At 39.7% G+C, this 41,720-nt stretch carries 56 protein-coding genes; 54 read left to right on the top strand and 2 right to left on the bottom strand.

Going from position 1 to position 41,720, the window contains the following annotated elements; all coding sequences use genetic code 11:
- The first annotated feature begins 170 nt into the window (after positions 1 to 170).
- The 36 genes from ADH02_RS05250 to ADH02_RS05415 all read left to right on the top strand — a co-directional run bounded on the left by ADH02_RS05250 (position 171) and on the right by ADH02_RS05415 (position 27,417).
- The gene (locus ADH02_RS05250) at positions 171 to 650 is read left to right on the top strand and encodes a hypothetical protein (protein ID WP_048783148.1); all 480 of its coding nucleotides are present in this window, start codon (positions 171 to 173) and stop codon (positions 648 to 650) included.
- Positions 650 to 940, top strand: a complete 291-nt coding sequence (locus tag ADH02_RS05255; RefSeq protein ID WP_048783151.1) for a hypothetical protein — start codon at positions 650 to 652, stop codon at positions 938 to 940. The genes ADH02_RS05250 and ADH02_RS05255 overlap by 1 nt, the downstream gene beginning before the upstream one ends.
- The gene (locus ADH02_RS05260; protein ID WP_048783153.1) at positions 940 to 1,140 is read left to right on the top strand and encodes a hypothetical protein; all 201 of its coding nucleotides are present in this window, start codon (positions 940 to 942) and stop codon (positions 1,138 to 1,140) included. The genes ADH02_RS05255 and ADH02_RS05260 overlap by 1 nt, the downstream gene beginning before the upstream one ends.
- A 6-nt stretch (positions 1,141 to 1,146) precedes the next feature.
- Positions 1,147 to 1,356 (top strand): hypothetical protein, encoded by a 210-nt coding sequence (locus ADH02_RS05265; RefSeq protein WP_048783155.1) that lies wholly within the window; start codon positions 1,147 to 1,149, stop codon positions 1,354 to 1,356.
- Positions 1,337 to 1,576 (top strand): glutaredoxin family protein, encoded by a 240-nt coding sequence (locus ADH02_RS05270; protein ID WP_048783157.1) that lies wholly within the window; start codon positions 1,337 to 1,339, stop codon positions 1,574 to 1,576. Before ADH02_RS05265 ends, ADH02_RS05270 begins: the two co-directional genes overlap by 20 nt.
- Entirely contained in the window at positions 1,573 to 2,340 is a 768-nt protein-coding gene (locus ADH02_RS05275; protein ID WP_048783167.1) for a DNA methyltransferase, read from the top strand. The genes ADH02_RS05270 and ADH02_RS05275 overlap by 4 nt, the downstream gene beginning before the upstream one ends.
- Entirely contained in the window at positions 2,330 to 2,725 is a 396-nt protein-coding gene (locus ADH02_RS05280; protein ID WP_048783168.1) for a hypothetical protein, read from the top strand. The genes ADH02_RS05275 and ADH02_RS05280 overlap by 11 nt, the downstream gene beginning before the upstream one ends.
- A gap of 187 nt (positions 2,726 to 2,912) precedes the next feature.
- Entirely contained in the window at positions 2,913 to 3,359 is a 447-nt protein-coding gene (locus tag ADH02_RS05285) for a terminase small subunit (protein ID WP_082161718.1), read from the top strand.
- Positions 3,352 to 4,713: a terminase gene (locus ADH02_RS05290; protein ID WP_053091403.1), complete on the top strand. Its 1,362-nt coding sequence runs from the start codon at positions 3,352 to 3,354 to the stop codon at positions 4,711 to 4,713. Before ADH02_RS05285 ends, ADH02_RS05290 begins: the two co-directional genes overlap by 8 nt.
- Positions 4,714 to 4,732: 19 nt before the next feature.
- Entirely contained in the window at positions 4,733 to 6,250 is a 1,518-nt protein-coding gene (locus ADH02_RS05295; protein WP_239681743.1) for a phage portal protein, read from the top strand.
- Positions 6,243 to 6,398, top strand: a complete 156-nt coding sequence (locus ADH02_RS09535) for a hypothetical protein (protein ID WP_160312864.1) — start codon at positions 6,243 to 6,245, stop codon at positions 6,396 to 6,398. The genes ADH02_RS05295 and ADH02_RS09535 overlap by 8 nt, the downstream gene beginning before the upstream one ends.
- Entirely contained in the window at positions 6,388 to 8,115 is a 1,728-nt protein-coding gene (locus tag ADH02_RS05300) for a phage minor capsid protein (RefSeq protein WP_053091401.1), read from the top strand. Before ADH02_RS09535 ends, ADH02_RS05300 begins: the two co-directional genes overlap by 11 nt.
- 13 nt (positions 8,116 to 8,128) lie before the next feature.
- Positions 8,129 to 8,311, top strand: a complete 183-nt coding sequence (locus ADH02_RS05305; protein WP_048783173.1) for a hypothetical protein — start codon at positions 8,129 to 8,131, stop codon at positions 8,309 to 8,311.
- Between the two features lie 171 nt (positions 8,312 to 8,482).
- A complete protein-coding gene (locus ADH02_RS05310; RefSeq protein WP_048783176.1) occupies positions 8,483 to 9,079 on the top strand; it encodes a hypothetical protein in 597 nt (198 codons plus the stop codon).
- A gap of 25 nt (positions 9,080 to 9,104) precedes the next feature.
- Positions 9,105 to 9,998, top strand: coding sequence for a hypothetical protein (locus ADH02_RS05315; RefSeq protein ID WP_048783178.1), 894 nt, complete (start codon positions 9,105 to 9,107; stop codon positions 9,996 to 9,998).
- Between the two features lie 21 nt (positions 9,999 to 10,019).
- The gene (locus ADH02_RS05320) at positions 10,020 to 10,241 is read left to right on the top strand and encodes a hypothetical protein (protein ID WP_048783180.1); all 222 of its coding nucleotides are present in this window, start codon (positions 10,020 to 10,022) and stop codon (positions 10,239 to 10,241) included.
- A 2-nt stretch (positions 10,242 to 10,243) separates the two neighbouring features.
- Positions 10,244 to 10,615, top strand: coding sequence for a hypothetical protein (locus ADH02_RS05325; protein WP_048783182.1), 372 nt, complete (start codon positions 10,244 to 10,246; stop codon positions 10,613 to 10,615).
- Entirely contained in the window at positions 10,615 to 10,953 is a 339-nt protein-coding gene (locus ADH02_RS05330; protein WP_048783185.1) for a hypothetical protein, read from the top strand. The genes ADH02_RS05325 and ADH02_RS05330 overlap by 1 nt, the downstream gene beginning before the upstream one ends.
- A 6-nt stretch (positions 10,954 to 10,959) precedes the next feature.
- Positions 10,960 to 11,340, top strand: a complete 381-nt coding sequence (locus ADH02_RS05335; RefSeq protein WP_048783187.1) for a hypothetical protein — start codon at positions 10,960 to 10,962, stop codon at positions 11,338 to 11,340.
- A 2-nt stretch (positions 11,341 to 11,342) separates the two neighbouring features.
- Positions 11,343 to 11,756 carry a phage tail terminator protein gene (locus ADH02_RS05340; protein ID WP_048783188.1) on the top strand — a complete coding sequence of 138 codons (414 nt, stop codon included), beginning with the start codon at positions 11,343 to 11,345 and terminating at the stop codon, positions 11,754 to 11,756.
- A 2-nt stretch (positions 11,757 to 11,758) separates the two neighbouring features.
- Positions 11,759 to 12,205, top strand: coding sequence for a phage tail tube protein (locus ADH02_RS05345; RefSeq protein WP_048783189.1), 447 nt, complete (start codon positions 11,759 to 11,761; stop codon positions 12,203 to 12,205).
- 66 nt (positions 12,206 to 12,271) lie between these two features.
- Positions 12,272 to 12,481: a hypothetical protein gene (locus ADH02_RS05350; RefSeq protein ID WP_048783191.1), complete on the top strand. Its 210-nt coding sequence runs from the start codon at positions 12,272 to 12,274 to the stop codon at positions 12,479 to 12,481.
- A complete protein-coding gene (locus ADH02_RS05355; protein WP_048783193.1) occupies positions 12,481 to 12,780 on the top strand; it encodes a hypothetical protein in 300 nt (99 codons plus the stop codon). The genes ADH02_RS05350 and ADH02_RS05355 overlap by 1 nt, the downstream gene beginning before the upstream one ends.
- Positions 12,777 to 13,106 carry a Gp15 family bacteriophage protein gene (locus tag ADH02_RS05360; RefSeq protein ID WP_342585582.1) on the top strand — a complete coding sequence of 110 codons (330 nt, stop codon included), beginning with the start codon at positions 12,777 to 12,779 and terminating at the stop codon, positions 13,104 to 13,106. The genes ADH02_RS05355 and ADH02_RS05360 overlap by 4 nt, the downstream gene beginning before the upstream one ends.
- 18 nt (positions 13,107 to 13,124) lie before the next feature.
- On the top strand, positions 13,125 to 16,358 hold the full coding sequence (locus ADH02_RS05365; RefSeq protein WP_048783194.1) for a hypothetical protein: 3,234 nt from the start codon (positions 13,125 to 13,127) through the stop codon (positions 16,356 to 16,358).
- 10 nt (positions 16,359 to 16,368) lie between these two features.
- Positions 16,369 to 16,707 carry a hypothetical protein gene (locus ADH02_RS05370; protein WP_048783197.1) on the top strand — a complete coding sequence of 113 codons (339 nt, stop codon included), beginning with the start codon at positions 16,369 to 16,371 and terminating at the stop codon, positions 16,705 to 16,707.
- A gap of 10 nt (positions 16,708 to 16,717) precedes the next feature.
- Positions 16,718 to 18,655, top strand: a complete 1,938-nt coding sequence (locus tag ADH02_RS05375; protein WP_048783199.1) for a hypothetical protein — start codon at positions 16,718 to 16,720, stop codon at positions 18,653 to 18,655.
- Positions 18,656 to 18,672: 17 nt separating this feature from the next.
- Entirely contained in the window at positions 18,673 to 20,727 is a 2,055-nt protein-coding gene (locus tag ADH02_RS05380; protein ID WP_048783200.1) for a DUF859 family phage minor structural protein, read from the top strand.
- A gap of 11 nt (positions 20,728 to 20,738) precedes the next feature.
- Positions 20,739 to 20,954, top strand: a complete 216-nt coding sequence (locus tag ADH02_RS05385) for a hypothetical protein (protein WP_048783202.1) — start codon at positions 20,739 to 20,741, stop codon at positions 20,952 to 20,954.
- Entirely contained in the window at positions 20,951 to 21,370 is a 420-nt protein-coding gene (locus ADH02_RS09370) for a hypothetical protein (protein ID WP_048783204.1), read from the top strand. Before ADH02_RS05385 ends, ADH02_RS09370 begins: the two co-directional genes overlap by 4 nt.
- 2 nt (positions 21,371 to 21,372) lie before the next feature.
- On the top strand, positions 21,373 to 21,729 hold the full coding sequence (locus tag ADH02_RS05395) for a phage holin, LLH family (protein WP_048783206.1): 357 nt from the start codon (positions 21,373 to 21,375) through the stop codon (positions 21,727 to 21,729).
- Positions 21,730 to 21,791: 62 nt separating this feature from the next.
- On the top strand, positions 21,792 to 23,387 hold the full coding sequence (locus tag ADH02_RS05400) for a collagen-like protein (protein ID WP_082161714.1): 1,596 nt from the start codon (positions 21,792 to 21,794) through the stop codon (positions 23,385 to 23,387).
- 19 nt (positions 23,388 to 23,406) lie between these two features.
- Positions 23,407 to 24,030, top strand: a complete 624-nt coding sequence (locus tag ADH02_RS05405) for a CHAP domain-containing protein (protein WP_053091402.1) — start codon at positions 23,407 to 23,409, stop codon at positions 24,028 to 24,030.
- Positions 24,031 to 24,044: 14 nt separating this feature from the next.
- Positions 24,045 to 24,290: a hypothetical protein gene (locus ADH02_RS05410; RefSeq protein WP_048783208.1), complete on the top strand. Its 246-nt coding sequence runs from the start codon at positions 24,045 to 24,047 to the stop codon at positions 24,288 to 24,290.
- Positions 24,291 to 24,825: 535 nt separating this feature from the next.
- A complete protein-coding gene (locus tag ADH02_RS09540; protein WP_160312865.1) occupies positions 24,826 to 25,002 on the top strand; it encodes a hypothetical protein in 177 nt (58 codons plus the stop codon).
- A 375-nt stretch (positions 25,003 to 25,377) separates the two neighbouring features.
- Positions 25,378 to 27,417 carry a heavy metal translocating P-type ATPase gene (locus ADH02_RS05415; protein WP_082161716.1) on the top strand — a complete coding sequence of 680 codons (2,040 nt, stop codon included), beginning with the start codon at positions 25,378 to 25,380 and terminating at the stop codon, positions 27,415 to 27,417.
- Positions 27,418 to 27,483: 66 nt separating this feature from the next.
- Here the strand turns inward: ADH02_RS05415 and ADH02_RS05420 are convergent, their stop codons facing one another.
- A complete protein-coding gene (locus ADH02_RS05420; RefSeq protein ID WP_048710985.1) occupies positions 27,484 to 27,759 on the bottom strand; it encodes a hypothetical protein in 276 nt (91 codons plus the stop codon).
- Between the two features lie 263 nt (positions 27,760 to 28,022).
- On the opposite strand from ADH02_RS05420, the gene ADH02_RS05425 reads away from it, so the two are divergent.
- The 18 genes from ADH02_RS05425 to ADH02_RS05510 all read left to right on the top strand — a co-directional run bounded on the left by ADH02_RS05425 (position 28,023) and on the right by ADH02_RS05510 (position 40,984).
- Positions 28,023 to 28,367: a hypothetical protein gene (locus ADH02_RS05425; protein ID WP_048783211.1), complete on the top strand. Its 345-nt coding sequence runs from the start codon at positions 28,023 to 28,025 to the stop codon at positions 28,365 to 28,367.
- A 105-nt stretch (positions 28,368 to 28,472) separates the two neighbouring features.
- On the top strand, positions 28,473 to 29,366 hold the full coding sequence (locus ADH02_RS05430; RefSeq protein WP_048783213.1) for a hypothetical protein: 894 nt from the start codon (positions 28,473 to 28,475) through the stop codon (positions 29,364 to 29,366).
- A 58-nt stretch (positions 29,367 to 29,424) separates the two neighbouring features.
- A complete protein-coding gene (locus ADH02_RS05435) occupies positions 29,425 to 29,637 on the top strand; it encodes a cold-shock protein (RefSeq protein WP_048783214.1) in 213 nt (70 codons plus the stop codon).
- Positions 29,630 to 30,034 (top strand): ribonuclease HI family protein, encoded by a 405-nt coding sequence (locus tag ADH02_RS05440; protein WP_048783217.1) that lies wholly within the window; start codon positions 29,630 to 29,632, stop codon positions 30,032 to 30,034. Before ADH02_RS05435 ends, ADH02_RS05440 begins: the two co-directional genes overlap by 8 nt.
- A gap of 15 nt (positions 30,035 to 30,049) precedes the next feature.
- On the top strand, positions 30,050 to 30,313 hold the full coding sequence (locus tag ADH02_RS05445; protein WP_048783218.1) for a glutaredoxin: 264 nt from the start codon (positions 30,050 to 30,052) through the stop codon (positions 30,311 to 30,313).
- A gap of 44 nt (positions 30,314 to 30,357) precedes the next feature.
- Entirely contained in the window at positions 30,358 to 30,594 is a 237-nt protein-coding gene (locus tag ADH02_RS05450; protein WP_048783260.1) for a DUF1294 domain-containing protein, read from the top strand.
- Between the two features lie 5 nt (positions 30,595 to 30,599).
- Positions 30,600 to 31,259 (top strand): YoaK family protein, encoded by a 660-nt coding sequence (locus ADH02_RS05455; protein WP_048783220.1) that lies wholly within the window; start codon positions 30,600 to 30,602, stop codon positions 31,257 to 31,259.
- A 10-nt stretch (positions 31,260 to 31,269) separates the two neighbouring features.
- Positions 31,270 to 31,791, top strand: coding sequence for a cysteine hydrolase family protein (locus ADH02_RS05460; protein WP_048783222.1), 522 nt, complete (start codon positions 31,270 to 31,272; stop codon positions 31,789 to 31,791).
- 9 nt (positions 31,792 to 31,800) lie between these two features.
- Positions 31,801 to 32,013, top strand: coding sequence for a hypothetical protein (locus tag ADH02_RS05465; protein ID WP_048783224.1), 213 nt, complete (start codon positions 31,801 to 31,803; stop codon positions 32,011 to 32,013).
- 63 nt (positions 32,014 to 32,076) lie between these two features.
- A complete protein-coding gene (locus tag ADH02_RS05470; RefSeq protein ID WP_048710993.1) occupies positions 32,077 to 32,418 on the top strand; it encodes a thioredoxin domain-containing protein in 342 nt (113 codons plus the stop codon).
- A gap of 155 nt (positions 32,419 to 32,573) precedes the next feature.
- Complete coding sequence (locus ADH02_RS05475; RefSeq protein WP_048783226.1) at positions 32,574 to 33,893, top strand: DUF2130 domain-containing protein; 1,320 nt, start codon at positions 32,574 to 32,576, stop codon at positions 33,891 to 33,893.
- 145 nt (positions 33,894 to 34,038) lie between these two features.
- On the top strand, positions 34,039 to 35,184 hold the full coding sequence (locus ADH02_RS05480; RefSeq protein ID WP_048783228.1) for a hypothetical protein: 1,146 nt from the start codon (positions 34,039 to 34,041) through the stop codon (positions 35,182 to 35,184).
- A gap of 205 nt (positions 35,185 to 35,389) precedes the next feature.
- Positions 35,390 to 36,748, top strand: a complete 1,359-nt coding sequence (locus tag ADH02_RS05485) for an FAD-dependent oxidoreductase (protein WP_048783230.1) — start codon at positions 35,390 to 35,392, stop codon at positions 36,746 to 36,748.
- A gap of 229 nt (positions 36,749 to 36,977) precedes the next feature.
- Positions 36,978 to 37,859, top strand: a complete 882-nt coding sequence (locus ADH02_RS05490) for a YihY/virulence factor BrkB family protein (protein ID WP_048783232.1) — start codon at positions 36,978 to 36,980, stop codon at positions 37,857 to 37,859.
- A complete protein-coding gene (locus ADH02_RS05495) occupies positions 37,834 to 39,081 on the top strand; it encodes an FtsW/RodA/SpoVE family cell cycle protein (protein ID WP_048783234.1) in 1,248 nt (415 codons plus the stop codon). Before ADH02_RS05490 ends, ADH02_RS05495 begins: the two co-directional genes overlap by 26 nt.
- Positions 39,078 to 39,431, top strand: coding sequence for an arsenate reductase family protein (locus tag ADH02_RS05500; RefSeq protein WP_048783242.1), 354 nt, complete (start codon positions 39,078 to 39,080; stop codon positions 39,429 to 39,431). The genes ADH02_RS05495 and ADH02_RS05500 overlap by 4 nt, the downstream gene beginning before the upstream one ends.
- Before the next feature lies 1 nt (position 39,432).
- On the top strand, positions 39,433 to 39,798 hold the full coding sequence (locus ADH02_RS05505; RefSeq protein WP_048783243.1) for a glycine cleavage system protein H: 366 nt from the start codon (positions 39,433 to 39,435) through the stop codon (positions 39,796 to 39,798).
- Positions 39,799 to 39,970: 172 nt separating this feature from the next.
- Positions 39,971 to 40,984: an acyltransferase family protein gene (locus ADH02_RS05510; RefSeq protein WP_048783246.1), complete on the top strand. Its 1,014-nt coding sequence runs from the start codon at positions 39,971 to 39,973 to the stop codon at positions 40,982 to 40,984.
- Between the two features lie 88 nt (positions 40,985 to 41,072).
- On the opposite strand, the gene ADH02_RS05515 is transcribed toward ADH02_RS05510, so the two are convergent.
- On the bottom strand, positions 41,073 to 41,720 hold a 648-nt coding region (locus ADH02_RS05515), incomplete at its 5' end, for an ISL3 family transposase (RefSeq protein ID WP_048783262.1).

The raw sequence follows: 41,720 nt of genomic DNA on the forward strand, positions 1-41,720 counted from the left end.
ATGAGCTACAATGAACGATTTGCTTTCTTGCTAGGTTTTGAAGCATCGTTGAAGGCAGTGGAAACTATTACTTTAAAAGAAAGCGATAAGCTCAAGAATGCAGCTCGGAGATTAGATAAACCGCTCGAACAATGTGGACTAATGAGTGCGACTTAAGAGGGTGAATAGTAATGGAAACAATAGAAACACTTAAAAATAAACAAGAGAAACTGAATATGAAGATTGAACTTCTAGAATATGCAGAGAGCACGTTTCAGGAAGGCGAAGTATTTTGGTTCGTCGATGCCTATGGAAACAATCAACAAGCTCGTTGGGACAAAAGCGCATGGATTGATTCTTGTTTTTATCAAGGACATATTTTTCATACTGAGCAAGAAGCAATTTTAGAAGCTAAAAAAAGAAGATTGATGCATCTTTTTAGAATATTCAGAGATAAATGTAATGATAGATGGAAACCTGATTGGAAAGATTTTAAACAAGATAAATATTATTTATTTTGTTCAATTGTAGAAAACCGCATTAAAGTAGATTGCGTAACTTTGGGTGATTATTTCTATAATTTCGGATACTTCAAAAATGAAGAAGATGCCGAACGTGCTATTGACTTGTTCGGCGATGAAATAAAAGAACTGTTTGTGGAGGTGGAATGATGGATTTAACTTACAGCGAACAATTCAAAAAATATATCAAAGAACAAAATTATTTAGGTTATCCACAAACGATTTACAAGTTTCCTAATGGCTACGGTGCAAGTGTAATTAAATTCAATTACGTGTACTTTGGAATTGGAATTGAAATTGCAGTATTAAGATTTAATGAAGATGGTAATTGGGATATCGATTACAGCACACCGATTACAAATGATGTTATCGGTGGATTGAATGAAAAAATCAGAGATGAAGTATTACAACGAATTTTCGATTTAAAGAAGGTGATTTGATGAAAAAATCAGAATTCAAAGAAATGATTAATAGAGGTACTGAGTCATTAAGCGATTATGAAATAAAAGAAATATTTCATTTTATTGGATTGAGTGGCAAATGGACCTCTGAACAAATTGATGATTACTTAGCTGGTGTGAGAGTAGGTATGGAAATAGAAAGAGAAGAATACCCGTATTGTTTTGAAGAAGAGGAGTAATAATAAATGGAACTTACTTTATATTTAGAAAATGGAAAATCACTAATATTTGAAAATGTGACTGATTTAGAACAAGAATCATATGTGACAAGCCTTGTTACATTTAATTATGTGGACGTAGAGGATGGTAAAAAGAAAAGGGCGATTTTTAGCTTAAACAGTTTGATAGGTTTATCTGTCGATAAGGAGGATTTTGATGTTAACAGTTTATTCTAAACCAAATTGCATCCAATGTGAGATGACGAAGATGTGGTTGAAACAAAACAAGATTGAGTTTGAAAATGTAGACATCGAAGCGAATCCTGGAGCGTTTGAACTCTTGAAGCACTATGGTTACGGCTCACTTCCAGTGGTTGTGATTGATGATGAATTTAACGACCCAAAAAAAGCTTGGACGGGATTTCAAGTCGATAAACTCGAGGAGTTGATGCGATGATTGTTTGGGCATTGTTTGATAGTGGCAATGGCTGCTATGCTCAAGGAGTCCGAGAGCTGAATGAGGGGGGGCAAAAGATGACAATCTATTCTGTGGGATTGGATATTGAAAATAAAAATAGTCATTTTATCCATTTAAACCTAGCAGATTATTCGTATCTGTTCGGTGATAATAAAATGTACGACACGCTAGATAGATTACCTAAACCCGATTTAATTATTGCTAGTCCACCATGCGAATCGTGGAGTGTAGCATCGTCTATGGACAAAGGGAACGCTTGTTGGAAACAAGAACGGGCAGACGATTGCTTATTCGACCCACAAACACCACTCAGTCCATTTACTATTCGAGACTATCACGAGTATGAAAAATATACTTATATTCCCGAAAGACAAATTGTGAAGCGAATCAATGGTGAACTATGTGCTTTCAATTTGATTCAAATTATTAAACGATACAATCCGAAGTATTATGTCATTGAGAATCCAGAACGTTCAAGAATATGGGAATATATCGACAGAATTCTCGGATTCAAAATCCCGTATGACAACCTGGTGCATTATAATCAGTATGACGATTATCATCTTCAAAAACCTACGAAATTCAAGTCGAATGTAAGGTTGGATTTGAAAACAGGAAACAAACCAAGTGCGGCGGTGTTTAAAAACGTAAATGGATACAACAATCGTTCGAATATCCCGATTAGTCTAGTGAAGAGCATCTTCAATCAAATTCTTGAAATGGAGGGGTTGAATGAAAGATAAGAAAATCGCTGAGATTCGATTCAGAGAGTATCCATATTATGACAAAGAAATCACATCGAGAAAATTCGATATGTTATGCCATAAGGAAGAAGATGTGAATGCGTGGATCCGTGCTAAGGGAACGAATTCGAAAGCAGCGGAAAACGAGCTCATTCGATTCGAGAGTGACAAATATATTCAGAATCGTCTCTTTTGGAAGCGATGTGTGGAAGAAACTCTCGAAGAGCTCGATGAGAAACAAAGAGAATTTGTCACAGAATACTATTTTGATGATGTATATGACTATCGCTCTCTTGCTCAAAAGCATTTTACAAATAAGAACGTGATTATGCGTGCGTGTGATAGAGCTTGTAGTATATTGCTTGAAAAATTAGGGGAAATTTAAAAAGGGACAAAAAAGCGTTGTTGTCCCACTTTAAAAGTGATATATTGATATTGTGAAAAGGTGTAAGAAACGGTATCATCTTGTCATAATGTGAAAACTCCTAAAATTATTTTTACCTCGGGTCTCCACTCCCGAGGTTTTTTGTTATCGTTTAAATATAGAAATGAGGTGATGGAAAGTGACGAAAATGACATTGAAACAACAACGATTTGCGGATGAGTACATCATCACAGGGAATCTTTATAAATCAGCGGTGGAAGCTGGTTATTCTGAAAAATATGCAAAATCTCAAAGTCATAAATTGTTGGAAAATGTAGGAATAAAAAACTACATCGATGTGCGACTTGCAAAACTCGAATCTGAGAAGATTGCAACACAGGAAGAAGTCCTTCAATATTTGACAAGCGTGATGCGTGGTGAGAAGACCGAGCCTCTTTTGGTGTTGGATGGTGAAGGAACTCAAAAGGTTATCCAAGCAGTCCCGAACGTACAATCAAGAACACGAGCGGCGGAGCTTCTAGGCAAGCGATATGGAACGTTCACGGATCGTGTAGACATCAATGCTCAGATTGAATCGAAACCGAAATTCGATGACATCGTGAACCAATTAGGAGGAAGTGGGCTCGATGAATAGCTTCCCACTCTCTCAAAAATACATCGATTTTTGCAACACGGTTGACAATGTAGATGCGGACTTCCTTGAGGGCACGACAGCCGCTGGAAAGACCACGGTGGGGCTTGGTGTCAAGTTCATGCGTATGGTCTCAAGGAGCAAGAAGAAGTTTCACATCATCGCAGCGAAGACGGTCGGTGTTGCTGAGAAAAACTTAATAAATCAAGACAATGGCATCCTCGACATCCATCGGGATGCTTTTTATTTTGGTAATGGGGATAAGGACTACAAGATTCCCCACATCAAATTCGAAGACAAAATCATCTACATTCTTGGATACGACACGAAAGAGAAATGGCAACTTGCTCTTGGGGGGCAATATGGGTGTGTGTACATCGATGAGGTCAACACAGCGAACATCGAATTCGTTCGTGAAGTCTCAGCTCGTAACGACTATCTGATGGCTACACTCAACCCCGACAATCCCGACCTTCCTGTGTACAAGGAATTCATCAACAGGTCTCGTCCTTACAAGAAGTACGAGAAGGATGTTCCTCGTGAGATTATGTCCGACTTGAAAGAACGACACAATCCAAAATGGAGATATTGGTTCTTTACGTTTAAAGATAACAAATCTTTGAGCGATAAGGACATTCAAAAGAAAATCGATTCAGTACCTCTTGGAACTAAGATGTACAAGAACAAGATACTTGGACTTAGAGGTCGTGCGACTGGTCTCGTCTTCCCTAACTTCGACAGTAAGAAGAACGTAATCACGAAAGCTCAAGCGAAGAAATTCAATTATGTAATGTTCTCAGCTGGGCTCGATACAGCTTACTCATCTAAGAGCCCTGATACGATTGCGATGATATTCCAAGGCATTACGGATGACGGGCATTTGGTTACATTGAGTGAGAAAGTTTTTAACAATGCGGACTTAGACACGCCAATCGCTCCATCGGACACGGTTGAGATGTTCATCGCATTCCTTGATAAAAATTCAAAAGAATGGGGTTTTTGTCGAGATGCGTTTATCGATTCGGCAGACCAAGCGACAATCACAGAATTAAACAAATACAAAAGGCAATATGGAACAATATACAATTTTATAAACGCTTATAAGAAAACAAAAATCATCGACAGAATCAACCTTCAAATTGGTTGGATTGCTCGAGGATTCTATTTAGTCGTTGAAGATTGTGTGGAGCACATCAAAGAGATGAATGCTTATTCGTGGCAAGAAACGAAAGAAGCACCCGAAGACAAGAACGACCACACAATCAATGCGAATCAATATGCGTGGCTACCTTACAAGCGAATGATTGGAGAACAGAGAGGAGAAATAGAAGACGATGGGGTTGGTGAATATGATTAGAAATGGAATGAGGAGCTTTTTGAGAATTGAGAAAGCTCAACCGAGTGCGATTGTCATCAATGAAGAGATGACATTCGGGGACAATGCTGCTAAGAATCGAATTTGGTATCGTGGCAAGTCCTACGAGTTGCAACAACTTTACTCTCAACTATCAACGACACGATTGAGCTTCTGGGGTGCACATTCAACTCCGGGGCAAGAGATTAGAAAGATTCACACGGGCTTACCGGGAATCATCGTGAAGGTCTTGAGAGATGCGGTGCTCTATGACATGAATGATTTGGAATTTGAAGACTCCAAGCATGAAGATTTGTGGGAGGATATCGCACAAGATAACGACTTTAAGAAACAACTGAAAGAAGCGGTGAAAGATGCTCTTGTGATTGGCGATGGAGCATTCAGAATCTCGTTTGATTCTACGGTCTCACAATATCCAATCATTGAATGGGTAAGTGGTGAGCGGATCCAAATCAAGAACAAGCGTGGACGATTGCATGAGGTCGTCTTCACCACTCGATTCGATGAGAACAAGCAAACATATACACTCGAGGAACACTATGGATTTGGATATGTAACGAACAAGCTCTATCGTGGTGATGCTGAATTGGATATTCATTCGACTGAATACACACAAGACATCAACGATTTCACGTTCGACAAGCATTTGATTCTATGCGTACCATTTAGCATCTTTGAATCTGATGTGGAACGAGGTCGAGGCGAATCCATCTTCGACAGAAAGACGGACACATTCGATGCGTTGGATGAGTCATGGTCTCAATGGATGGATGCTCTCCGAAGTGGACGAACAAAAGAATATATTCCCGAATCGTTGCTCCCACGGGACCCACGAACAGGAACATTCATGAAGCCGAACGCATTCGATAATCGATTCATCAAGATAGCATCTGACAGAGCCGAAGGAGCAAGCAATGAGATTACATTGCAACAAGCAAACATCCCTCACGAGAGCTATTTGGCAACCTACATCACCGCTCTTGATTTGGCGTTGCAAGGTATCGTGAGCCCTTCTACGATTGGGATTGATGTGAAGAAGCTTGACAATGCTGAGGCACAACGTGAGAAAGAGAAGACGACTCTATACACACGCAACACGATTGTGGAAGCATTGCAAGAGTTCATTCCTCAATTAGTATCGATGACAATCAATAGCTTCAACGTGTTGAATCGTAGACCTATCGAGGAAATTGCGGTGAACGTTCCTTTTGGGGAATATGCGAACCCTTCATTCGAGTCTCAAGTTGAGACCGTATCGAAAGCGAAAACAAGTGGCATCATGTCCATCGAAGCCTCTGTGGATGAGCTCTATGGCGATTCTAAGGACGAACAATGGAAGTCCGAAGAAGTTATCCGCTTGAAGTCTGAGCAAGGCATCAGCGAGGTCGATGAGCCTTATGTCAACACGGACTTGGATGGATTCAGCGTTGAAAGAGGTGATGAACTTGCTAGTGAGAATCATGAACAAGAACTACCAAATGAGAACGGATCAAGCGAAAGCACTTCTCAACATGAGTAAGGAGTATTGTCCATTCGGAATCTATGCGGTCGAGAAAGACGGTCAGATTGAGATGATGAATTTGAAACCGACATCGAGAACTCAACTCAAGAAGATGGTTCGAGAATATCGATTGAAAGGATTCAAGGTGTATTCGAATGGTTTATGATGTTAGTCGAGCATTTGAACGGATCGAGAACGAATTGCTCGAGTCCATGACGAGGAATCTCAAAAAACACAAAGCGGAAGAAACTGAGCTTGGTATCGAATGGACTCAATGGCAGGCAATTCAACTCGAAGAACTTCATCGATTCAAACAAGAGGCTGCTAAGAAGTACGGTCTTGAATTTAAGTCGATGAATAAGAAAATCAGAGAGACCATCGCTGAGGCATCATTGCAAGGTGCAAGCGATGAGGAGCTCAACATTTTGAAAACACTAGAGAAAGGCTACGTTCTAAAGCGTGAACGTGGTCTAAGTGCTGGATTCTTCCAAACGAATCAGAAGCGATTGGATGCGTTGATGAATGCGGTCGAGCATGACATGAAGACAGCCCAAACCGCTGTGCTAAGATATGCGAACGACCAATATCGCAAAATCATCTTCCAATCACAAGTCGCAGCAAGTTCGGGAGCCCTTACCTATGAGAAGGCTGTGGACATGGCAACAAGCGACTTTCTAAAAAAAGGAATCAATTGCATCACGTACTCGAACGGTGCGGTACACAACATCGTGTCGTATGCTGACATGGCTGTGAGAACAGCAAGCAAACGAGCCTATTTGATGGGCGAAGGTCAGAAGCGACAAGAATGGGGCGTATCGACCGTCATATTGAACAAGCGATTCAATGCGTGTCCATTGTGTATGCCATTCGAGGGTAAGGTGCTCATCGATGATGTGTGGAGTGGTGGAAGTTCTAAAGACGGACCGTATCCACTCATGAGCTCAGCGATGGCGGCTGGCTTGTATCATCCTAATTGCAAGGATAAACATTCGACCTATTTCGAAGGCATCAGCTCGAAGCCCGAATCGAGGTACTATGAAGAGAAGCCCGTCATCAAGGAACGACAGCTCATTGAGAACAAGCTCAATCACGCTAAACGACAAGCGAAGAGCTACAATCGACTAGCAAAGAACAGTCTTGATGTTGAGAACCAAGAGACATATCGTGCTCGTGCTACTGAGTGGCGAGATAAGGCGAAGGGATATCGAGAAGAACTTAAATCGTTTGAAGAATCTCATGGGTTAGAACTTGAAAATGTTGAAAAATACGCAAAAGAAGAATATAATTACTTAGAAGAAGATTATTCCGAAGCGTTGAAAAAATTTGGTAAAATTAACAAATCGCAAGTAGAAAAAATCTATGCAAATTCAACAAGAGATACGGGATATATTGCGACAGGTAATTCGTTCGATATTAACAGAGCTTTCAGAAACAAAGAACCAAATCTTTTGAGAGAAGTGGATTTAATAACTTCTAAAACATTAGATGAAGTCATCAAATCTAACAAAACACCGTACAACATTAAAGGCTTTAGAAAAGTAAATCTTGATTGGGTCTCTAATTTCATTAAGAATGCGGACATCCCAAAAACTTACGATAGTATTCAAGATGTTTCTGATGCTTTAAATTCAATAATAGGGCACAAATATGAAGAGCTTGGTTATTCTTCGATTAGTGTCAATCCAAACATGAATGTTTTTTCTAATAGAAGAGTGCAATTGGATATTGAAATCCCAAAAGGGTCAAATGCTTATTTGACATTGAATGTGCAAGAAAGTGAACTTATAATGGGAAGAGGAACAATATTTGAATTGAAAGAATCAAGTGTTATTGAAGATGATTACGAAGAAATTCTAAAAATAATATTACGTGTGATTAAATAAAGGAGTGAAAAAGATGTCTTTAGTAAAAGGAATTCCAGATGTTGAAATGTTGGATTTCTCAAAAATGTCTGATGAACAATTGATGAAAATTAGAATAAATATTGATTTGACATCTAGAGAAGAAACAAATGTATTTTTGAAAGAATTAAGGAAAAGAAATCTTGAATACAATAAAAATCAAGCATCTAACAAGTAGTTAGGTGCTTTTTTTGTACCCAAAAATTAAATAAATAAATCCATTGAGAGTCACCCATCCGGAGGGTGGCTCTTTTTGGTATGTCCGAAGACTTGAAACTACGAGGAGACACCTGAGCACAAAACTGAATACAGGGAGACACCCTAAAAACTGAGAAGGAGGGACATGAAAATGTTCAAACGCAAACTATTTTTCTTTGATGAATCGGCAAACGCTGGGGCATCAACAACACAGGATCCGCAAGCAAGCTCAAACAATCCCGCTCAGAGTACTCCAGAGATTGATTATGAGAAGATTGCGAGCATCGTGGAAGGCAAGCAAAAGGTCGCTGAGGACACGGTCTTGAAGAACTACTTCAAGAACCAAGGCTTGACAGGGGAAGAGATGGCACAAGCAATCTCAAGCTTTAAAAGTCAAAAAGCCTCCGCCCAACCTGATGTGGCAAACCTTCAAGAAGAGCTTCGAGTGGCTCAAGCTCAAGCCCTTCAAACAAGAATTGAGAGCAACTTACAACTTGCGGCAATCAAGCAAGGAGTTGGCTCGAACGTGTTGCCATACGTTTTGAAGTTGGCAGACTCAACCAATCTCACGTTGGATTCTAAGAATGAAGACTACGAGGCTGTGATTGCAAAAGTGTTGGAAGACGTTCCAGCTTTTAAACCAGAAGCAACAGCACCAACAGGATTCACACAAGTCGGATCCACGGGGGCAGCAAAACAATCGACAACGAATGACGACTTAATGAAAGCATTTGGGGTCTTCAAATAATTAAAACAGAAAAGAGGAAAATAATATGGTTTTAAAATACGCAGAACAATTCGCTCCAATCATCGAGCAAAAATACGCTAAGGAATTAACATCTTATGATTTATTCCAATCTAACAAACAAGTAAAATTCATGGATGCTCAAACAATCAAATTACCAAGCATCACACTATCAGGTTACAAAGACCACACTCGTGGCTCATTAGGATTCAACACAGGAACAATCACGAACGATTGGGAACCGAAGAAATTAGAACATGACCGTTCAGTTGAATTCGTCATCGATCCGATGGATGTTGACGAAACAAACAAAGTCGTTTCAATTGGAAACGTTCAAAGCACATTAGAAGAAGAACAAGCGATTCCTGAAAAAGATAGCTATGTATACTCTAAACTTTACAAAGAAGCTGAAACATTCGCTTCAAACGGGGCAACAATCTCAAATGAAGCTTTAACAGCTGAAAACATCTTGGTTCAATTTGATGAAGCAATGGAAAAAATGGATGAAGCTGGCGTTCCTGCTGCTGGTCGTCTATTATACGTTACTCCAAAAGTGAACAAATTATTCAAAGAAGCCAAAGACATCCAACGTGTGATGGGCGTAACAGGTGAAGGCTCTATCAAGCGTACAGTTCACGACTTAGACGATGTGAAAATCATTGTGGTTCAATCTGCTCGCTTGAAATCAAAATTCAACTTCACAGAAGGATGCGTTCCTGCTGCTGATGCTAAACAAATCAACTTCATCCTAGTTCACCCAACAGCTGTCATTGCTCGTGACAAATACTCTTACATCAACGTATTTGAACCGGGTTCAGACTCACGCACAGCTGACAACTACTTACTACAATCACGCTTCTACATGGATGCATTTTTAGTGAAGAATCGTGCGAATGGTATCTTCATCAACGCTCAAGCGTAATCTAATCTAGGAGGTATTTGAATGTATACAGCAGAGAGAGAGAACAAAGTGTATACAATCTCGGAATTAGAGGTTGAATACTATCGAAAACAAGGCTTTGACATCTACAACAGCGAACACGAACTCCACGCTCGTGGTGTGAAAGCTTCTGTGAGTGGTGCGGTTTACAACGCAGCTCTTGAAGAAATCGAAAAATTAAAAGCTGAAATTGCGGAGTTGACTTCGAAGGGTAAAGGTAAATAGCCATGATATATGCTGATGAAACGTTCTACAAGAACGAATACCTTGGAATTCATACTCCAGAACAACTCAATCGCATCTTGAAGACAGCAAGTCAGCATATCGACACACTAACATTCAACCGAATCGTTGGAATGGGGTTTGATAATCTCACTCCATTCCAACAATCGGTGATTCGTGAGGTGTGTTGCCAAATGGCTGACTTCATGATTGAAAACAAAGACTTAATCGAGACAGCTCTTTCATCGTATTCCATCAATGGAGTGTCGATGAATTTTGGTGATTCTTGGAATGTAGTCACAATGAATGGAATCGCAATGAAGCGAAGCACATTCGAATTGTTGAATCAAAGTGGACTAACAAGGAAGGTGATTTGATGCATTTTCCAAGTTTAGTTCTTCCACAATTTTGCAAGACTCCAATCTATGTGGTGGTGCAAAGCGAGGGCGTGTCGAAGGATGGCGAACCTATCAAGGAATTTGAAGCCGATTTGTTTTGTAACTATCAAGACAAAGTCGTGACCGTGCTCACGGATCAACAAAAAATTGTGAAGCTCACGGGGTCGGCGTTGTTTAATGGCGATATTGCCCCCAATTTAGCGACTTTAAGTGGCGGGAGTGTAATCATCCATGGAGTAGAGCGAAAGATTGCTGACACACGAAAATCACGAAATCCGGACGGTTCTGTGAATTATACGTATCTCGGATTGGAGTGATGGACGATGATTCATGCAAATAGTCGAGTGAAGTTCGACTTCGGAGTCATTGGAAGGCTCAAGAAGGCTCAAATTCAAGCGTTGGAACAAACTGGAGAGTTTTTACACACCGAGATAGTCAACGCCCAAGTGGTCCCGTTTAGAGACGGTACATTGCAAGGCGAGGCGTTCTCAGTTGATTACTCGGGTTCGAGTGGTGGTCGAGTATCTTTGACACACTCAACGCCCTACGCAAGAAGATTGTACTTTCATCCCGAATACAACTTCAACACGAGCACGAATCCACACGCTCGAGGCAAGTGGATGGATGATTGGGTTGAAGGTTCGAAGAGAGAAGACATCAAGAAGGCTTATGCTGCTTTATACAAGAAAATATCGGGGGTGTGAAGATGATAACATTGGCAGAAGTGCGAGATTGGTTGGAATCCTATCACGCAGCTCAAAATTACTACATCGGGAAACTCGATAATAAGAAAATGTATAGCATTGGAGTCTATCAACGCAAGACGAATGTCGAACCACGAATCGCAATTGGTGGGAGGAATTTGGCAAGTTATGATGTGAAATCGGTCAGCATCTTGATTCATCACAATCAAAATGCGAACGAAACAGAAAAGCGAGCGAACTACCTCTTCAACCAAATCCTAAAGGCTGAGAACGTGGTGATTGGTGATACTCCAATCCAAATGATTCGACTCTTATCGAACGAGCCCATTGATGTGGGAACTGATGACAATAACGTGTATGAACGTGTCATCGAATTAGATATCTATTACAGATTAGAACAAGAAAGTGAGGAATAAAAATGGCAGAAAAAAGAACAGGGGTATTCCCAGTCTATGAAAACCAATTCCAAGTGAACACAGGAACGAAAGACGCTCCAACTTGGACAGAAATCAAAGAATTAGAAAGCTTTTCGGTATCATTTGACAATGGTGTCGAAGAATGGTCTCCATTCGAACATAAAGGATGGAAACGCCGCTTGATGACAGCTAAATCAGTCACAATCTCAGTATCGGGCAAACGACACATCGGTGATACTGGTAACGATGCAATCGCTGCTATCGCACTAAAAAATGGTCGTGATGCTGAAAAAGATTTCCAATGGACATTCCCAGACGGATCCAAATTAGTCTTCAAAGAAGCGGTCATCAACATCAAAGACTTCATGTCTGGTGACAGTACAGCAGCCGCACCACTATCATTTGACATCATGTCTAATGGTAAACCTGAATATACAGCGGCAGGCTAAGAATCACGAAAACAAGTGGAGGGGTGAACATCGCCCCTCTTTTTTATTTGGCAAGGAGGAAAACTAATGCATAAAGCACTAATCAACTTCATCGATGCGGAAACTCGCAAGGAATACAAAGTCGGTGATGAATTCGATACAACAGGAATGACAGATGAACGCATCCACGAATTGACGACCGAACACAATCGAATTGGTGTTCCACTTATCGGTGAAGTAGAAGAAACAGAAACGACAGAAGTATTCACAACAATGAAAAGCGAGGTATTTGAATAATGGGTAAGATTATCGACATAACAGAACAATTAAATTTTGAATCAAAACCAAAAATCAAAATCAAGAACGTAACCATCGAAGTAGATGATTCAGCTCCAACAGCACTCAAGCTCATGGAAGTGATGAGTGGCGTTGATGGGGATCCGACTGTTGCCCAAATGAAGAATCTATACGAAATCATCTTCAACGAACAAGACCGTGTGAAGATTGAAAAATTAAGTTTAAACCTAAAAAGCTGGATGGCTCTCATTCGTGAGGCAATCAATTTGATTGTAGGAGACCAAGAAGCGGGGGAATAGGTGAGCCATATTACGACATTTTTGAGGACTGGGACTTGATGGTCTCATCTTTTAGAACGCAATATGGCATCTCGTTCTATTCGCATGATTTTAAAGAAATGAAATGGAAAGAATTCAGAGCTCTAGTCTCTGGACTCTCATCGGAGACTCCTCTCGGACGAATTATCCAAATTCGAAGCGAGGACGACCCAAAAATGCTCGAATCGTTCTCACCGGGACAGCATCGAATCCGAGATGAGTGGCGAAATAAACGAGCAAAACAACGAACACAAGAAGAGCTTGATGCGGTTCTCAAGGAACTTCAACAAGCATTTTCTGAATGGTAGTAAGAAGGAGGTGGACAAATGGCAACTAAAATCGGCGATGTTGAATTGGGATTGGTGGTGAATCAACAAGGATTCACGAATCAATTGAATGGAATCCAACAAAAAGTCATGGGCTTTGCGAAAGTCTTAGCTGGTGCGTTTGCGGTCAAGAAACTCATTGATTTTGGTTCTGAGGCAATCAAGCTCGGGTCCGATTTGAATGAAGTTCAAAACGTGGTTGATGTGGCATTCCCGAAGATGTCGAAACAAGTCGATGATTTCGCAAAATCGGCAATGTACGCATCGGGATTGTCTGAGACGATGGCTAAACGCTACACAGGGACATTCGGGGCAATGTCCAAGGCTTTTGGATTCAGCGAACAACAAGCCTATGAGATGTCCACAGCGTTGACGAGCTTGGCGGGGGATGTAGCATCGTTCTACAACATAAGCCAAGACGAGGCGTACACGAAATTGAAATCTGTATTCACAGGTGAGACCGAAACATTGAAGGATTTAGGGGTCGTAATGACACAAACAGCCCTCGATGCATACGCAATGGCGAATGGATTTGGCAAGACGACCGCTGAGATGTCGGAAGCTGAGAAAGTGGCTCTTAGATTCGCATTTGTTCAAAGTCAACTAGCTCTTGCAAGTGGTGACTTCGCAAGGACGAGCGATTCATGGGCGAACCAAGTGCGGATCATGAAGTTGCAATTCCAATCGTTCATGGCATCCGTTGGACAAGGACTCATCAATCTGTTCACGCCTGTGATTCAAGTTCTTAACTTCCTACTAAGTAAGCTCTTAACTGTCGGGAACGCATTTAGGGCTCTTACTGAGCTCTTGACAGGTAAGAAGTCACAAGCTGGAGGGGGAATACAAGAGACCGCCGATGCTGTCGGGAACCTTGCTGACAATATGCAAGGGGCTGGTGGTGGAGCTGGCGACATGGCTGATGCTGTGGATGATGCTGGTGGAGCTGCTGACAAGGCTGGCGGTGCTGCTAAGAAGGCAGCGAAAGAGATGAAGTCCTTGATGGGCTTTGATAAAATCAACAAACTATCCGAACCGAATGACGACTCTGGCGGAGGCGGAGGCGGCGGTGGTGGAGGTAAAGGCAAAGGAAAAGGCGGCGGAGGTGGCGGAGGCGGCCAACCAAAAGGTGCTCAAGTTGACATGGGCAAGATTGCCGAAGGGGACAACCAATTGAAGAAATTCTTCGAAGACCTCTTTGGGCGAATTGGTGAGCTCTTAGCCAAATTCAAAGCTGGATTCGATGCCGCATTCCACTCTGAAGGTTTGGAACGCATGAAAGTGGCTCTTGAACGTATCGGAGCTACCCTCCAAGAAATCTTCACGGATCCACAAGTCGTCCAATCGTTCAATGATATGTTGGACAAGTGGGCTTATGCTTTGGGTCAATTTACTGGTGCGATTGCTTCTGTTGGGGTGGGAATCGGTGTATTCCTTACTGAATCCATCGCAAACGCATTAGACAATCACAAAGAACAAATCAAAAAAGCTCTTGTCAATACAATAGATGCAACAGGTGACATGGTGAAAGCAGCTGGAAACATCGCTCAAGCTATCGGTGATACCATTTACAAGGTATTGACGAGCGAAGGGGCTGTGAAGATAGGTGAAGCCATCGCAGGGGCGTTCATTAGTCTATATGTTGATATCAAAGAAATCGGAGCGAAACTTGGTCGTGACTTGATGAAGGCTTTCGAGACGATTATCACGAAGAATGCTCCGAAACTTACAGAAGCATTCAATACAATGTTGAAGAATATTGCTCCAATCTTCAAAACACTCGAAAGAGGTGTCGAAGATGTTGGTTCGATGTTTAAACGTGTATACGATAATAGTATTGGTCCGTTGATTCTTCAATGGGGTGATATGATATCGGGATTGGTTGGAACGATTATTGATGGATTCAATAATCATGTGAATCCAATACTCGAGAAAGTTGGAAAAGCATTTGGTGAAGTGTACGACCAATACGTGAAACCTATGATTGATTCACTAGGCAATGCCATCTCGATCATTGTGGAAGCTATAAGCAGGATTTGGACAGCACTTGAACCACTATACAACTTACTTGCTAGTGCATTAGGTCCGATTCTTGGAGTTATTGCTGGATTGTTAGGTGGACTCTTGCTTGCTGCTATCGCTGGAATCTCACTCGCATTGAAAGGCTTATTCGATTTCTTAAGTTGGATTTTTGATATTCTTGGAAATGGTGTGACCGCAATCGCTGAATTTGCTGATAAGGCAATGACAGCAATCCCAGAAGGCTTCCAAGCTGCTTGGGATGGTATTGTGGCGATATTCAGTGGAATCGGTCAATGGTTTGCGGATCGTTGGAATGACATCGTGACAGCATTCTCGAATGTAGCGACATGGTTTTCAACGATGTTCACAAATGCATGGAACAGCATCGTGAATGTGTTCAAATCTATCGGACAATGGTTCAAAGACCGTTGGAACGATGTAGTGAACGCCCTTTCGAATGTAGCGACCTGGTTTGGAACAATGTTCAAGAACGCATGGAATGGAATCGTGAACGTGTTCAGCGTGGCAGGTTCATGGTTTAGCGGCATTTGGGGAGGCATCAAGGCGGTGTTCTCTGGTGTGGTTGAGTTCTTCCGAGGAATCTTCCAAGGGGCTTGGAACACAATCACAAGCATCTTCTCGACCATTCCAAATTGGTTTAGCAACATTTTCTCAAAAGCTTGGGCAGGCGTTCGAGATGTATTCTCGACTGGTGGACGAATCTTCATGGGAATTACTGAAGGGATTCTCGGAACGTTCAAGACGGTCGTGAATGGAATCATCGGAGGTATTAACCGAGTGATTACAATCCCATTCAACGGAATCAATGGAATCCTTGATGGAATCCGTGGAATCAGCGTGATGGGTGTGAGCCCATTCTCGTGGATTGGTAGAATCAGCACTCCTCAAATCCCAATGCTGGCTCAAGGAGGATTCGTTAAGGCGAACACTCCACAACTCGCAATGATTGGGGATAATAAGCACTACGGTGAAATCGTGGCACCAGAGAACAAGATGCTTGCGATGGCTCGTGAGGCTGCTCGATTATCGAAAGATTCGAGCAATAGTGCGGAAGTAATTATGTTATTAAGACAATTAGTCACACTTGTTGCTGGATTGGATTTGAATATCGATGGTGAATCGGTTACGAGAAAAATCTTTGAAATTGGAAACGAAATCCAAAGAAGAACAAATCAACCTTTATTAGATTTCTAGGAGGTGCAAGATGGCAGAAATCATAGTGAATGGAGTTGCTCTTGCATCTCCTGTGTCTATATCAAACAGCGATGAAATCATTTGGAGCTCTGGGACTGGTCGAAGTGCGAACGGTCAAATGAGCGGAGATGTCATCGCAAACAAGAAAACAATTCAAATCTCTTGGGGAATCTTAACTCAAGATGAATATAACGCCATTCGAAATATCCCAAGCGGATTCTTCAATGCGGTCGTGCTAGGTCAATCGATTAGAGCGTATCGAAGCACAATCTCGGGAAGTTGTCTTGGGACATTTAGCGATGGCATAACTTACTACAACGATGTATCGACATCGTTCATTGAGCAATAGGAGTGATGAAATGCTAGAAACAACTCAAGAGTATAGAGATGCGATTGTGTCTGATGTTCGAGTGATTCAAGCCTCATTCACGCTCAACAATCAGACTTATGATAAGTCACATCTAAAGAAAATCGAACATGATGCTTCCATCTCTGGAGGCTCATCGTTCGTTCCCGGTGGCACATTCATCAATTCCCTATCTGTCGAACTGAATCAGATAGTCGAGGGAATTGAGGAGATGATGCCATCAACAGCGAGCCTCGGTGTTCAAACAATTGACGGTCAAGCGGCAATGTTGCCCCTTGGTCGTTTTTTTGTGACTGAAATCAAGCTCGACCGTAATTCAAAAATTACAAAATTAAAACTTCAAGATGAATTCGTGAGATTGCTTGGAATGTATGAAAGTAAACTCTCGTATCCAACAGGGTCCCGAGAAGTATTCCAAGAAATCGTGACGATGACTGGAATCCCTGTGAGTGATGCAATCAATCTCCCAGATGTGTCCATCAAGACCAAATTGGAGAAAACAACATTCAGAGATGCCATCATGTATCTTGCTCAATTGGATGGAATGTTCGCACGATTCAATCGTGATGGCAAGCTCGACTTCATCGATTTGAAGACTACCACGAAACAAATCACGAGAAGTCAATATGGAGCTACTGGATTGGTACGAGATGAAATCAAGTACAAACTCGGATCCATTGAATGTACTGTCGATAAGACCAAGATTGTATCGGGAAACCGCTCGGGGAACAAGATGGTTCTCAAGAATCCATGGATGACTCAACAATTGCTCGACCGTTTATATAACAAGTATCGAGATTTGAGCTTCTATCCATACGAATTATCATGGCGAGGCGATATCGATACCGAACCCGGGGACTGGGTCTCAGTCTATTGGGGTTCGGAGAATACACGATTCGACATCCCTGTGTTCTCGCATCACATCACATTCGATGGTGGATTGAGTTCGAAGACGAATGCGAAAGAATCGGGGCAATCTCAATCACAATACAAGTATCGTGGACCCGTCCAAGAAAAGCTTGATTATATTGAGAGCCTTACGACCAAGATTGGTCGTTTGTATTTGGACGAGGCTGAACCTATAAACCCTAAAGATGGCGACAAGTGGATGAAGCCTAGTGGTGGATATGCCATCATGTATGAACGTGTGGACGGTCAATGGATCCGTAAGGTGGACACCGCTGACCTGAACAAGATTATCGAGACGATAACGACTGATGAAGTCATTGCTAAGAAGATTAGTGCTGGCTTGATTCAATCATTAGAAATCAACGCACGACAAATCACAGCAGGCTCACTCGATTTGAATCGAATCTCCATCACGAATGGCAGCAAGCCAATCATGGAAGTTCGAGATGGCAAAATCTACTTCGATGTATCAAGTGTCGAGGACTTCAAGAAGCCAATCAAAGAAGTCGAAGCAAAGCTCGAGATGAAAGCTGACAAGCTCATCACAGAAGACCAACTCAAACATCTACAAGACCAACAATTGGTGATGATGCAAGAGATGAAAGCGAAAGCGACTCTTGAGACGGTCTTGGAGTGGAAGGCTAAGTATGAAGCGTTCGTAAAATCGAACGAATCAGACAGAAAACAAGCACAAGATGACCTCGTGTCACTCTCTCAACGTATGGTGGGGATTCAAAACGACTTAGGCTCTATGACCGCTATTTGGAACGCTATTGACCGCAATATGAAATTTGGGAATGAAGGGCTCTCAATTGGGAATCCTCAAGGAGATAGCTCGATTCTTGTGTCCGACAATAGAATCTCGATGATGAGTGGTGGTCGAGAAGTCATGAGCATATCCCAAGGGGTTATCCATATTGACAATGGTGTATTCACTAAATCGATTCAAATTGGATACTATGTGGAATCTCAATACAATGTGAATCCAAAATATAACGTTATCCGTTACGTAGGACCGTAGGAAAGGAGGAAATATGAATGACTATACAATACTTTAGTGGGAATTGGCATTCCTTCCTCGAGTTTAACGTAACAACGGCTTCACAAGATAGAGTTGCGAACTTATCCATTGCAAAAGTTACTGTTTCAATTGGCTTTGAGCAAAACTGGCCGATTGAATTCAGTAACACTTACGGAGCATACGTTGGTTTGCAAATGGCAGGGCAAACACGTTATTTGAGTTTTGGAGAGTTGTTCCTTGATGGTTCTAAGAAGAATCTTGGGACGGTTGAATTTACTGTTCCACATGACGAGGATGGAAGTGCCACACGAACATTGAGCGTTTGGACTGGTTCAACGGATGGAATCACATACAATAATTGGTATTTAGGTTCAATCAACACGAGCGTAACGCAAACATTCGCTAAAATTCCAAGGATGTCTAAGGTCGCATCCGTATCTGGAACGAGAGAACTCGGGCAAGAGCTCACAGTCACGCTCGATAGAAAGGTCGAATCATTCACGCATCAAGTCTGGTATAAGGTTTGGGGCTCTGATTGGTACGATTTAGGGACAGGGCTTGGAACGACAGTCAAGTTCACTCCATCACCCGAGAATGCCCGAAAAAATGTGAACGTAGCATCGAGTACGTTTGATATTTGTGTCCGAACTTTTGATGGTGATAAGCAAATCGGGATTGATGAATATAGCGTTGGATGGTATATCGGTCTACCTAGTGGAACACAACCAAGACTCGAGACCATTGAGCTTGTTGACAAAGCAAAAGCAACCAAAGACATTGTGGGCAAGAATACATTCGTCCAAACGTTCTCTGAGATGGTAGGAACGTTCAAAGGGATGGAGGGCACTTACGGATCCACAATCAAGACATTCCATGCTGAGGTAGTTGGACAGAAGATGGCAATCACATCAAATGGTGGCACATTCCAATTCTTCAAAAATTTTGGTGACTACAATGTCGAAGCGTATGTCATCGATAGTCGTGGGCTCAAGTCCAATGTTGTGACCGTAACAATCAAGGTGCTTCAATACTTCGCTCCAATACTTTCGTTTGAAGCGGTTCGAGGCGGTGGAGACCAACAAACGATTGTCGTTCGAAGAACTGCTCGCATCGCACCTCTCATGGTCGATGGAGTCCAAAAGAATCCAATGCGTTTGAAATTTAAGGTAAAACCTGCAAATGACGGGTATTTCACCGACAACAAGGGTGGAGGCATTGATTCCACAGTCATCAACTCGCTCACAAATTCGAATTCGGACTTGTTTGGGACATTTGCTGCCGATAAGGCTTGGATTGTCGAAGGAACAATCTCGGATGCTTATGCGAGCTTCACGTTCACTGCTCCAATCGTAGGTCCCGAAGAGGTAGTTCAATGTAGAACTCCGAAGGGGACTAGTTTTGGAAAGGTGTGGGAGAAAGGCTCAATTGATGCAAAAGGAGATATATATTCTCACAATGAGCTTGTTCAAGTAGGAAGATTGACTCAAATCGATGGTAAATCCATAAAGATGACAGGATCCGCAAATGACTTGATGAAAACTGGACTCTTCTATTCATATGGGATGAGCGACCTTCCTTCAAATTTGACTGGTTCTCAATTATATGGCTACATCCAAGTCAATACACATCCAAGTGATGAGAATTACGTGATGCAAACTTATACACCGTATGATGCGAATGTAATTTACATGAGGAGAAAAACAAATTATGGATGGCAGCCGTGGGTTCGATTTACGCCTAGCGATGTTCCAATTTCAGGACAATGGTCAAACGCAACATATCTGAACGGGTGGAGGAATTATAGCAACGATTATAATCCTGTTCAATACAAACTAAATGGAGATGGTTCGATTGAGTTGAGGGGTAGTTGTAAAGGTGGAAATGCGACACAATGGAAAGAAGTGCTCAAGATTAACTTGCCGACAAAACTTGAAAAAACAACGTTCATCAGAGGGATGACGAAAGACTATAATTTGTGCACATTAACTGTTTATGAAGATGGAAGAATAGTAGTCGTTAAGGATGTAAACAGCGATTGGTTATGCCTTGATGGAATCACAATAACAAATTAGGGGGCAAAAATATGAATTTAGAACAAGCAAAAACTCGCAAGACTCAACTTGAGAGAGAGGTTGAAGTCGAAAAAGAAGAAATCTATACATTCTCGATTGATAAGTCGAAGTTTGAGCAGCAAGCTCAAAATCTTCAAGACAAAATCGAATTTAAGAGTCGAGACCTCAACACCAAACAACAAGAAATCAACACTCTGGCAATAGCAATCGAGGTCACGGAACGATGAATCCATTCTTCTCCGATGCGGTCGTAATCGCTGTGATAGGTGGTGTTGTGAGCTTGATTACGACTAGAATTTCAACCCAATCAAAGAAACACACAAATGAAATTTTGAATCGATTGGACGGAATGGCGGAACAAATCCAAGATGTGAGAATGGATGTTCAAAAAGTCGAGAGTATTGGAAACGACAATCGAGAAGGTATTCGAACCACAGCGAGATTCAGACTATACGACACAATGTCAAGAGCCATCGAACGTGGATGGACAACAGTCGATGAAGCTCGAGAGATTGGCAAACTTTACAAAGCATACGTGAATCTTGGGGGGAATGGAGAAATCCATGACTTACATGAAATCTTCTTGAGATTGCCAATCAAATCAAAAACAGAAATCAATATACAAATAAGAGAGGATGTTTAAATATGGAACAATTACAAGCAACAATCATCAATGGAATCGTGAGCATTTTAGTCGTGTTAGTAGGACTAGCATTCACAGGCTTGAAGGGATTCATCGAAACTAAAGCGACAGAATTGAAAGCCAAAACGGATGCTAAGAACTACGAGCTTGCAAAATCCATCACTCACACGGTCGTGAATGCTGTGGAACAAATTTTCAGAGATGTTCAAAACGCAAGTCAAGACAAGTTCCAAGTGGCTTTTGATAATGTGACGAAAGAGCTTGAAAAAGCTGGAATCAATTTGGATGATGAATCCAAAAAAGTATTGATTGAATCTGTCGTTAATGGATTCAATGAATTGAAAAATATTGAAGGCTAAGAATACGGATCCACAGAGGGCTCATTGCGGGTCCTCTTTTTATTTATGGGAAGGAGGAACGTATGGAAAAAGTAATCGAGAAATATTTGAGCATTACATCAGCCAATCGAGTCGTTGAGAACTTATATCATGAAATTTACAGCAAAGACAAAGGCACAGCAACGTTCAAGTTCACTATTGATGAATTGACAGCTTCAAAGGTTCTTTGTCTCTTTTATTTCAAGTACACAAAGAGATACAAAACTGTTGAGGCTACAATCGAGGGTAACAATATTACAGTTCCATTCGATAGCTCACTAATCACTACGGATGAGCCTGTTGTGGGATATATCTATTTTGAAAAAGTAGAGAAATCAACGGATGTTTACTCATTCTTATTCAATGTACGTGTTAGTGAAATTGATAAGGCTCAAGAAACACCGCTCATCGAACGAGTGACGGGGCGTGTGGTTGATGTTGAAAACATCGTAACCAAACAAGAGTTGGATGCACTGTTCAACAAAATCAAAGAGCAAGGTGGAACGTATGACGACAGCTCGTTGCGTGGCGAGATTTCGCAAATTTCGGGCAAAATTGAGGCTTTAGAACAAAAGACGGATAAAGACACCATCTATGACGATGAGCCCTTAAAACGCCGAATATCAGCTTTAGAGAGCAAGTCCGAAATCGACACGAGCAACTTCGCAACCAAGCAGGAACTACAAAATATTACCTTAACACCCGGACCGAAAGGCGACAAGGGTGAAGCTGGGGAGCGTGGGCCGATAGGACCGCAAGGTTTGACGGGACCAAGAGGGGCGGACGGTCAGCAAGGCTTACAAGGTATCCAAGGAGAGCGAGGTCAAGACGGGCAACCCGGACCAAAAGGTGAACGAGGAGAACAAGGACAAAAAGGGGATACAGGCGAACGAGGTCCGCAAGGTATTCAAGGCACACCGGGTCCAAAAGGCGAGAACGGTCGAGATGGCGTGGGTATTCCACAAAAATTGAGCATCGCTGGGAACGTTGTGACTCTTTCTGATGGTGGTGGAAGCATCACACTCCCAACTGCCGCAGCAACGTCAAGTGGCAATTCGGGGCAAGTTAGTCAGTACGAAATCCATGGCACTGGAATGCCTAATGGAAAGGTAACCGCTCCTATTGGGACGACATACGTTGACACAGCAGTCACAAACGGTGCTCTTAAATGGATTAAGAGACGAGGAAACGACAATCAAGGATGGGAAGTTCTGGCAGGTGACACGGGTTGGCGTACACTTCCAATCGTTTCAAAGTTGGGCGGTTCATTCTTAAAAATTCGCAGAAAAAACGACACGATTATATACCAATTTGGCGGTTTAAGTTGGGGTTGGTTCGGTGTTATTCGCAGAGGCGGCGCAGGCTATCAAGTTCAAGGGTCAGACCGTGAACGAAATTGTTACATTTTAGGTTTAAATGGCGTTCCTCAAGGATTTCGCTCTGAGGCTTCCCTCATTGGAGGAATATATAACGACAAGGGAATACCATATGGAACGTGGTATTTGGGAGGGGCTGGAGATAGTAACATGTTACGCTTCCAATTTATCGACCCCGTTCCAACAGACCGAGACATCGGAGACATCCGAGTGAGCTTGATTACGTATTTAACAAGCGAGCCTTGGCCGGTAACATTACCATAATTTAAGGAGGAATATATAAATGGCAACAGTTAGAGAAGTACTTGATTTTATTGTGTATTTAGCAAAAATCGGAAGTGGTGTTGATAACGACCAAATGTATGGATTCCAATGTGCGGACATCCCTGCTTATATCTCATACCACTATTTTGGGAAATGGCTTTGGGGCAACGCTATTGACCTTCTAAATTCAGCGAAAGCACAAGGTTTTGATGTGATTTATGAAGGAGATGGAGTCATTGCTAAAGCTGGCGACATCTTTGTGATGGAGGTTCCGGGCAGTCCTTACGGTCACACAGGAATCGTCATTGAAGATTCTGATGGTTACACTCTCAAGACCATCGAACAAAATATCGATGGAAACTGGGACTTCCTTGAGGTTGGTGGTCCCGCTCGATTCAACACTCGCTCATACGCTGGGATGGTTGGATACATTCGATTCCCTTATGGATCCGATACGAGCACACCTGTTCAACGAGAAGGATGGATTCAAGATTCTGTTGGTTGGTACTTCAAGAACCAAGATGGAACGTATCCATTCAATGCTTGGAAGAATATTGATGGGAACTGGTTTGATTCAATTCTGATGGCTATGCTCTTGAGAATACTTGGTTCAAGGACGATGAAGGCTTCTGGTATTGGTTGAAACCGGGCGGCTATATGGCTATCGGATGGCATAAGATTGGGGGCAAGTGGTACTTCTTCAACGATGTCGGAGAGATGAAGACTGGTTGGATTCGTTATTTCGACAAATGGTACTATTGCAACGAGTCGAATGGGGACATGGTATCCAAGGAAGTTCGCAAGATTGGTGATGCTTACTACTATTTCAACGAGAATGGAGAGATGCTCGAAAAAGCATCCGTTCGTGTTGATGAAAGCGGAGCAATTCACTTCGAAGAATAAACAACGAGCCTACCTTTCGGGGTAGGCTTTTTTATTTTGGGGGCAAAATGGGGGCGAAAAAATCGCTTGGGTCATCATTAGTTGTTCTTTACTCGACTTGTGAAGCCTCCGAAAACACTATAACATCAACAAAAACACGTTTCTTGGATTTTCTTGAATGTCCTATACTCCATCCGTAACTTACGTGGTAAAGCAGCACGTATCCAAGAACGTCGTCGTTAATAGAAACACAAAAAGCCTTGATTTATCAAGGCTTTTTCTTTTTGTTTCTTTTTCTGTGGTTTGATATTTTGGGGAGAAAATTGATTTGGGGAGCGAATAGGCAAGCTTTTCACGTATATTGAATAGCTTGATATGATTGATAAGAAACATTATAATTTTGCTAGAGACACCAGTGGATACGGAGAAGAGCATAAGACAAAACATATTACTCAATTGACGAAAACCAATGAGATTCTTTCGGAAGCATATACGCTTTCTATTTTATAATCACATGCACTAGCGTAAGAGGACTATTAGAAGGAGGTGTTTGGTGATGAGAGCAATGACTGAGAGAGAGATGCAATTGTATAAATTAATAAAACCGTGGTATACAGAAAGTTATACTTCAGAAGAAAAATTCAAACCAGATACACCTAAAGAAATTCTGGAATTAAATGAAGAATACGAAAGAATCTCTTATGAGAATGATGTATTCCATTTTGATTATTAAAAATTAAAATAAAAAATGCTAAAGGATACAACCAAAACGGTTGTGTCCTTTTTTGTTGCAACAAAAAAGGACCTGGGCAAGTCAATAAACTACCCACGACTCATGTGGAGTCTAAACACAAAAAATATATCCGCTGTTGGAATCATCATAAAATTGGAGGGATAAAAAATGGAATGGGTTATATATATTAGGGAAATTAGAAGCAGACGTACAAGGCGATGTTAAAAAATTAGATTACAAGATTAATGATTTGCGTACATCTAAACTGGTATTTTTTTACGTAAAATAGTTTAGAATAATTCTAAGATATCACTTGACATATGAATGTCTGTTCATGTAATATGAATTTAACAAGAAATAGTGAGGGGAGATATCATGGATTTCAAAGAACTAACACATAACCTAAAACATAAATTTGAACACCTATTGAATCAAGAAGAAACTCATGAAGGAGAAACATGTCAAGATCATTACTTACATCATGAAGACCACAATCACGACCACGACCATGAGCATGAACATCATCATGAACACGGTCATCATCACGGTCACGACCACGATGACAGTAAAGCCGTCATCTTTTATATTGCAGGACTAGTGCTTTACATTATTGGGATGGTTCTTCATTTTATGGGGAACGGGATAGCGAATATTTTATTCATTCTAACGTTATTCTTATCTGGGTACCATGTAACAATGGAAGGTATTGAAGATACGATTGAACGTAGCAAGAAGAAAGGGAAGTTCCAACCGAATGTGCATATTCTAATGACGCTTGCGGCAGTTGGAGCAGTGTTGATTGGAAATGCGGAAGAAGGAGCTTTACTTATTCTGATTTTTGCGGGGGCTCACTTCCTTGAAGAATATGTTGAAGAGAAGAGTCGTAAGTCTCTAACAGCCTTATTACAAATGAATCCAACGCAAGCGCGTCTCATCCAAGAAAATGGGGAAGTTGTTGTCGTTGAGGTAACAGATGTAAAAGTTGGGGATACTCTAGAAGTATTACATGGGGATCAAGTACCAATCGATGGAGTCATCACAAAAGGCTTAACATCGATTGACGAAGCGACCATTACAGGTGAAAGCATGCCTCGTTCAAAAGGAGAGGGAGATGAAGTATTCGCGAGTACAGTGAACTTATCAAGCCGTATCGAGATGCGAGTAACTGCAGCAAGTACGGATACAGTCTTTGCAAAAATCATGAAGGTTGTGGAAAATGCACAACATTCAATGAACAAACAAGCAACCTTTATTCAAAAGATTGAACCAATTTATGTCAACATCGTTTTAATCATTTGGCCAATCTTCCTATTATTTGGATATTTCTTAATGGGATGGGATTTAAATACAACACTTTACCGTGGAATGGTATACCTTATCGGGGTATCTCCATGTGCCTTAGCAGCAAGTGCCGTTCCAGCAACTTTAGCAGCGATGTCTCGTTTATCTAAAATGGGTATTTTAGCAAAAGGTGGAGCAGCCATCTCTCAATTGCAAGATTTACGTGTGATTTCATTTGATAAAACAGGTACTTTAACAAAAGGAACTCCAGAGTTAACTGATTACTGGTTTGAAGACGAAACAATGATTCCAGCTGTGATTGCGATGGAAAAACAATCGACACATCCACTGGCGCAAGCGGTTGTTCAAAGATTTAGCGACTGGACAGTGCTTGAAGAAGAAATCGAAGTGGAAGTACTTGTCGGACAAGGTGTTCGAAGTGTCGTTCGAAACGAAGAAATTCATATTATTAAACCGATGGATACAGTTGACCGTTCTACGGAAGTCGATACTCGCATGCAAGAATGGGCAAGCGAAGGTAAGACAGTTGTAACGGTTGTGAAAGACAATAGAATTGTTGGTTTGATGGCATTTATGGACCTTCCAAACGAAGCTTCAAAAGCGGTGCTCGATTACTTCAAGAGCGAGCTCGTGCATACAACAATGATTACAGGGGATTCAAGAGAAACTGCTGAAATGATTGGTATGAAGCTTGGAGTACAAGAAGTTGTCGCGAATGTATTGCCAGAAGAAAAATTAGAAAAGATTCAGTCTCAAAAAGAACGCTATGGCTTAACAGCGATGGTAGGGGACGGCGTGAATGATGCGCCAGCTCTTGCAACAGCAGACATTGGTATTGCGATGGGGAATGGGACAGATATTGCGATTGAAACAAGTGATATCGTGATTATGAAAAACGACTTACAAAAACTTGTTTCAGCGCATAAGATTAGTAAGAAATTACATCGTGTGATTTTAGAAAATATGATTTTTGCGATGTCAGTCGTTGTAATGCTCTTAATCCTTAACTTCTTTGGATTAACAAACATCGGCTGGGGAGTTGTATTACATGAAGGAAGTACGATTTTAGTACTCTTAAACGGACTACGCTTACTCGCACCAATAGAAGAATAAATGAAAAAGCAGAACTCGGACGCAGAGAAATAAGATTGTCCAAGTTCTGCTTTTTTGCAGTTGTAATCACGCTTGATCAAAACAAACGCGGTATGAATCGCCGGTTGGAATAAGTTCTAGCGGAACATTTGTCCGGTAAATACTATATTCAGGGAATTGCTCTAAAAACATTACAAAGTTATTAGGGTAAATACTCAACATCTTCGTAAAAACATTATCTTGATCAATGATGACCGTTTTAATCTCACTAACATCTTTTACCCAAGGTGTCTCCACGTGGAAATAACTTCCCGGTGCAATATGGTACTCATATTTTAAAATTGTGATTGATTGGTCTAACATTAAAATCCCTCCATTCATTACATTTAAAGTATAGTGGAAATGTATGCGTTTTACAAATATATGTTCACGAATGAGCAAAAACTCCTGAAAAAGTCGCCGAAAAGCAAATTTTATTTATGAAAGGCGTCAATTTTTCATAAAAGAAAAGCCTTTAAATCAGAAAATTAGTAAATTTAGCCCACAGAAGGAGCGATTTGTGATATAATAAATTTGATAAGTGTGTAGTGTAGGATTTTGGCCAGGCGTGAAAAGAGGCGAAAGCAATGGCGAAACGTGTCACGAAAGATGTCAAGAGTACTGTGGAAACAGAACTTCGAAAAGGGACGAGCAAATCGAGAATTGCGCATTTGTTAGGGGTCTCCTATGATGAAGGGGTTCGAATTATTCTGCAAGTAAAAGAATCGATTCGTCCGGAAGTCGGCAATCGCATTCGATTTACTTTTAGAGAACAAGAAATGATTGGGATTATCTATAAATTATTGGCGAATAGTGCCATCGTTGTGATTGACTGGAATGCATCCAATACTTGCATGAAAGATATTTGTGAATCGCGAACGGTTGTTAATTTCAAAGATATTGTAGAATTTCTACCACTAGAGGAAGAATAAAGGTTAGGTTCATGGCGAATTGTCATGAGCCTTTTTTTATTTGTGTGCTTTCTAATTGCCCGCCTTTAAAGTATAATGGAAAGGTATAAGACAGGGGAGACGTATATGAGCGAGGAAAAGAAACAACTAGAAGTACTTTCAGAAGAAGAATTCGAAACGTTTGTGGAGAATGCCATCGATGCTTTTGAAGAAAAAGTACAGAAGAATGAGTATATAGATGAGATTGAAGAGTTTTTCCAATTGCTCGAGAAGGCGAATCGGTGGGATGACCTGACGTATTATATCGAAGAAGATCAATTAAAGCTGCCGAGTGAATCTAGCTACTGGATGTGGAAAATAAAAGTAGCGATTCAAAATGAGCAATTTAAACAAGTAGAGGCTTGGCTGGTTCACGAAAATGTGATTGCAGCACTTGGAATGGATAAGGTTCTAGAGTGTACACTACTATGCGAAAAGGAAAAGAATCGTTTTACGAAAGCAGAAGTTGAGAAGCTACAACAATTAAGTGAACGTTTGAAAAAAGAAGAGCCATTGACCGAAGAACAGAATGACTATATCGCAACAACCTTGATGTTGATGCAAACACCATTGAAATGGACCGTTATCGAATCGTTTTTGATGAGCCCTTTGACACAACTGTTTTGGAAAGGGTTCTTAATAGAATGTTGGTTAACGGATGGGAAGACTTCAAAGATTCGATACTATGATGCGTTTAGCGAAAAGGTGGTCGAAGTCGACAAATCAGAAATAGTTTCGGTCTATGATCATCCAGTATTCGTAGAAATTGAACGACTGATTGATACGCAAAATGCTCTAGAAGAAGAGATGAAAGAACTGTTATTGCAAAAAGCGCAATCCGATTTTCTTCGCGTTAGTCCATTTATAGACCGTTATTTCAGTGATGGAGCTGAGTGGCTAGAGATGCAACTGCAACGAGAGAATTTATTATTAAGCTTGTACGAGAATGATGAGACATTTATTCGTACATTGAAGGCATAGTTTCGGTGTAATGAGAGAAAACACAGTATAATAAAGGTACATTAAAGGGGGAGTTCACATGGAAAGTGGAATTGTAAAATGGTTTAACAACGAAAAAGGGTATGGATTTATCAAAAATACAAAAACGGATGAAGATATTTTTGTGCATTTTACAGGGATTGCACAAGAGGGATTCAAGTCGTTGAAAGAAGGCCAACAGGTGACTTTTGAAATTACAAGAGGAACACATGGCGTTCAGGCGACGCATGTGGTCGTAGTCGAAAATGATTAAAGTCTTTACGGACGCGGCCGTGAATGGAAATCCAGGAGACGTAGGATTGGGAGTCCTCGTGCTAAAAGATGGGGAACAATTGCCATTTAAAATCTCTGTGGAAGAAAAAATGGATAATCATTTAGCAGAATTCACAGCCATCAATTGGGCATTAGGCTGGTTGTTAGAGGAAGGGCTTCAGGAAGAATTGATCTTCATGCATACTGATTCCAAGGTGACTGCTGATGCCATTTCGAAAAGATATACGAAAAAAGAAGCAAATCGAATCGTTTTAAAGGAAATCCAGAATAAACTGAAAGGCTTCTCGCAATTATTTGTAAAGTGGATTCCTGAAAGTGAAAACAGGGGTGCTGATCAATTAGCAAGACAAGCCCTCCAACAAACGATTGGAAAGTAGTAAAGGAGCAATGAAATGAACGAAAAAACACTCTATTTTAGTAGTTTATGTCCAGATACAGCACCGTTTAAAGCGGCAATGGAAAGACTGGGCGTAACCGCACGTGAAGTGGATATTACAGCCAGTATGAGAAACTTAAAAGAATTCTTGAGATTAAGAGATAATGAAGAAGTATTTACTCCGCGTAAAGAACAGGGGATGGTGGGAGTTCCGTGTCTTGTCGATGGTGGAGACTATATTTTTGAAGTGAGCGACCTCGAAGAAAGGTTTGCCAAGTAGTGGAAGACTTAAAGAATAACGTCATTCCACTGTACTTTTTGGGAATGAATGGGCTGCTATTTGTATTGATGGGCTTTGATAAGCTTTGTGCCGTCATGAAAAAGTGGCGCGTTCCAGAAAGAACACTTCTTGGGATTGGTTTGTTTGGTGGAGGCTTTGGTGGGCTTCTTGGGTTAGTGATTTTTAACCATAAAAAGCGAAAACACTATTTTATGTGGACATTCCTATTGAATATCGCAATTTGGGGAATCCTTTATTATAGGTTATGGCTTAGAAAGTAGGGCTCATGGAGAGACAAGAACGTTTTTATTTTGATATTTGGATTGCACTTCTTAGTACGCTGGCAGGAATGGTCAATGTCGTAACGCTATTACTATTTTTTACGCCAACAACGCATTTTACTGGGAATATTACGCAATTTGTTTTGGCCTTCAATGAAGAGGAATGGTCCACAATGCTCCATTTACTAGGAATGATTCTCTGTTTTTCTGGTGGCGGCGTCTTGTCGGGATTCCTGTTTTCGAAGAAAAAATTTGAACCAACTAAACGATATGGATTATTATTAATGATGTTCGGAAGTATGATGCTTCTATTATTTCTGTTTGGAGTCCGCGATGAGAAATGGTTATATTTCTTCTCGTTTGTCGTCGGAACACAAAATGGAATGTTCATTTACTACCATGGAATTATCGTACGAACATCTCACTTTACCGGTTATTTAACGGATATTGGCGTGGTTCTTGGGCGATTGATACGCGGTCAGATTAAGGATCGTTGGAAAGTGCTCTTTTATTTTACGAGCATGCTGTTCTTTGGAATTGGTGTCACGGTTTCATACCAGCTATTTCAATCCTTTGGGGCAGCAACAATCATCGCTGTAGGAATTGGATATATTCTCGTTGGATTGTATTATTTTAGTTTCCGTAAAGCATTTTTACATAAATAGGAGGAAAAACATGAAAGCTTTAGTAGTTGTGGATATGCAAAATGATTTTGTCGATGGAGTGCTTGGCTCAAAAGAAGCCGTAGCCATTATCGACCATGCCGTTGAGGTGATCGAAAATTTCGATGGAAAGGTATTTTATACGCTAGATACTCATAGTGAAGACTATCTTCAAACAGAGGAAGGACGTCACTTACCAGTCGTGCACTGCGTGAGAGGGTCTAAAGGATGGGAGTTAAATCCACAAATCCAAAAAGCCTTAGAGAGTCGTCATGCAAAAGGCGTTGAAAAACCAACATTTGGTTCAGAAAAATTAATGGAACTCATTCAAAAAGAAGTGCCAGATTTAGAAAGTATTACACTCATTGGAATCTGTACAGATATTTGTGTGATTAGTAATGCACTGCTTGCTAAAGCGCATTTTGTGAATGTGCCAGTGAATGTCGTTGCAAGTGCCTGTGCAGGGGTAACGCCAGCGTCACACGATAACGCGTTAAGCGCCATGAAGATGTGTCATATTAACGTCGTTGAGTAGGAGGTAGCGATGAGAGAACAAGATCCAAAAGACAGAATTAGAGAAATGTCCGTATTGAATCTTATCATGGTGATTGGGATTGCAATCGGATTTGGAATTGGGATGCTTATTGACAATGTCATTGGCGGTATTGCCGTCGGGATGTTAGGAGCGTTTATTTGCCGCTTATTATACATTCGTAAAAAATATAAAGAAATCAATCCGAAAGATAAGAAAGAGTAGGCACATTTGTTGCGCTACTCTTTTTTCGTTGTCATAATGAAGGAAAATGAACGGAGGGATATCATGGAACAATTTGCAAAAGATGTAAGCCAATTTGTGGAAACAACAGCTGAGAAAGTAGAAGCGTTAATCGGTGAAGGAAAGGAAGTCGTTCTTTTCGTAGGGCGTCCAACTTGCCCATACTGCCGTCGCTTTGCTCCAAAAATTAACGAAGTGCGTGAAGCATTAGGAAAAGAAATGTACTTCATCAATTCAGAAGACAGAGCTAACGAAGCTTTAGCAGCTTTCCGTGCGAAATACAATATGCCAACAGTACCTGGTTTATTAGTTGCTCGTGGCGGCGAAGTGCGTGTGGTTTGTGACTCATCACAAAGTGTGGAACAAATCAAAGCCTTTATTGGATAATCAATGTAAAGTGAGACTCTCCGTGAAAGTGATTCGCGGAGAGTTTTTGCATGCAAAAAATAGTTCATTACCATATATGGTAATGAACTGTTTTGGGTCTGTGCTCAAATTCGATATTGTGATAGAATGAAATAGAAATAAAAAGGAGGGGTTCGATGAACGAAATTAAATGTCCACATTGCCAAACGGTCTTTACGATTGATGAGAACTCGTATGCAGATATTGTGAGTCAAGTACGCAATAAGGAATTTGCAGAGGATGTTCATAAGCAGTTGGAATTTGCGAAGAAACAATTTGAGACGGAAAAAGCACTCGCAAAAGAGCAAGAAAAGCGTCTGTATGATGAGGAACGTGCCAGCTTTGAACAGAAGATTCTTTCGCTTGAATTAGCATTGAAGAATGCGGATGTTAAAGAAGAAAAGAATGTGCAAGAAGCACTCCATCAAAAAGAGAAAGAATTTAGTGAGCTACAAGCAGAATTGGATCAATTAAAACAACAACTCCAATTCAAAGAAGTAGAATTGTCTCAAAAATTCCAAGAAGATTTACACGCAAAAGAACGTACCATTCTTGAACTCAAACAAGAAAAAGAGCTGCAACAAAAGGAACAAGAAGTACAACAAACTGCCCTGAAAGAAAAATACGAATTGGAATTACGCTCGAAGAAAGATCAGTTCGAATTAGAGTTGAAGGCAAAAGATGAAGCCATTGCGTTCTATAAAGACTTTAAGGCAAAACAATCAACGAAGATGGTGGGAGAAAGCCTAGAACAACATTGCGAAATCGAATTTAATCGTCTTCGTATGACGGCGTTTCCGCGTGCAGAATTTGGTAAAGATAATGATGCCAAAACGGGAAGTAAGGGTGACTATATCTACCGTGAATATGATGAAAATGGAATTGAAATTCTATCCATTATGTTCGAAATGAAGAACGAAAATGACGAAACAGCAACGAAGAAGAAAAACGAACACTTCTTTAAAGAGTTGGATAAAGACCGTCACGAGAAGCAATGTGAATATGCGATTCTTGTCAGTCTCCTAGAAGCAGACAATGAACTCTATAACACAGGCATTGTGGATGTGTCATACCAATATCCGAAAATGTATGTGGTACGTCCACAGTTCTTTATTCCAATTATTACCTTGCTACGTAATGCAGCCTTAAATTCACTGCAATATAAACAAGAGTTAGCCTTGATGCGTGATCAACATATCGATATTACGCACTTTGAAGAAGACCTTGAGACCTTCAAAAAAGGATTTGCGCGTAATTATGAACTTGCAAGTAAGAAATTCCAATCGGCCATTGATGAAATCGACAAGACGATTAAGAGTCTGGAGAAGACAAAAGCCGCATTGCTTTCTTCTGAAAATAATTTGCGTTTAGCCAATAATAAAGCAGAAGACCTAACCGTGAAGAAGCTCGTGAAGAACAATCCGACGATGAAACAACGCTTTGAAGAGCTAAACTAAGTCGAATAACAAACATAAAAACTCTATTACATGGAATCGATTTGGATTTCAGTAGTAGAGTTTTTTTATAGGGAAATAAGTATAATATATAGATAATATATTTAAATTCTTGTATAATTGATTCAAATAGATTGGAGGGATTGTTATGAAACCAAAATTTATTCGAATCTTACTCTTATTAAGTGTCGTGATAGTTGTTTCTGCATACTTTGTTATAAAGCAGTTTTTTCAAACTCCAACAGAAAAGCTAACCGAGTATGACTATGCTGTGACATTCTTTTCTACCCATACGAAAGGGAAAATGAATGTTCAAAATAAGATTGTTTTTATAGATGAAACAGAAAAACAACGAGCATACAAAAGTAAAGGATTTAATGTTCCGCGACTCATGCAAGATGCTGATCAGTTTTATGGTTTTTCAAGTAGACCAGGTAAGAATATTGTCTTTAAAACATCGAAAGGATTTAGTCAGTATTCCATTAAGGTTCCAAGCGGGGACGCTTCTAAACTAGCCGTTAGACAAGTCACAAAAGGGAAGAATGGACACATCTATGGATTCAGTGTGGAAGATGGTTTAGATGGTATTCATCGAGGCTATATTCTTTATAAAAATGAGAAGGGTGAAGATGTTCTAACACCTAAAATCAATGTTGCAATTACTGGGATGTTAGAAACGGATTCAAAAATCTTCTATACGGGTTATGAATTAGTGAGTGATAAATATGAACTCTTATACGTTAATGAGGCAACGAATGAAATTACATTAATCAGTGAAGACTCTGATTTTCGAGAATTATTATTGGTAAATGGAAAAGTAATGACAGTCGGAAACCCTCATACAAGTCGCTTGGAAAAAGAGAACATAAAAGAAAAGAAGGTTAGTCTGAAAAGTGTGAATCCTTCTACACTAGAAGTAAAAGAATTTAATATTGATTCTGAAAGAATTCTAACAGCATACGTTTTCCAGGATAGGCTTCGCGTGATTACTAAAGAAGGGAAAATGCTTGAATTTACGAGTGAACTAGAGCTTGTCGTGGAGAAAGAGGTATCGAGCTCGGAATTTACAAAATTATTTACTACGAATGGAGTTGTGGTACAAGAGGTTCAAACGTCGGCTGATAAAGTGGTCGTCCTCACAACTCCAAAAGATGCATCCACTACAGAAATGGGAACTCTTTTAGAATTTGATGCCGATACATTGGCGTTTAAAAAGAAGATTGTGATTCCAGTTTCTGGAGACGAAGAATGGAAGAATGATTATGCGAATTTTATCATTATCGAAAAACGATAACTGTTCTCATTTAGAATAAAAAATGATGAAAATGGCCATCTCTTATGTACACTTGAAAAATATTGAAATATCAATAAAAAAATAACATTTTTTAAAATGATATCGTTTGCTTTTTTGTCTGGTAATGTGTACGATATAGGGGTATAGATAATAATGATTCTTATCTAGCATAAAATAAACAAACAGGTTTATAGGAGGAAAATACATGAAAGTTGTAGTAGTTGGATGTACTCATGCGGGTACTGCTGCAGTTAAAACAATTTTAAATGACAATCCAGGAACGGAAGTCGTTGTATACGAAAGAAATGATAATATTTCATTCTTATCTTGTGGGATTGCCTTATACGTAGGAGGCGTGGTTAAAGACCCTCAAGGACTATTTTATTCAAGTCCAGACGAGTTAGCTTCATTAGGAGCTACAGTTCGTATGGAACACGATGTAACAAGCATCGATACTGTTGGTAAAACATTAACAGTAAAAGACTTAAAAACAGGCGAAGAAAAGACTGATTCATTTGACAAATTAGTACTTACAACTGGATCATGGCCAATTCTTCCTCCAATTCCAGGACGTGAATTAGAAAACGTTCAATTATGTAAAAACTACAACCAAGCAAAAGAAATCTTTGCTAAGAAAAACGACAAGAAGAAAATCGTTGTTGTGGGTGGTGGATACATCGGTATCGAATTAGTTGAAGCTTTTGCATTAGAAGGTAAAGAAGTAACATTAGTAGACGGTTTAGACCGTATCTTAAACAAATACTTAGACCCAGAATTCACTGACATCTTAGAAGAAGACTTACGTGCACGTGGCGTACAAGTTCGCTTAAACGAAATGGTTAAATCATTCGAAGGCGAAAACGGCGTTGTAAACAAAGTTGTAACTTCAGGTGGCGAATACGAAGCTGACATGGTTATCTTATGTGTTGGTTTCCGTCCAAACAACGACTTAGTGAAAGACCAATTAGAAACTATGCCTAACGGTGCAATCATCGTTAACGACTACATGGAAACATCTGTTAAAGATGTATATGCTGCAGGAGACAGCTGTGCTGTTAACTACAACCCTAACGAAGGACATGCATACATTCCATTAGCAACTAACGCTGTACGTATGGGTTCATTAGTAGGTAAAAACATCAACGGTCATAAAGTGAAATACCGTGGAACTCAATCAACATCAGGATTACACTTATTCGGATGGAACATTGGTTCAACTGGGGTTAACGTAGGTAGCGCACCTCACTTTGGATTAGATGTACGTTCTGTATACGTGGTAGATAACCACCGCCCAGAATTCATGCCAACATACGAAAAAATCTACATGAAATTAGTTTACGAAGTAGGTACAAACCGTATCGTAGGTGGACAAGTAATGTCTAAATACGACTGTACAGCTTCTGCAAACACATTGTCATTAGCAATCCAAAACAAAATGACAATCGAAGACTTAGCTTATGTAGACTTCTTCTTCCAACCAGTATTCGACCGTCCATGGAACTACTTAAACATCTTAGGACAAGCTGCTGTTGAACAAGAACGCGTATTAGCAGAAGGTAAATAATAACTTTTAGAAAAGGGGATGCTTGCATCCTCTTTTTTGATGTCTGAATCTCAAGATTTACTTTTAAGTAAATCTTGAGATTTTTTTTGTAATGCAGAGGAGTCGTTAATTTTTTAGAAAGGGTAAAAATCACTTCTTTCAACAAGAAAAAAGTAGGCAATTATGATACAATAAATAAGATATAATAAGAGTATTGTGTCTAGGGTTTAAAGGAAAGGGGAGGAAGGTCGTGCAACGACTGAAAAAATTTGGAACAAAGCTTTGGCAAATTTTTCAAGAAGATTTAATGCATGTGAATATTGGCGTTGAATCCGCAGCGATGGCGTACTATATGTTATTATCTGTCATTCCAATGGTCATGCTGGTTGCCAATATTCTTCCATTATTACCAATTCCTATTGATGTGATTTTTAAAACACTAGAAACGATTTTACCGGACAATATTACTGAAGTCATATTCCCAATTCTTCGGAATTACTTAGGAAACTTCAATGGGGGCGCGCTTTCTATCGGTTTGGTGATTTTATTCTGGCCAGCGTCTCAGATGTTTAGTAGTATTCAGCGCTCGTTAAACGTTTTATATGGCGCACCGGTGAGGAGAAATTTTATTTTTGAACGATTCTTTGCCGTTGTCATTGCGATGGCAGCTATTTTAATCGTATTTGCTGTATCGATTGTCTTCATCTTTGGTGAGCAAGTGTTACGATTAGTCGCAGAATTCTTCTCGCTCAATTTAGCATCGATTATTTTAGATCTTTCATTTGTAAAATGGGGTCTCTTATTTGGAACCGTCTTTTTACTCATGAGTTTCATGTACTATTCAATTCCGAATGTGAAATGGTCATTCCTGTATGCTTTTCCGGGTGGCTTATTCACGACAATTGGATTTGTATTGATTTCGCAATTATTCTCGATTTATATTCATTACGCGGGTCGCAATTTTACGGCCAATGGAGCGTTTGGAACATTGATTGTATTTATGATTTGGCTGTATTTTATTGCCAATGTAATGATTTTAGGGGGCGTGTTGAACGTGATTGTTTACCGCTTTAGACAACCAAAACAAGACACTGAAGGAGTAACGGATGAAAAAGAAGAACTTAATGTATGACGATAAAGATTCACGAATCGATTATGGCGTCATCCTTCCTGTATTATTATTAGCATTTATTAGTATTGCAACTTTATTCTCAACAACTTATTTGATTAGTGGAAACACCTCTTTAAGAATGGTACTGATGCAAGTCGTTTGGTACGTAGTGGGGGTTGTCGCAATCATTGTGATTATGCAATTTGACTCGGAGCAGTTATGGAAACTAACAACCTGGGGATATATTTTTGGACTCCTCATGTTACTGGCCGTTCTGTTCTTCTATGACCGAGCAACATTTGCCGACACAGGTGCGAAGAGTTGGTTCAGATTTGGGACCTTCTCATTCCAGCCTTCCGAGGTTGTAAAGATTTTCTATATTTTGATTTTAGCTAAAGTTGCGACTTCGCATAATATGAAGACGAAATATAAGAGTACACATACGGACTGGCAATTATTCGTGAAGTTGATTTTATGGGCTGCGCCAGCCTTAGTACTCGTTATTTTGCAAAATGACTTAGGGACAACACTTGTATTCTTAATGATTTTGGGTGGCGTTCTGATTATGTCAGGGATTAGCTGGAAAATCTTACTTCCAATTATTATTGTGGTTGGATTAATTGGTGCGCTCCTTATTTACTTAGTAGTATATAACCGTCAAATCTTATTAAACATTGGATTTAAAAATTACCAATTCGCACGTATCGATTCATGGTTAGATCCGTACGGCGATCAAGGCGGAAATGGATACCAATTATTCCAAAGCTTGAAGGCGATTGGGTCAGGGAAAATGCTTGGTAAAGGATTCGGAGTTTCTGATGTATATGTACCCGTTCGTGAGTCTGACTTAATCTTTGCGACAATCGGAGAAAACTTTGGATTCTTAGGTGGTACATTCCTAATTGCTGTTTACTTTATCTTGATTTATCAAATGATTCGTGTCTGCTTCGATACGAAAAATGAGTTTTATACGTATATCGCAACCGGCGTTATCATGATGATTTTATTCCACGTGGTTGAAAATATCGGGATGACGATTGGACTATTACCATTGACGGGGATTCCGTTACCGTTTATTTCTCAAGGGGGGTCAAGCTTGCTTGGGAATATGATGGGGATTGGACTTATTATGTCAATGCGTTATCACTTCAAGAGTACGATTTTTGAAGATGAAGATTCAGCATTTGGTGCCAACCACCAAGATGCGACAATGTTACGTTTACGTCAGGAGGATGGAAAATGATTGTCTATATTCACCCAAAATGTACGACTTGTAAAAAGGCGTTAAAGTGGTTCGAGTTAAATCATGTGACTTTTGAACAAAAGGACATTCGTGAAACTCCACCAACAGCCAAAGAATTATTGAAGATTAAAAAAGCTCAAAACTTAGAGTGGAAGAAAATGGCGAATACGAGTGGAGAACTATACCGCTCACTTGGCCTTAAAGATAAACTTCCAGTGATGAGTGATGAAGAAGCCGCAAAACTTTTAGCAAGTAACGGGATGCTCATCAAACGTCCGCTTGTGTTAGATAATGGGGAAGCAACTTTTGGCTTCAAAGAAGAAGTTTACGAAGAGAAATGGAAGAGATAAGATGAAGAAATATAGTGAAAATGGATTATGGATTAAACAAGACGGTTCAGAATACGTAATTGGCCTTTCACCAAAGGGTCAAGATGACTTAGGAGATGTGAGCTTTGTGGAATTATTAAAGGCCGAAGCCGTAACTCCTGAAGATTCGATTATTAGTGTAGAAGCTGCAAAAGCAGTAACTGAATTACTTGCTCCACTAAGCGGAACAGTCGTGGCTTTCCATGATGAATTAGAAGACAATCCAGAATTCTTAAACGAATTAGCAGAAGAGAAAAACTGGATTGTTCGTTTAACAGGAGTAGATAAAGCAGAATTTGACGCCTTACTAGATGAAGACCTTCCATGTGACCAATGTGAAGTGAAATAAAGCTACAATTATAAGTTAGTGATGAAACGTATTTACGGTAACGGCATAATCATAAGTATGGTTATGGCGTTTCTCTATTTCTAATATTCTATATATCAACTGTTAGAAAATATATTAGAGAGTCTTCAAAAAAGGATACGTTAATAATAGATGTAGGCATAGGAGTAATAGGATGGATATAATAATTTTATTTTTTATAGCAGTGCTAATTTACCTACTACCGATGAATGATGATTATTTAGGTGTGAAAACTACGTTAGGATTAAAAGGTTTTCTAGCCCTAGGAATCATATTCCATCATTTGTCACAATGGGTTACAACTGGAAGTGAATTTTCAAATTTTGCATATATGGGAACTTATATTGTTTCGATATTTTTCTTTTTATCAGGATATGGTCTTTATTATCAGAATGAACATAAGCCTAATTATATGAATGGATTTCTATATAAAAGATTGTCCAGAATTTTAGTTCCATTTATTTTTATTTCTTTGATATATCTAGTATATAGAGTTGCGAATGGTCAAGTGATTAATATTGAGTACTTTATAAATCTATTTTTAAAAGGCAGTACAATAATTATTAATGGATGGTTCGTTAATATAATCATATTGATGTATTTGTTCTTTTATGTATCATTTAAATTGTTTAAGAAATCAGAGTTAGCTATTTTTTTGAATTTACTACTGATATTAGGTTATATTTTTGTAGCGATAAAGTTGAATTATGGTTTCTGGTGGTATAATAGTAGTTTGCCGTTCGCAGTGGGGTTGTTATGGGCTAAATATAAAAATAGAATTGATGCATTAATAAATAAGTATTATTTTGCTTTATTAATTTTCTTTACTATACTGCTCTTTATCTCTCATCGATATGATTTCATAATTTCGAAATTAAATATCACGGATAGTTACAGTTATGCTTTAATTGCCAATTTAGATAATGTTATTTTTACGATCTATTTTATGCTTTTCATTAAGAAATTTAACTTTGATAATAAATACTTAAATTTCATAGGGACAATATCCTTCGAGTTATATATGATTCATGGATTGTTTATGTCTATCTTTGCTAAGTACTTAGTAAGTTCTACAAAGATTGATGTAGTTTACACTATTCTAGTGTTAATATTTAGTATCTTGGTTGCATGGTTAATTAACCAGTTAGTAAAAAGAATTCAGTTATAGAAAAAAACTACGAGTTCTCAACAAGTGAGGATTCGTAGTTTTTTTGGCTCTTTGTCAAATAGTGTTGATGAAGAATTTTAGGAAGGGATTAAGCAACTAATTGTTGCTTAATTCCTTTTTGTTTTGGGCCAAACATTTTTGTTATTAAAATAATCCTGTTCCTAAAATGGTAATAGTTTCTAAAGCCATAAGCATTCCTTTTGAGTACTTTTATTTTATTGTTTATTCCTTCAATGGGGCCATTTGTTCTAGTTGGATACTCACAAGTATTTTGAATATATGGCAAGTAAGTAATTAATGTCTTTAATACTCTTTTTAAACCAGGAGATAGGTATAATTGCGTAGCTGCTTCAATCGTTTCCTTGAATTCTATATAATCTCTGTCCTGAATACATTCACGAAGTGAATGTACAACCTCATAATCATTTTTAAGAGATGGATTATTTTCTAAGATATAATCTACGATTCCTTTGCTTGTTATGAAGCTTTCAAAAAGTTTATAACGATTATATTTATAGTTCTGAAGTTCATTAGGATTCTTTAAAATTAACTTCCAATAATGTTTTAACTTTCGATATAATTTAGGGTCTTTATAACGATGCGTATTCATGACACGTACCCGAGTTCGATTTAATTCTCTATTTAAGGCTTGTACGATGTGAAAAGGATCAATGATAATTTTTGCGTTAGGAAACATTTCTTTTATTAATTGAATGTACGGTAAGTACATGTCGAT

It is taken from the genome of Streptococcus sp. 263_SSPC (assembly GCF_001071995.1).
Lineage (GTDB): Bacteria > Bacillota > Bacilli > Lactobacillales > Aerococcaceae > Granulicatella.

Excerpts from the sequence above, each read along its gene's own strand:
- ADH02_RS05250 (WP_048783148.1), top strand. The coding sequence starts at position 171 with ATGGAAACAATAGAAACACTTAAAAATAAACAAGAGAAACTGAATATG.
- ADH02_RS05255 (WP_048783151.1), top strand. The coding sequence starts at position 650 with ATGGATTTAACTTACAGCGAACAATTCAAAAAATATATCAAAGAACAA.
- ADH02_RS05260 (WP_048783153.1), top strand. The coding sequence starts at position 940 with ATGAAAAAATCAGAATTCAAAGAAATGATTAATAGAGGTACTGAGTCA.
- ADH02_RS05265 (WP_048783155.1), top strand. The coding sequence starts at position 1,147 with ATGGAACTTACTTTATATTTAGAAAATGGAAAATCACTAATATTTGAA.
- ADH02_RS05270 (WP_048783157.1), top strand. The coding sequence starts at position 1,337 with ATGTTAACAGTTTATTCTAAACCAAATTGCATCCAATGTGAGATGACG.
- ADH02_RS05275 (WP_048783167.1), top strand. The coding sequence starts at position 1,573 with ATGATTGTTTGGGCATTGTTTGATAGTGGCAATGGCTGCTATGCTCAA.
- ADH02_RS05280 (WP_048783168.1), top strand. The coding sequence starts at position 2,330 with ATGAAAGATAAGAAAATCGCTGAGATTCGATTCAGAGAGTATCCATAT.
- ADH02_RS05285 (WP_082161718.1), top strand. The coding sequence starts at position 2,913 with ATGACATTGAAACAACAACGATTTGCGGATGAGTACATCATCACAGGG.
- ADH02_RS05290 (WP_053091403.1), top strand. The coding sequence starts at position 3,352 with ATGAATAGCTTCCCACTCTCTCAAAAATACATCGATTTTTGCAACACG.
- ADH02_RS09535 (WP_160312864.1), top strand. The coding sequence starts at position 6,243 with ATGAGTAAGGAGTATTGTCCATTCGGAATCTATGCGGTCGAGAAAGAC.
- ADH02_RS05300 (WP_053091401.1), top strand. The coding sequence starts at position 6,388 with ATGGTTTATGATGTTAGTCGAGCATTTGAACGGATCGAGAACGAATTG.
- ADH02_RS05305 (WP_048783173.1), top strand. The coding sequence starts at position 8,129 with ATGTCTTTAGTAAAAGGAATTCCAGATGTTGAAATGTTGGATTTCTCA.
- ADH02_RS05310 (WP_048783176.1), top strand. The coding sequence starts at position 8,483 with ATGTTCAAACGCAAACTATTTTTCTTTGATGAATCGGCAAACGCTGGG.
- ADH02_RS05315 (WP_048783178.1), top strand. The coding sequence starts at position 9,105 with ATGGTTTTAAAATACGCAGAACAATTCGCTCCAATCATCGAGCAAAAA.
- ADH02_RS05320 (WP_048783180.1), top strand. The coding sequence starts at position 10,020 with ATGTATACAGCAGAGAGAGAGAACAAAGTGTATACAATCTCGGAATTA.
- ADH02_RS05325 (WP_048783182.1), top strand. The coding sequence starts at position 10,244 with ATGATATATGCTGATGAAACGTTCTACAAGAACGAATACCTTGGAATT.
- ADH02_RS05330 (WP_048783185.1), top strand. The coding sequence starts at position 10,615 with ATGCATTTTCCAAGTTTAGTTCTTCCACAATTTTGCAAGACTCCAATC.
- ADH02_RS05335 (WP_048783187.1), top strand. The coding sequence starts at position 10,960 with ATGATTCATGCAAATAGTCGAGTGAAGTTCGACTTCGGAGTCATTGGA.
- ADH02_RS05340 (WP_048783188.1), top strand. The coding sequence starts at position 11,343 with ATGATAACATTGGCAGAAGTGCGAGATTGGTTGGAATCCTATCACGCA.
- ADH02_RS05345 (WP_048783189.1), top strand. The coding sequence starts at position 11,759 with ATGGCAGAAAAAAGAACAGGGGTATTCCCAGTCTATGAAAACCAATTC.
- ADH02_RS05350 (WP_048783191.1), top strand. The coding sequence starts at position 12,272 with ATGCATAAAGCACTAATCAACTTCATCGATGCGGAAACTCGCAAGGAA.
- ADH02_RS05355 (WP_048783193.1), top strand. The coding sequence starts at position 12,481 with ATGGGTAAGATTATCGACATAACAGAACAATTAAATTTTGAATCAAAA.
- ADH02_RS05365 (WP_048783194.1), top strand. The coding sequence starts at position 13,125 with ATGGCAACTAAAATCGGCGATGTTGAATTGGGATTGGTGGTGAATCAA.
- ADH02_RS05370 (WP_048783197.1), top strand. The coding sequence starts at position 16,369 with ATGGCAGAAATCATAGTGAATGGAGTTGCTCTTGCATCTCCTGTGTCT.
- ADH02_RS05375 (WP_048783199.1), top strand. The coding sequence starts at position 16,718 with ATGCTAGAAACAACTCAAGAGTATAGAGATGCGATTGTGTCTGATGTT.
- ADH02_RS05380 (WP_048783200.1), top strand. The coding sequence starts at position 18,673 with ATGACTATACAATACTTTAGTGGGAATTGGCATTCCTTCCTCGAGTTT.
- ADH02_RS05385 (WP_048783202.1), top strand. The coding sequence starts at position 20,739 with ATGAATTTAGAACAAGCAAAAACTCGCAAGACTCAACTTGAGAGAGAG.
- ADH02_RS09370 (WP_048783204.1), top strand. The coding sequence starts at position 20,951 with ATGAATCCATTCTTCTCCGATGCGGTCGTAATCGCTGTGATAGGTGGT.
- ADH02_RS05395 (WP_048783206.1), top strand. The coding sequence starts at position 21,373 with ATGGAACAATTACAAGCAACAATCATCAATGGAATCGTGAGCATTTTA.
- ADH02_RS05400 (WP_082161714.1), top strand. The coding sequence starts at position 21,792 with ATGGAAAAAGTAATCGAGAAATATTTGAGCATTACATCAGCCAATCGA.
- ADH02_RS05405 (WP_053091402.1), top strand. The coding sequence starts at position 23,407 with ATGGCAACAGTTAGAGAAGTACTTGATTTTATTGTGTATTTAGCAAAA.
- ADH02_RS05410 (WP_048783208.1), top strand. The coding sequence starts at position 24,045 with ATGGCTATCGGATGGCATAAGATTGGGGGCAAGTGGTACTTCTTCAAC.
- ADH02_RS09540 (WP_160312865.1), top strand. The coding sequence starts at position 24,826 with ATGAGAGCAATGACTGAGAGAGAGATGCAATTGTATAAATTAATAAAA.
- ADH02_RS05415 (WP_082161716.1), top strand. The coding sequence starts at position 25,378 with ATGGATTTCAAAGAACTAACACATAACCTAAAACATAAATTTGAACAC.
- ADH02_RS05420 (WP_048710985.1), bottom strand. The coding sequence starts at position 27,759 with ATGTTAGACCAATCAATCACAATTTTAAAATATGAGTACCATATTGCA.
- ADH02_RS05425 (WP_048783211.1), top strand. The coding sequence starts at position 28,023 with ATGGCGAAACGTGTCACGAAAGATGTCAAGAGTACTGTGGAAACAGAA.
- ADH02_RS05430 (WP_048783213.1), top strand. The coding sequence starts at position 28,473 with ATGAGCGAGGAAAAGAAACAACTAGAAGTACTTTCAGAAGAAGAATTC.
- ADH02_RS05435 (WP_048783214.1), top strand. The coding sequence starts at position 29,425 with ATGGAAAGTGGAATTGTAAAATGGTTTAACAACGAAAAAGGGTATGGA.
- ADH02_RS05440 (WP_048783217.1), top strand. The coding sequence starts at position 29,630 with ATGATTAAAGTCTTTACGGACGCGGCCGTGAATGGAAATCCAGGAGAC.
- ADH02_RS05445 (WP_048783218.1), top strand. The coding sequence starts at position 30,050 with ATGAACGAAAAAACACTCTATTTTAGTAGTTTATGTCCAGATACAGCA.
- ADH02_RS05450 (WP_048783260.1), top strand. The coding sequence starts at position 30,358 with ATGAATGGGCTGCTATTTGTATTGATGGGCTTTGATAAGCTTTGTGCC.
- ADH02_RS05455 (WP_048783220.1), top strand. The coding sequence starts at position 30,600 with ATGGAGAGACAAGAACGTTTTTATTTTGATATTTGGATTGCACTTCTT.
- ADH02_RS05460 (WP_048783222.1), top strand. The coding sequence starts at position 31,270 with ATGAAAGCTTTAGTAGTTGTGGATATGCAAAATGATTTTGTCGATGGA.
- ADH02_RS05465 (WP_048783224.1), top strand. The coding sequence starts at position 31,801 with ATGAGAGAACAAGATCCAAAAGACAGAATTAGAGAAATGTCCGTATTG.
- ADH02_RS05470 (WP_048710993.1), top strand. The coding sequence starts at position 32,077 with ATGGAACAATTTGCAAAAGATGTAAGCCAATTTGTGGAAACAACAGCT.
- ADH02_RS05475 (WP_048783226.1), top strand. The coding sequence starts at position 32,574 with ATGAACGAAATTAAATGTCCACATTGCCAAACGGTCTTTACGATTGAT.
- ADH02_RS05480 (WP_048783228.1), top strand. The coding sequence starts at position 34,039 with ATGAAACCAAAATTTATTCGAATCTTACTCTTATTAAGTGTCGTGATA.
- ADH02_RS05485 (WP_048783230.1), top strand. The coding sequence starts at position 35,390 with ATGAAAGTTGTAGTAGTTGGATGTACTCATGCGGGTACTGCTGCAGTT.
- ADH02_RS05495 (WP_048783234.1), top strand. The coding sequence starts at position 37,834 with ATGAAAAAGAAGAACTTAATGTATGACGATAAAGATTCACGAATCGAT.
- ADH02_RS05500 (WP_048783242.1), top strand. The coding sequence starts at position 39,078 with ATGATTGTCTATATTCACCCAAAATGTACGACTTGTAAAAAGGCGTTA.
- ADH02_RS05505 (WP_048783243.1), top strand. The coding sequence starts at position 39,433 with ATGAAGAAATATAGTGAAAATGGATTATGGATTAAACAAGACGGTTCA.
- ADH02_RS05510 (WP_048783246.1), top strand. The coding sequence starts at position 39,971 with ATGGATATAATAATTTTATTTTTTATAGCAGTGCTAATTTACCTACTA.